This window comes from Nostoc sp. DSM 114167 (assembly GCF_052692655.1).
In genome coordinates this window covers 5,664,422-5,722,092 of the sequence record NZ_CP195116.1, presented here as the reverse complement: position 1 = coordinate 5,722,092, position 57,671 = coordinate 5,664,422, and the positions used below count along the sequence as shown (strand labels likewise).

At 41.6% G+C, this 57,671-nt stretch carries 46 protein-coding genes and 1 pseudogene (2 of these 47 running past the window's edge); 13 read left to right on the top strand and 34 right to left on the bottom strand.

Annotated features, from left to right (window positions below):
• The 3 genes from NSTC731_RS24360 to NSTC731_RS24350 all read left to right on the top strand — a co-directional run.
• Nucleotides 1–272 carry the final stretch of a glycosyltransferase gene (locus NSTC731_RS24360; protein WP_445627175.1) on the top strand. It extends 1,723 nt beyond the left edge of the window, so only the last 272 of its 1,995 coding nucleotides appear in the window; the start codon falls outside the window, past its left edge; the stop codon is at nucleotides 270–272.
• Nucleotides 273–471: 199 nt separating this feature from the next.
• Entirely contained in the window at nucleotides 472–1,185 is a 714-nt protein-coding gene (locus NSTC731_RS24355) for a PIG-L deacetylase family protein (protein ID WP_445627174.1), read from the top strand.
• Between the two features lie 73 nt (nucleotides 1,186–1,258).
• Nucleotides 1,259–1,585, top strand: a complete 327-nt coding sequence (locus NSTC731_RS24350; RefSeq protein WP_445627173.1) for an STAS domain-containing protein — start codon at nucleotides 1,259–1,261, stop codon at nucleotides 1,583–1,585.
• 42 nt (nucleotides 1,586–1,627) lie between these two features.
• Here NSTC731_RS24350 and NSTC731_RS24345 read toward each other — a convergent pair whose 3' ends face one another.
• The gene (locus NSTC731_RS24345; protein ID WP_445627172.1) at nucleotides 1,628–2,815 is read right to left on the bottom strand and encodes a SpoIIE family protein phosphatase; all 1,188 of its coding nucleotides are present in this window, start codon (nucleotides 2,813–2,815) and stop codon (nucleotides 1,628–1,630) included.
• A gap of 150 nt (nucleotides 2,816–2,965) precedes the next feature.
• Here NSTC731_RS24345 and NSTC731_RS24340 point away from each other — a divergent pair, with 150 nt between their 5' ends.
• The gene (locus NSTC731_RS24340) at nucleotides 2,966–3,394 is read left to right on the top strand and encodes an ATP-binding protein (RefSeq protein ID WP_445627171.1); all 429 of its coding nucleotides are present in this window, start codon (nucleotides 2,966–2,968) and stop codon (nucleotides 3,392–3,394) included.
• Nucleotides 3,395–3,414: 20 nt separating this feature from the next.
• Here the strand turns inward: NSTC731_RS24340 and NSTC731_RS24335 are convergent, their stop codons facing one another.
• The 13 genes and pseudogenes from NSTC731_RS24335 to NSTC731_RS24275 form a co-directional block, all read right to left on the bottom strand.
• Nucleotides 3,415–5,844: an ATP-binding protein gene (locus NSTC731_RS24335; RefSeq protein WP_445627170.1), complete on the bottom strand. Its 2,430-nt coding sequence runs from the start codon at nucleotides 5,842–5,844 to the stop codon at nucleotides 3,415–3,417.
• A gap of 5 nt (nucleotides 5,845–5,849) precedes the next feature.
• Complete coding sequence (locus NSTC731_RS24330; protein WP_445627169.1) at nucleotides 5,850–6,374, bottom strand: Rab family GTPase; 525 nt, start codon at nucleotides 6,372–6,374, stop codon at nucleotides 5,850–5,852.
• Between the two features lie 50 nt (nucleotides 6,375–6,424).
• Nucleotides 6,425–8,605: an OmpA family protein gene (locus tag NSTC731_RS24325; RefSeq protein ID WP_445627168.1), complete on the bottom strand. Its 2,181-nt coding sequence runs from the start codon at nucleotides 8,603–8,605 to the stop codon at nucleotides 6,425–6,427.
• 125 nt (nucleotides 8,606–8,730) lie between these two features.
• Nucleotides 8,731–9,366 carry a hypothetical protein gene (locus NSTC731_RS24320; RefSeq protein ID WP_445627167.1) on the bottom strand — a complete coding sequence of 212 codons (636 nt, stop codon included), beginning with the start codon at nucleotides 9,364–9,366 and terminating at the stop codon, nucleotides 8,731–8,733.
• 218 nt (nucleotides 9,367–9,584) lie between these two features.
• The gene (locus NSTC731_RS24315; protein ID WP_445627166.1) at nucleotides 9,585–14,255 is read right to left on the bottom strand and encodes a response regulator; all 4,671 of its coding nucleotides are present in this window, start codon (nucleotides 14,253–14,255) and stop codon (nucleotides 9,585–9,587) included.
• A gap of 221 nt (nucleotides 14,256–14,476) precedes the next feature.
• A complete protein-coding gene (locus NSTC731_RS24310; RefSeq protein WP_445627165.1) occupies nucleotides 14,477–15,802 on the bottom strand; it encodes a hypothetical protein in 1,326 nt (441 codons plus the stop codon).
• Nucleotides 15,803–16,084: 282 nt separating this feature from the next.
• Nucleotides 16,085–16,297, bottom strand: a complete 213-nt coding sequence (locus NSTC731_RS24305; protein ID WP_094351406.1) for a CopG family transcriptional regulator — start codon at nucleotides 16,295–16,297, stop codon at nucleotides 16,085–16,087.
• Nucleotides 16,298–16,352: 55 nt separating this feature from the next.
• A pseudogene (locus NSTC731_RS24300) lies at nucleotides 16,353–16,940 on the bottom strand (response regulator transcription factor); the annotation flags it as partial.
• A gap of 22 nt (nucleotides 16,941–16,962) precedes the next feature.
• Complete coding sequence (locus tag NSTC731_RS24295; RefSeq protein WP_445627164.1) at nucleotides 16,963–19,671, bottom strand: MGH1-like glycoside hydrolase domain-containing protein; 2,709 nt, start codon at nucleotides 19,669–19,671, stop codon at nucleotides 16,963–16,965.
• Between the two features lie 317 nt (nucleotides 19,672–19,988).
• On the bottom strand, nucleotides 19,989–20,444 hold the full coding sequence (locus tag NSTC731_RS24290; RefSeq protein WP_445627163.1) for a VOC family protein: 456 nt from the start codon (nucleotides 20,442–20,444) through the stop codon (nucleotides 19,989–19,991).
• A 143-nt stretch (nucleotides 20,445–20,587) separates the two neighbouring features.
• Complete coding sequence (locus NSTC731_RS24285) at nucleotides 20,588–21,583, bottom strand: glutathione S-transferase family protein (RefSeq protein WP_445627162.1); 996 nt, start codon at nucleotides 21,581–21,583, stop codon at nucleotides 20,588–20,590.
• A gap of 139 nt (nucleotides 21,584–21,722) precedes the next feature.
• Nucleotides 21,723–23,771, bottom strand: a complete 2,049-nt coding sequence (locus NSTC731_RS24280; RefSeq protein ID WP_445627161.1) for an amylo-alpha-1,6-glucosidase — start codon at nucleotides 23,769–23,771, stop codon at nucleotides 21,723–21,725.
• Nucleotides 23,772–23,955: 184 nt separating this feature from the next.
• A complete protein-coding gene (locus NSTC731_RS24275) occupies nucleotides 23,956–24,597 on the bottom strand; it encodes a GNAT family N-acetyltransferase (RefSeq protein WP_445627160.1) in 642 nt (213 codons plus the stop codon).
• A 133-nt stretch (nucleotides 24,598–24,730) separates the two neighbouring features.
• Between NSTC731_RS24275 and NSTC731_RS24270 the strand changes: the two genes are divergently transcribed.
• Entirely contained in the window at nucleotides 24,731–25,264 is a 534-nt protein-coding gene (locus NSTC731_RS24270; protein WP_445627159.1) for a hypothetical protein, read from the top strand.
• A gap of 65 nt (nucleotides 25,265–25,329) precedes the next feature.
• Here the strand turns inward: NSTC731_RS24270 and NSTC731_RS24265 are convergent, their stop codons facing one another.
• The 3 genes from NSTC731_RS24265 to NSTC731_RS24255 form a co-directional block, all read right to left on the bottom strand.
• Nucleotides 25,330–26,130: a PD-(D/E)XK nuclease family protein gene (locus NSTC731_RS24265; RefSeq protein ID WP_445627158.1), complete on the bottom strand. Its 801-nt coding sequence runs from the start codon at nucleotides 26,128–26,130 to the stop codon at nucleotides 25,330–25,332.
• Nucleotides 26,131–26,220: 90 nt separating this feature from the next.
• On the bottom strand, nucleotides 26,221–26,445 hold the full coding sequence (locus tag NSTC731_RS24260) for a hypothetical protein (protein ID WP_445627157.1): 225 nt from the start codon (nucleotides 26,443–26,445) through the stop codon (nucleotides 26,221–26,223).
• A gap of 82 nt (nucleotides 26,446–26,527) precedes the next feature.
• Nucleotides 26,528–26,767 (bottom strand): hypothetical protein, encoded by a 240-nt coding sequence (locus tag NSTC731_RS24255; protein WP_322693998.1) that lies wholly within the window; start codon nucleotides 26,765–26,767, stop codon nucleotides 26,528–26,530.
• Nucleotides 26,768–27,555: 788 nt separating this feature from the next.
• Here NSTC731_RS24255 and NSTC731_RS24250 point away from each other — a divergent pair.
• The 5 genes from NSTC731_RS24250 (at nucleotide 27,556) to NSTC731_RS24230 (ending at nucleotide 37,255) form a co-directional block, all read left to right on the top strand.
• Nucleotides 27,556–28,104: a PadR family transcriptional regulator gene (locus tag NSTC731_RS24250; protein WP_445627156.1), complete on the top strand. Its 549-nt coding sequence runs from the start codon at nucleotides 27,556–27,558 to the stop codon at nucleotides 28,102–28,104.
• 64 nt (nucleotides 28,105–28,168) lie between these two features.
• Nucleotides 28,169–31,636: an efflux RND transporter permease subunit gene (locus tag NSTC731_RS24245; protein WP_445627155.1), complete on the top strand. Its 3,468-nt coding sequence runs from the start codon at nucleotides 28,169–28,171 to the stop codon at nucleotides 31,634–31,636.
• A gap of 71 nt (nucleotides 31,637–31,707) precedes the next feature.
• The gene (locus tag NSTC731_RS24240) at nucleotides 31,708–31,920 is read left to right on the top strand and encodes a hypothetical protein (protein ID WP_445627154.1); all 213 of its coding nucleotides are present in this window, start codon (nucleotides 31,708–31,710) and stop codon (nucleotides 31,918–31,920) included.
• A gap of 98 nt (nucleotides 31,921–32,018) precedes the next feature.
• Nucleotides 32,019–33,371, top strand: coding sequence for an efflux RND transporter periplasmic adaptor subunit (locus tag NSTC731_RS24235; RefSeq protein WP_445627153.1), 1,353 nt, complete (start codon nucleotides 32,019–32,021; stop codon nucleotides 33,369–33,371).
• A 356-nt stretch (nucleotides 33,372–33,727) separates the two neighbouring features.
• Entirely contained in the window at nucleotides 33,728–37,255 is a 3,528-nt protein-coding gene (locus NSTC731_RS24230; RefSeq protein ID WP_445627152.1) for a WD40 domain-containing protein, read from the top strand.
• Nucleotides 37,256–37,318: 63 nt separating this feature from the next.
• Here the strand turns inward: NSTC731_RS24230 and NSTC731_RS24225 are convergent, their stop codons facing one another.
• The 3 genes from NSTC731_RS24225 to NSTC731_RS24215 form a co-directional block, all read right to left on the bottom strand.
• The gene (locus NSTC731_RS24225) at nucleotides 37,319–37,522 is read right to left on the bottom strand and encodes a hypothetical protein (protein ID WP_094351396.1); all 204 of its coding nucleotides are present in this window, start codon (nucleotides 37,520–37,522) and stop codon (nucleotides 37,319–37,321) included.
• A gap of 10 nt (nucleotides 37,523–37,532) precedes the next feature.
• Nucleotides 37,533–38,096 carry a peptide deformylase gene (gene def / locus NSTC731_RS24220; RefSeq protein WP_322668450.1) on the bottom strand — a complete coding sequence of 188 codons (564 nt, stop codon included), beginning with the start codon at nucleotides 38,094–38,096 and terminating at the stop codon, nucleotides 37,533–37,535.
• A 478-nt stretch (nucleotides 38,097–38,574) separates the two neighbouring features.
• Nucleotides 38,575–38,862 carry a Mo-dependent nitrogenase C-terminal domain-containing protein gene (locus tag NSTC731_RS24215; protein ID WP_445627151.1) on the bottom strand — a complete coding sequence of 96 codons (288 nt, stop codon included), beginning with the start codon at nucleotides 38,860–38,862 and terminating at the stop codon, nucleotides 38,575–38,577.
• 382 nt (nucleotides 38,863–39,244) lie between these two features.
• Here NSTC731_RS24215 and NSTC731_RS24210 point away from each other — a divergent pair, with 382 nt between their 5' ends.
• The 3 genes from NSTC731_RS24210 to NSTC731_RS24200 all read left to right on the top strand — a co-directional run bounded on the left by NSTC731_RS24210 (nucleotide 39,245) and on the right by NSTC731_RS24200 (nucleotide 42,575).
• Entirely contained in the window at nucleotides 39,245–40,147 is a 903-nt protein-coding gene (locus NSTC731_RS24210; protein ID WP_445627150.1) for a cell division protein FtsX, read from the top strand.
• Nucleotides 40,148–40,172: 25 nt separating this feature from the next.
• Nucleotides 40,173–40,985: a DUF3598 family protein gene (locus NSTC731_RS24205; RefSeq protein WP_445632160.1), complete on the top strand. Its 813-nt coding sequence runs from the start codon at nucleotides 40,173–40,175 to the stop codon at nucleotides 40,983–40,985.
• A gap of 72 nt (nucleotides 40,986–41,057) precedes the next feature.
• Nucleotides 41,058–42,575 carry a BamA/TamA family outer membrane protein gene (locus NSTC731_RS24200; protein ID WP_445627149.1) on the top strand — a complete coding sequence of 506 codons (1,518 nt, stop codon included), beginning with the start codon at nucleotides 41,058–41,060 and terminating at the stop codon, nucleotides 42,573–42,575.
• Between the two features lie 103 nt (nucleotides 42,576–42,678).
• Here the strand turns inward: NSTC731_RS24200 and NSTC731_RS24195 are convergent, their stop codons facing one another.
• From NSTC731_RS24195 to NSTC731_RS24130, 14 genes are all read right to left on the bottom strand, one after another.
• Nucleotides 42,679–43,356: a hypothetical protein gene (locus NSTC731_RS24195; protein ID WP_445627148.1), complete on the bottom strand. Its 678-nt coding sequence runs from the start codon at nucleotides 43,354–43,356 to the stop codon at nucleotides 42,679–42,681.
• 184 nt (nucleotides 43,357–43,540) lie between these two features.
• Nucleotides 43,541–43,915, bottom strand: coding sequence for a hypothetical protein (locus NSTC731_RS24190; protein WP_445627147.1), 375 nt, complete (start codon nucleotides 43,913–43,915; stop codon nucleotides 43,541–43,543).
• A 197-nt stretch (nucleotides 43,916–44,112) separates the two neighbouring features.
• A complete protein-coding gene (locus NSTC731_RS24185; RefSeq protein ID WP_445627146.1) occupies nucleotides 44,113–44,862 on the bottom strand; it encodes a hypothetical protein in 750 nt (249 codons plus the stop codon).
• A gap of 679 nt (nucleotides 44,863–45,541) precedes the next feature.
• Complete coding sequence (locus NSTC731_RS24180) at nucleotides 45,542–46,720, bottom strand: ABC transporter permease (protein WP_445627145.1); 1,179 nt, start codon at nucleotides 46,718–46,720, stop codon at nucleotides 45,542–45,544.
• A 160-nt stretch (nucleotides 46,721–46,880) separates the two neighbouring features.
• On the bottom strand, nucleotides 46,881–48,143 hold the full coding sequence (locus tag NSTC731_RS24175) for an efflux RND transporter periplasmic adaptor subunit (RefSeq protein ID WP_445627144.1): 1,263 nt from the start codon (nucleotides 48,141–48,143) through the stop codon (nucleotides 46,881–46,883).
• Between the two features lie 43 nt (nucleotides 48,144–48,186).
• The gene (locus NSTC731_RS24170) at nucleotides 48,187–49,398 is read right to left on the bottom strand and encodes a glycosyltransferase family 2 protein (RefSeq protein ID WP_445627143.1); all 1,212 of its coding nucleotides are present in this window, start codon (nucleotides 49,396–49,398) and stop codon (nucleotides 48,187–48,189) included.
• Between the two features lie 45 nt (nucleotides 49,399–49,443).
• On the bottom strand, nucleotides 49,444–50,574 hold the full coding sequence (locus NSTC731_RS24165) for a glycosyltransferase family 2 protein (protein ID WP_445627142.1): 1,131 nt from the start codon (nucleotides 50,572–50,574) through the stop codon (nucleotides 49,444–49,446).
• Nucleotides 50,571–51,743, bottom strand: a complete 1,173-nt coding sequence (locus NSTC731_RS24160; RefSeq protein WP_445627141.1) for a glycosyltransferase family 2 protein — start codon at nucleotides 51,741–51,743, stop codon at nucleotides 50,571–50,573. Before NSTC731_RS24160 ends, NSTC731_RS24165 begins: the two co-directional genes overlap by 4 nt.
• 26 nt (nucleotides 51,744–51,769) lie before the next feature.
• Nucleotides 51,770–52,909, bottom strand: coding sequence for a glycosyltransferase family protein (locus tag NSTC731_RS24155; RefSeq protein ID WP_445627140.1), 1,140 nt, complete (start codon nucleotides 52,907–52,909; stop codon nucleotides 51,770–51,772).
• A gap of 67 nt (nucleotides 52,910–52,976) precedes the next feature.
• Nucleotides 52,977–54,167, bottom strand: coding sequence for a hypothetical protein (locus tag NSTC731_RS24150; RefSeq protein ID WP_445627139.1), 1,191 nt, complete (start codon nucleotides 54,165–54,167; stop codon nucleotides 52,977–52,979).
• Nucleotides 54,168–54,169: 2 nt separating this feature from the next.
• Entirely contained in the window at nucleotides 54,170–55,282 is a 1,113-nt protein-coding gene (locus tag NSTC731_RS24145) for a hypothetical protein (protein WP_445627138.1), read from the bottom strand.
• Nucleotides 55,283–55,383: 101 nt separating this feature from the next.
• The gene (locus NSTC731_RS24140; RefSeq protein WP_445627137.1) at nucleotides 55,384–56,640 is read right to left on the bottom strand and encodes a hypothetical protein; all 1,257 of its coding nucleotides are present in this window, start codon (nucleotides 56,638–56,640) and stop codon (nucleotides 55,384–55,386) included.
• 16 nt (nucleotides 56,641–56,656) lie between these two features.
• Nucleotides 56,657–57,352 carry a carbohydrate deacetylase gene (locus tag NSTC731_RS24135; protein ID WP_445627136.1) on the bottom strand — a complete coding sequence of 232 codons (696 nt, stop codon included), beginning with the start codon at nucleotides 57,350–57,352 and terminating at the stop codon, nucleotides 56,657–56,659.
• A 55-nt stretch (nucleotides 57,353–57,407) separates the two neighbouring features.
• Nucleotides 57,408–57,671, bottom strand: partial view of an ABC transporter ATP-binding protein gene (locus tag NSTC731_RS24130; RefSeq protein ID WP_445627135.1) — the 3' portion only. Its footprint extends 1,548 nt past the window's final position; the window shows 264 of its 1,812 coding nt (coding positions 1,549–1,812); its start codon lies beyond the right edge, outside the window; the stop codon is at nucleotides 57,408–57,410.

Sequence of the window (57,671 nt, the reverse complement as noted above, 5' to 3'; positions counted from 1 at the left end):
CTGTATGGAGTGTGTTTACAGGACAAAAACTCAATTTCCAAGTCACACCTAAGCAGCGGCAATCCGGGATTTATCTCCGGCTTGTTTGGCCGCAGTTGGTTGTTTTTATTCTTACTATCTTGGGGATGTTATGGAGCCTTTACCGATTCGCTATTGGCCATTTAAATAATCCTGATGTTCACCTGCTCAATGGTGCATGGGCTATTTATAATTTATTACTTTTGTGGGCGATTATCCGCGCATCTGTTTGGCAGCCTCCAAAAGAGGTTTAAAAGTTAAGTAATACCATTTTGGATTTTAGATTTTAGACTTCGGCTACGCTCAGTCGAACGATTTTGGATTGTGAAATCTCTATTGGATAAGTGTTTCAGTTTTCCATCTGTCGCAATCATTTTTCACGCTTGGTGTAAGAGGAGTAAGCAGAAGGAAGATGACTACTGACTTATAAATCCAGCCTAGAAAAAAACAGCTATGAACACTCATTCAGACTCAAAAAACTTTGGTCAGCGAACTGTCTTAACAATTTATGCTCATGCTGATGATGAAGTTCTACCTGCTGCTGGTACTCTCAGTCTGATGTCTAAAGCAGGATGGAATGTTCGTTGCTTAATTTTGACTGATGGCGGTCTTTCTAGTTCGCCTGTTAAGGGTACACGTCATCAAGAAGCGGATGCGGCTGGTAAAATCATCGGTGCAACTTATGAGTTTCATACACTTGAAGAGTGCAATTTCTCCACACAAGCAGTGATTAAAGTTACTGAAGAAGCTCTTGGGCGTTGGCAACCGGATCTGATTATTACTCACGCACCACAACCTGAAAAATATGGGCATAGAGATCATGAAGTGTGTGCGATCGCAGTTTCTAATGTTGCTACCCGCAAAAATATACCCTTGTGGTATTCAGCACCACCTGTTTTTTTGCGTGGTTTTGAACCCAACTTTTTTGTAGATATAACTTCTGTAATTGAGGAAAAAGTTGCAGCGATTGGTTGTTATGAATCAGAGTTAAATAAAGCATTTATGCAACTTGATGCCATACTTGTTCTGTCTCGTTTCTGGGCACGTGAGTTAGGTCAAAAAGACGGCTATTTTGAAGCTTTTGAAATTTCTCGGCAATGGGTTGATGCTAGCTTTTTTATGGCAATCGCAAATAACAGTCATCAGCAAGTAGTAAAACCAAGCTAATTACAGAGTTTCTCTATTGCGGTTTACCTTAATTCAATGCCAAAATATAACTACAGAATAGGAAAATAAAACCATGAATTTGAGCGTAAAAGTACTAGAGATATCTGGAATTTTAGATGGTATTAGAGGTAATGAATTACGTCGTGAAGTTAGTAGTATGCTGGCAAATGGCGCTGATATTTTGTTAATCGATATGAAAGAAGTAAAGTTTATTGATAGCTCTGGTTTAGGTGCTTTAGTATCAGCAATGCAAATGGTCCGAACTGCTAAAGCTAAACTGTTTATTTGTTCAATAAGCGATCAAGTTAGAATGTTGTTTGAACTAACCAAAATGGATAGAATTTTTCAAACATTTGCTGACAAAGATGACTTTTATCGTCAAGTATTAGCAACACAATAAGCTATTAAGCAATTCAAATGTAAGTATGTATAACTGACTATTCTAACCAAAGTTAACTTTGACTAAAGATAAGTCATCATCAAGATTATCTTGAGTTTTTAAGGTGAGAATTTTTGCTAATAGTTGATTGAGGTTACAGGTATTCTGACTATATTTGGTTAGTAAGTCAATGAATGCATCAATCCCCCAAATTTTACCATCTGACTGATTAATTTCATAAACACCATCACTAAAAATGTATAAAGTGCTGTTTTCTTCAACCTGAAAAACAGCATCCTCAAATTTAACTTCAGGTAAAAAGCCAATTGGTAAATCTAAAGAAGTTAGCTGTTTAACTTCGATGTTGTTTGTGGAGGTATTAGATAACAGTAAAGCTGGTGGATGTCCGGCGTTGGCATAAATGAGTTGACGTTTAAGGCGGTGATAAACTCCATACCAGATTGTAAAGTATTTATCACCGTGCTTACTCATTTGGAAGGCATGATTGAGAGCTTTTAGGACTTCACTTGGTTGACAAAAGTTAGTGTTTGGTAGAGATTGCGATCGCAAAACATTCTGTACGGATACCGATAGGAGGGCTGAACCCACCCCATGACCAGATACATCTAACAAATAAATTGCCAAATGATCCTCGTCAATCCAATAATGGTCGAAGCAATCACCCCCTAGCTGTGCTGAGGGAATAAACAGATTTTCTGTAGTTACTGCTCCTACAAGGGGTGAGGGTAAAAGCGATCGCACATAATCAGCAGCCTCAGCCAATTCGGCTTCCAAAATTTGCTTTTGAGTTTGCAAGTCCTGATTGAGTGTCTCCAAAGCTTGCTTTTGACTTTGCAAATCCTGATTTAGCTGGTGTAACCTTAGTCCTGCTCTTACCCGTGCTTTCAATTCATTCATCTCTATTGGTTTGGAGATAAACTCATCCGCTCCTGCATCAAGTCCTCTAACTCTATCTTCCTCCTCTCCTCGAGCTGCTCCCCTAGCTGTCAATAGAATAAAAAAAGTAGTTGCCAATTCTGGATCTGTTCTAATTCGACGACACACTTCTAACCCATCTACCTGTGACATCATCCAATCACAGATAATCAGGGCAGGATGTAGCAGTTGTGCTTGGATAATTCCTTCTTCACCATTGCTAGCTACAGTAGTCTCATAACCCTGCCTTTGGAGTGTGCTTTTCAGTACTGCTCGCACTGTCGGGTCATCATCAATAACTAGAATTTTAAACATAAATTACAATTTACTAAGTAAAATGATTGATAAATAGTTGCTTTAATTTAAGTTATATGCAATTTAGTTTTTAATGTATAGTAAAAATACTCAAATTAAATAAACTAATTAACGAATATGATAATTTCACGATATTTTCTTAGTTAAGAAGTGAATAATAAAATTTATCTCAAAGTCAACACAGATTTGACAGTTTCACCTCAAGTTTTGTCTTGGTTCGAGCAGATGAATCAACCACCTATTCCCGATAAACAAATTTGGTGGCAATGTCAAACACTGATGATGGAAGGCTTTACTAACATTGTCGAACATGCTCACAAAAACTTACCTATTGAAACTCCAATTGAGATGGAAGCTGTGCGGTTAGATGAATACATAGAAATTCGCATCTGGTCTCAAGGTGAACCATTTGACTTAGAACAGCAATTGCGCCAAACATCTGAATTTGAGGATAACAATCGAGAGCGCGGCCGGGGTTTAAAAATTATGTCCGCCATTGCCGACAAATTAAGTTATGAGCCGACAGTAGATAATCGTTACTGTTTATTTATTAGTAAATCTTACAAAAAATGCCTATGATTGCAGTAGGAAGATCGTGACTACTGACTGATGATTAAAAAATCTTGGATGCGTTTAATAAAATCTTCTAACTCTACAATTAAGTTAATAGTACCTTGACGCTCTTGGTCGATCGCTAATTGTTCTAGTTTTTCTGCTGCCAGATACATAGTTGTAACTCCCATATTGGCACTAGAACCTTTAATTTGATGGACTTGAAGCGCTATTTGCTCAAAGTCACAAGCTGCGATCGCTATTTTAATGACCTCTAGACGAGGTTGAATATCTTCAACAAATATTTGTAGTAGTTCTAATTCAAATTCTCGGTTATTTTCTGAAAGTTGATGCAAGCGTTCCCAATCAATTGGGAGGTCAACTGAGCCAACATTTGTTGTCGAAACTGTCTGCTTTGTGGCAGTTGTTTCTTTTGCCTTGAATATTACATTTCCCCAATACTCTAACGTCGCGGCTAAATTTTCTTTCATCACCGGTTTGCTCAAATAGTCGTCCATTCCAGCATTTAAACACATTTGTTTGTCTTGTTTCATTGCATTAGCTGTCATTGCAATTACTACAGGACGACGACCACTAGCAAAGCTGCTTTCTTGCCAACGATGAATTCGTTTTGTGGTTTCTAAACCGTCAAGAATCGGCATTTGACAATCCATCAGAATTAAATCATAAGGAATTTTTTCTAATAGTTGCAACGCTTCTTTTCCATTATTAGCAATATCAGCACTGTAGCCGAGACTTTTGAGTTGCTTCAAGGCTATTTTCTGATTTATCAGATTATCTTCAGTTAAAAGAATTCTTAAATTATATAGGTCACGAGACGGGGAAGAAGACGCGGGGACGCTTAATAACTCTTGACTTCTGAACGCCAGTTGCTCCACTTGTGAAGACTCGATCGCTTTTGGTATCTCCTGTTGGGAGAAGACCACACTGGCTCCTGCTGACTCCTCTGGAATAACAGAAGCGGCAATCGTAAAGTAAAATGTACTACCTGCATTCAGCTCACTTTCAACCCAAATTCTGCCACCCATTAACTCGCACAGTTGCTTACAGATAGCAAGACCTAAGCCAGTACCGCCATACTGTCGAGTAATGGAGGAGTTAACTTGACTAAAAGCTTTAAATAAACGCTCTCGGCGATCGCGTGGAATTCCAATGCCTGTATCTTTAATACTAAACTGAATTTCGTTAGTATTTGCAGCAGAATGATTAATATCGCTATTCTTGCGGGTTATAACTGAGACTTCTATACTTCCAGTTTCGGTAAATTTAATCGCATTACTGATTAAATTAATCAAGACTTGGCGCAGTCTGGTGATATCTCCCACAATCGTAGTAGGAAGTTGAGGACTATCTAAAAATGTGAGTTTTAAACCTTTTTCTCTAGCTGTAGGTGCAAGTAGATAAAGAGTCTCATGAATGCAATTTCGTAAAGCAAAAGGCTCCTCTTCGAGTTCTAAGTTACCCGATTGGATTTTGGAGAAGTCAAGGAAATCGTTAATAATTTTGAGTAAGGAATTTCCACTGGTGTAAATGGTTTCAACAAAATCTTGCTGTTCAGCAGTCAATTCAGTATATTGCAACAAACCGGCCATACCAATTACCGATGCGATGGGAGTCCGAAGTTCATGGCTAATCATCGCTAAGAATTCCTGTTTAGCAAGTTCTGCCTGCTTTCGTTCAGTCATGTCTCGTAAAATGTAAACATAACCTTGAAAATGTTCAATTTCTGTCTTGACAATTGAGGATGAAAAAGCTACGGGAATTGTTTTACCACTTTTGGTATAACAAACGGTTTCTACTTCTTTTACTAAAAAAGTTATGTCTTGACTGTGGGATATATCAATATCATCAATTATCAATGGATATTTATTAGCTTCTCCAATAACTTTTGCGATCGGTTGACCGATGAGTTCTATTTCGTTGTATTGCAATAAGATTTGTGCGGCATAATTCATTTTTTTGATCTCGCCTGATAGCGTTGTCACTAACAAGGCATCCGCCATTGATGTCACAATTTGATCAATGTATTGTTTAGAAGCCTTTAAGTTGCGTAATAAAAGATTTGCTTCATTTGCACCTTGAAATAAAGATTGCTCAAGTACCATCCGTTCTGTCACATCTTCGACAACAATGGTTAGTCGATTCCTAAAATGGTCTTCTTGGAGATTATTAGTAATATGAATATCAATATATAAAGGAGAAGATGTATCTGGCGATCGCATAATTCCTTTTAATTCAAAATTATCTTGTTCTCCCTGGATAATTGCATCAAAAATATCTTCCAGTCCCTCTAATTCTGGAAACACAATCCGAACATCCTGACCTAGCTTTACTTCATTAGGAAGCTTGGCAAAATGATTTAATCCCAAAGATATCTCTAGAATTTTGAAGTTTTCATCAATTATCAAATATTCAATACCACATACAGCTAATAGGTTTGTAAGAAATGAATTCATCTTAATTAAATTAAACGAGTGGCTAAAGCTTGAAAGATTTTATCAACATTATTACCAGTTTTAGCTGAGGTTACATAAGTGTCTAATATATTAGCTTGATTAGTAAATTGATGCATTTGCTGAATTTTTTCTAAATATTCGGCTGCAATCATATCTGATTTGTTCAGTGCAACAACAATATAGCTGTTAGGATTAACAGCTAAAAAAGTTTGAATATGCTCTTGGATATGATTGAGGGTTTCTGCTTGTGTCACATCACCGACTATCACAGCACCTTTAGAACCTTGAAAATAATTTTTAGCAACTGCTTTAAACTTATTACTACCTTCAATATCCCAAATTATTAACTGTAATGTTTGTTCATAATGTAGGTCTTTTTCGGAAACAGAAACCAATTTACGAGAGATTTTTACTCCTACAGTTGAAAGATATTCATCACTAAACTGGCACTCTACAAATTGGCGAATCAGACTAGTTTTACCAACACCAAAATCACCAAATAAACATATTTTTTTAGAGATTGTAGACATAGCTAAAGGAAAGTAGAGAATATTTTATCAAAATCATAACTACTATAAGCTTAAAATTCATTGTTTATCGCTTCTAGAGCGACACAGCGGCTTAACCACAAGGGTTGAGTTACATCAATTCCTGGTGGTAAATTTGTCCTACCAATGACCTGTAGACGATATGGCTCGATGCCTAATTTAATCAGTGCTTGTTGTACAGCCTTTGCTCGCGCCAGTGCCAATTTTGGGGATTTGTTTGCGCCAATACGGTCACTATAACCAATAATTTTTAAATGCTTATTTGGGTACTGATTAAGGAAAAGCTTAACCTGTTGAATCTTGTATGCTGTATCTGCTTTCATTAAACTCGCTGAGTCGGGTTGAAAGTAAAATCGAACTTCAATCTGTGGGGGTTCTACTCGCACTGCACTAGACACAGATTTTACGCCGGGAATTTGTGCAAATGCATTCGCAATAATCTGAGCATCTGCAATTTGGTTGACAGTTCCTTCAACAGCTACTTTACCAGCGATATATTGAGCGGAAATTGCTATATCGTTAGTCTGATTTAAAACTGCTGTAACTCGTTTGACTTCAGCAGCAGCTAATACGGGATCTGCTGGTACTTCTACTAATAAAATTTGATTGTCAATCAACCAATTAGGAGAAGTGATTTTGACAGTTTGCTCGGCTTTCTGGCGAAGAAGTTGATTAGGTAATCGTCCTGTTAGTTTTATTTTGTTGTGTTCTACTTGTACAGTGAGCCGATATACGGCTAGTTCTGGAACAGAAGTTAGAGCCAACGAAGCTTGATTTTCAATGGAATGTATAACTCCACTACGGTATTGCCAAATACCCCAAGGAATTAAAATGGTACTGATAAATGTTAAGACTAATATCTGTATTGGCGAGATTTTCGCTTTCTTTTTATCCTGAATATCTGAATTCTTTAGCTCTTCTAGAAGTGTATGAATTTCAATAGGAATTAAATCTGGATCGCCGTCAAATTTTTCGATTATATTACCATATTTTTTAATAATTCTGCTGAATGTTTGCCGCATTTTCCACAGAAAGTTTTTGCTTGGTTCTCCTCGCACAACAATCGCTAAATAACAGTATCCTGCGACTTCTAAAATTATTTTGGATGTTCCATATTCAATTGCATCTAATTCTGTTATGCTTCCAGATTGATTGATACAATCATTGGCAAAGCTACGAATTGCTGTTAGCATTCCTGCTACCATTTCAGCCTCTAGCTGCTCTACATGAGAGTGCTGAATATCTGAGATAACTAAACCAGATGTTTTATGAATCAAGAAAATGGCTTGAATTGTAAATGGCAGAGCTTCTTTAAGAATTAATTCTGCTTCCGAAACTCCCTGTAGCTTGGCACGAATTTTACGTTTAATGCCTTCAACGCTGAGGGTTTCTTCAACTTGTCGGTTAATGGCACGAATTGTCTCTGCCATATATTTGGCTATGGTACTACCAATAACTGGGTAGAGTGCATCCACCACAATATTCTGCTCAATTTCAATTTGCTTTTTTATGGCTCGTCCCATTGCCGGAGCGATCGCATCTGAAACTTCTTCTGGAGCTATAATAATTTGCTGGGAAATAGCTAGAGGAATTACAGGTGCGATCGCTGTACTCATACTAACTTTATTTTGTTCAGTGCGACTGCGGATAGTCTCATCAATTATCGGAGCGATTATTTGGACAATTTCCTCTCTTGATTCTGTAATCTTCAGCCTTAAAAGTTCAGAAATCCACGGTAATAGTAGATTTATTAACTCTTTAGGGTCATAAATTTGATGCTCTATTTTTGTTAATTTTTGTTCTAACTTATCTGTAATATTGTTTATTTTTGTTAGCTCATATCCGACTAATATATCCCGTAATTTTTGCAATGCATCTTCTGAGTTATCTAATTTTTCCTCAAATTCTGTAAATATTTCAATAGATTCTTCTAATTCTTCTTGAGTAGTTTGTGAGTAATTAGATATATCTTGATGAAAATTAAAATCCGATTCTAAATAAGCTTCACATACTTCTAATGTCACTGGAAGAAGTTGCAGTAATTCAATTTCTTCTGGAATATACTCATTACTATTATCACTTTCTGATGGTAATAAAGGAGATTGCTCAGGGGATTCGATAATTTTGAGATCGATAAGCAAATGCAGCAAATTGTCAAGCTGCACAGCTGTTTCTGACTTCAACTCAACAGATTGAGAAATCGAATTTTCCACCTGAGTTATCCTTTTTAGAGTGCTGAGTTAGAGGTTGTGAGTTAGAGGTTATGAGTTGGGAGTCATTATCTCCTTCATATCTCTTTACTTTCTGACTTGATTATGAATTTAATTCTGCTGTACTGTTAGAGTGAGTTAACACTTACTTTTGATAACTTTGTAGTTTCTAAAAGCGGTACAGCAGTATATTCATCGCTGCGTTCATTGGCTGCTTCTCGCAATTTAGGAATAAATTCAGTTTCTTTCAGACGCATTCCCAAGGCAAACAAAGTTTCAGCCATATCGTCTTTAGAAACTTTCGTGTCTGTCAGCTGTGAGAAGCGCCGATCTATTTCTTCTAAAATCAGATCCCGTAATGCCGTAACATCATCTTGTAATTGGACTTTAGTTTGAAAGATTTCATCTCGAATCAAGGTAGTTTGGCTATCTAAGGTTTCATCAAGCGACTGAACGCTGCTAGAAAACTTTTTATTAAGTCTATCAACCTGTTGCCGTAAGTCAAGAGTTTCTTCTTGAGTTGCGAGGTTCAGTGATTTCAGCTTTTTATCCAGCGACTCAAATCCTGCTTTTAGTTCGGCGGAAAAGTTGGACTTGAGTTGCTCGACATGCAATCGTGTCTGTTGTTGCAGGAGAGATACATCTGACTCCAGCTTGCTAAATCGATTTTCGTACTCTCTTAGCTGGGTTCCAAGAATAATATCGCGAATCTGATCGATATTACCAAGTCTTTCTCGTACATCGTCTCTACTCATCTGACTCATTAGGAAAACCTCACTTTTGGGTAATCAATTGGGAATAATAGATGATGTATTTAACTGACATTTAGGCTAAAAATTCTTAGCTGATGATGCAGCCAACTCACCGAATATACTTTGTTATTATTCCCAATCGGTGACAATTTCTATCTGAAAAATAGAAAATTAATAATGAGAAATATAAAATAAGTGTTTATCCAGTGAATTTATTAAGCAATATTATTTCAGGTTGTGGCGTTACTATCTTGACAATTCAAAAAATCTTGGATGCGTTTAATAAAGTCATCTAACTCTACGATTAAGTTACTAGAACCTCGACGCTCTTGCTTATAAGCTAGTTGTTCTAGTTTTTCGGCTGCCAGATGCATGGTTGTAATTCCCATATTGGCACTAGAACCTTTAATTTGATGACCTTGGAGTATTATTTGCTCAAAGTCATGAGCTGCGATCGCTATTTTAATTAACTCTAGACGAGATTGAATATCCTCAACAAATATTTGCAGTAGTTCCAATTCAAATTCTGGGTTGTTTTCCGATAATTGGTGTAAGCGTTCCCAATCAATTGGGAGGTTAACTGCACCGACATTTGTTGTATAAACTGTTTGCTCTGTGGCAGTTGTTTCTTTTGCCTCGAAGATCGCATTTCCCCAACGCTCTAATGTCAACGCCAATTTTTCTTTTATTACTGGCTTGCTCAAATAGTCATCCATTCCGGCATCTAGACACATTTGTTGGTCTTCTTTCATGGCATTAGCTGTCATTGCAATTACCACCGGACGATAACCACTAGCAAAGTCACTTTCTTGCCAACGATGAATTTCTTTTGTGGTTTCTAAACCATCAAGAACTGGCATTTGGCAATCCATCAGAATTAAATCGTAGGGAATTTTTTCTAATAGCTGCAAAACTTCTTTCCCATTACCAGCAACATCAGCGCTATAACCCAGACTTTGGAGTTGCTTCAGGGCAACTTTCTGATTCACCAAATTATCTTCAGCCAAGAGAATTCTAAGTTTAGAGGAGTCACAATAATAGTTGCGGTTTTTTTCAGAATTTTTCAGTTTTAAGTCCTGAATTCTGACTTCTGACTCTTCTTCTGGCTGCGTTCCTAAAATAGTCACGATCGTATCGAGGAGTCGGGACGGCTTAATAGGTTTGACTAAATAAGCCGCAAATCCTATTTTTAGCGCTCGTTGGATTTCATCGCGTTGATTAGTAGAGGTAAGCATAATTAAAGGTAGCCCAGCGATCGCTGAATTTGCTTTAATTTGTTCTCCTAAAGTCATGCCATCTATTTTTGGCATCTGCATATCAATCACAGCTATGTCATATAAATTTTTTTGCTTGGCAGCTTCCTGAATAGCTTTGAGGGCAGTAGTAGCCGAAGCCGCTTGATCCACCAGCATTCCCCAACGAGTAGCTTGATGGTAGATGATTTTGCGATTAGTAGCATTATCATCCACCACTAACAAGCGGCGATTGAGCAAAAGTTCGCGTTCGCCTTCTAAAGAAATAGAGTCAAGTTGCATGGCAAGAGTTACTTCAAACCAAAACTTAGATCCTTTCCCCAAGCGACTTTCTACACCCATTTCTCCTCCCATCAAGCTTACCAGTTGCTTGCAGATGGCTAATCCCAAACCTGTGCCGCCATATTTCCGGGTAGTGGAAGCATCTACTTGGGTAAATGGCTTAAAGAGTTTGGATTGATCTTCAGGGGTAATGCCAAGACCGGTATCTACGATCGCAAAATAGATGGTGGCTGTAGTCAAGGAAAGCGATCGCAATTCTGCTCGTAATACGACCTCACCTTTGCTGGTGAACTTGATTGCATTGCTAATCAGGTTCATAAGAATTTGTCGCAAGCGGCCGGCATCGCCTTGGAGGTGGGTGGGGACGTTGCTGTAAATTAATCCTGCAATTTCTAATCCCTTATGATGGGCTGAGGGAGCCAATAACTCCAATACTTCTTCTACACAGGTAGATAAGTCAAAATCTAGAGTTTCTAGTGCCATTTCCCCAGCCTCTAGTTTGGACAGATCCAAAATTTCGTTGATCAGGCTTAAAAGAGCATCGCCACTAATGCGAATTGTTTCCATAAAATCCCGCTGCTCGGAATTTAGGGGAGTATCTAACATTAAGCTTGTCATTCCTAGCACAGCATTCATCGGAGTCCGAATTTCATGGCTCATGTTGGCCAAAAAGGCACTTTTGGTTTGAGAAGCTAATTCAGCTTGGTGACGAGCAATTTCGAGTTCTCGTCGTTGTTGAGTTTCTGCATCTAACATTTGGGCTTGGGCTAAGGCAATACCTACTTGATCGGCTATTTGCCGTAAAAGATGAGTTTCAAAGCTAGACCATTGGCGGGAACTGCCGCACTGATGGACAATCAGCAAACCGCAGAGTTCTTCTTTGACAAGAATGGGTATGACTAAATTACACTGGACTCCAAATTGTTGCAGTAATTCGAGATGGTTTTTTTGGACTTCAGCTATATCCAAGTCAGCAAGCCCCAGATTCGGTTTTTGACGGTACTGTTGTAGATAGTATTGTTGGATGTATTCGGCTTGAAAGTAAGCATTGACTAGCTCTTTCTCTTTAATTGCTAGCCAGCCAGAAATTACTGCCTCAACCACGGTAGCTCCAGAGCCATCAGCCAAAGGCTGATAAATCAAAACTCGATCGCTATGGAGAATTTTTTGCACCTCGGTGACAGTGATTTGGAGAATTTCTTTGATTTGCAAAGACTGACGAATTTTGAGGGTGATTTCAGTAAATAGTTGCGATCGCAAGTTTTGGCGTTGGAGTTGTTCTTCTGCCTGCTTGCGCTCAATAAACTGCCCTACTTGCTCGCCAATCAAATTCATGACTTTTGCCAAATCTGGGTCAGCTTGCTGGATTTTATGGCTAAAGCAGGTAATCACACCGATGATTTTTTTACCACTACAGATCGGAAAACCAAAAGCTCCGTGCAGTTGTGCTTCGGCAGCGATTTGAGAGCGGATAAAACTCCGATCTTTAACGACATCAGCAATCCAAACAGGTTCAAGACTAGCCCAGACACGCCCAGGCAGCCCAATTCCTGGTGCAAATGTAATCTGCCGACTGAGGATGTCAAACTCTTGCATCTCAAAGGAGATTTTATACCATGAATTTAGCAAAGACAGTAGATTTGCTCGCCCATCTACCATCCAAAATTCACTAAAATCCCATCCCAAACTTTCGCAAATTCCTTGCAAGATTTGGGGCATGGCTTCGTTGATTGTGGTTGACTCTGCTAAGATCCGGGTTGTAACATACTCTGCTTTGAGATGCTGTTCAGTTCGTTGGCGTAAGCGAAGTTCCTCAAAGACATCGCTGATGTCAATACCTGTAGCAACAATGTATTCAACCTGCCCCTCATAGTCTTTCAAGGTAGTGTTAGTCCAAGAAATAAGTCGCCGGCTGCCATCCTTAGTTACCCAATAGTTTTCGTATTCTTTGGGCGCTTCACCAGATCGCAACTGCTCAAAAATTGCTTTAACCGGCTCTACCTGTTCAGGAAGTAGAAATAGGTTCCAGAAATGCCTTCCTTTCACCTCATCAAATGAGTAACCAGTAATTTGTTCGCAAGCTTGATTGAAGCGAACGATTTGCCCTTCCGTGTCAAGAACTATTACCAAAGCGCTGGTTGTATTCAGGACTGTTGAGATAAAGTTGCGTTCTTGATTGAGTGTTTCCTCTGTTAATTTCCGCTCTTTTCCTTCACGGTAAATAAAGTAGTAGACTATAGCCAGAATCAAAAAACTTAGACAAATCGCGATCGCCAGTGTCAAAACCGTGTTGTTAGCACTGGCTTTTGCAGCTTGTGACTGCTGTTGAAGCAACCCTCTATCCTGATTTTCTATCTCATGAACGATCTTGCGGATATCATCCATGAGATGTTTTCCTTGATTTGTCTGGATTACCTGCAACGCCGCCTCAAATCCCTGATTTTGACGTAGGTATATAGTCTGCTTGAGTATGGCAAGTTTTGCAGCTATCAGAGATTCAAGGGTTGCGAACTGCTTTTGTTGGTTAGGTTGATCTGCGATTAAATTTTTCAGTTTTACAATTTTGCGATCGATGTTTCCAACTACTGCTTGATAAGGTTCTAGATAACTTTCTTGTCCAGTGAGGATGTAACCACGTTGTCCAGTCTCAGCATCTTTCATCTCAGACAGTAATTCTTCTAGTTGATTGATTTTCTCTTGGGTTATTAGTACTTGCTTATTCGTATCAATCAATATACATGTGTTTTGATAAGAAATCACGCCAATCAAAACTAAAACTGCCGATGCTAACCCAAACCCTCCAGCTATCCTTTGAAAAAATTGTTTGCGTGTCTTCTGGGACTGTTTGCGTGTATCACTTGCCAATACCAAATTTGCTAAATTGCGGCGCATTTCTAGTTGCTTAATTACCTGGCGACCAATAATTCGTAATGCTTCAACTTGTTCTAGAGAGAGGTTTCTTGGTACACGATCGATTACACAAAGTGTTCCTAGTGCATATCCTTCAGGGTTAGTTAGCGGTACTCCAGCATAAAACCGAATATTCGGATCTGAGGTGACTAGGGGGTTTGTCGCAAACCTTTCGTCAACTGTTGCATCAGATACAACAAAAACTTCAGGTTGCAAAATAGCATGGGCGCAGAATGCCAAATCACGGGGTGTTTGTAGCGCATCCAAACCAACTTTTGACTTGAACCACTGACGATTAGTATCAATTAAGCTGATTAAGGCAATGGGAGTTCCACAAATATATGAGGCTAAACGGGTGAGGTCGTCAAAGGCTGCTTCCGAAGGAGTGTCGAGTATTTTATACTGCAAAAGAGATTCGATTCTCTGTGTTTCGTTATCAGGTAATGGTGCTTTCATTCTCCAGCCTTATACCATTTTGGATTTAAAAAACAGAATTCAGAATGGTGAATTTATAATCAAGTAGTTAGAAGTTAGAAATTAGAAGTTAAAATTAAAAATACTTTAATATTCAAAGTTTGTAACTTTCAACAAATCAAAAAATCAAAAATATATAGAGCTTGATTCTATATTCATTCTGAATTCTGACTCCTGAATTCTGACTCCTGAATTCTTTTTTGTTAAAACTTGACCCGCAACTGTCCTGTGAAGGAATTACCACCGTAGGCGCTTCCACCGGTTTCTTGATTGCGGACATTACTAAAGCTATAGCCCAAGTCTGCTTCTATACTGGGCGACAGTTTTACCGTACAGCGCGTTTGATAGGTATTGGCGTTGTCAAATTCTCCTTTAAGTCGCTGCCGTCCTAAGTTGGCAGCGAGGCGACAGCGTAAGAATTTTGCAATATCTCCCTCCCAAGCTACCTCACCGTTGTAAACTAGAAAATCTGGTGGAGAAAAATAACCGCTAGTGCGTTCTAAATCGCGATCGTAACTCCAAGTGAATAAGTTAGCTGCCAAAGAAAATTGTCCGAACTTGCGCTCTAACCTACTAAAGGACTGCACATCGGAATTACCATCGTTGTAACTACCCAAACGCAATGACGAAAATAAGCTGGTATTACGGTCAATCTGCCAGTATAAATCAGGCCCAAATCGCCAAGCAGTAATTTGATTTTCTAAAGTTCGAGCATTAGATTTATAAGGCCCTTGTTCTAAATTACCTGATATTATTACTGCCGATAGCAATCGACCTGATGACGAAACTCGCGGCGGCGAAATGGGAGCATCCACTTTAACATTGAGATTGATAGCTGTGGGTAAACGATTGAACACATCGACTCCAGCTGCTGTTTGTAGAGTCACTTGTCCAATTTTTCCTTGCCATCCAACTTGCAAGGGAAAATTGGTAATTGATTCAATACCGCGTTGCTCAAAGAAGTTAAAACCTGTCTTGAAAAATATTTTATTGCCATTTCTCAATCGAAACTGAACTGTTGGTTCTAGGAAAAAATTAGTTTGACCAAAGTTGTCTGTCTCATAGTAATAGTCCGTATCAATACTTTCCAAAACTGCATCCGGCGTTTTTGGTTTGGTGGAAGCTGTCGGCGGACTAGAATTCTGCTGCGGTGGTTCGGGTAGCGGTGGCGGACTAGAATTCTGCTGTGGTGGTTCGGGTAGCGGTGGTTCGGGTCGCGATGGGGGTAATCGCAAATCAGGATTGAAGTTTTCCGGTGCTGCGAGCAAAATAGGTGTTGGTTTTAATCGATAGGGGAGTGGTTTTGAGTATTGTGCTGACTCAGGATTTGCTGTGGTGACTTGCTCAGTCAATCCTAAAGGTGATTTCCAGGTCTGATGTGCTTGGGCTGCTTGTAATTTAGCTTCTGATAATATCCAAATACCTAAGCTACAGATTACTCCCAATTGAATCTGTAGGCATCCCAAAAGAAATACAGCGTACAAACTATATCGAGAAACAAAGAGATAAGGTCTAAAACTAGATACCATCGGTTGATACTATATGTATAAATGCAAAACTTGCTGCCAAATAGTTTTCTGGCTGCTAGCTGATGTATTCGGACTGGGATTATGATGCCCATAATCGATGCTTGTTAAAACATAGGAAAGATAAAAGGCGTAAAAGCCTTAATTTGGCGGGATATAGAAGTTCACAGGTGCATAAAGTACATATCAAAACCTCACCCCCAACCCCTCTTTTTATCAAGAGGTTGGGGGTGAGGTTAAGCTGTAGCTGATTCTGATTAGGAAACGCTATGTTCGAGTCGATAGTTAGTGTGATTTTGACGAACTGCCAACAGTGATTTTTGAGTCTGCTGTTCCCATCTCAGAGTTTTCAGCATTGTCAACCTCAAGACTTCGGAGCAACTCTCGAATTACATCTGTTGCTGGTCTTCCTGTGAGAGTACAGTATTGTTCAAGTTTCTTCATTTCCTCGGTTGTGAGATTTACTGTCAGTCGTTTAACAGCCCATTTTTTCTTCATAATTCTCTTTTATTTTGAATATGTTGCTTTTCTTGAAATCACCAAGTGATTACGATTACTCCCGTAGTGCATAGCCTACACCACGGACTGTATGAATCAAACGTCTTTCATTATTTTCTTCTAACTTGAGTTGCAAATAACGAATATATACTTCAATAATATTAGAATCAGCCATGAAATCGTAACCCCAAACTTTCTCTAAAATTTGCTCTCTAGTAAATACTTGACAAAGATGTGAAAGGAGATATTCTAATAAATCAAATTCTTTTGCTGTTAACTGAATGCTTCGTTTTTCCCGAAATCCTTCACGAGTGCGCTTATTTAAGCTTAAATCTTCAAATTGCAACAAATCCTCGTCTGTTTCTTGCGTGCGCCGCAGATGAGCGCGAATTCTAGCTAATAGTTCCTCAATGCTAAAGGGCTTAACTACATAATCATCGGCTCTTGCATCTAATCCGGCGACGCGTAGACGCTTCATCGGCTTGCCGTAGGCATCGCTTACTTCATCTTTTGCTGTCAACAAAATCACTGGTACTGTACTACCTGTTGTTCGCAAACGCCGATAAATTTCCCAACCCGTCAACCCTGAAAGCATCCAATCCAGAATTGCTAAATCTGGTGAGGAGTCTCGGCAAGATGGTAACAACAAACCTTTTTGGATGTTATTATGTTAAAGCGATCGCATCTTTATCCTTCTCTATTTCTGGTTCTTGATGCTGTGCTTCATATTCACCAAATTGCTGGATTAATTTCGCAACTAAGCCTGTCCAGCCAGTTTGATGACTAGCACCGATTCCGGCTCCATTATCACCATGAAAATACTCATAGAATAAAATCAGATTTTGCCAGTGGGGATCGTTTTGAAACTTTTGCATTCCACCATAAACAGGACGTTTACCAGAGGCATTTCGCAAGAAAATTTTGGTTAATCGTTGAGATAATTCTGATCCAATTTCCCAAAGTGTCATCATTTGACCTGAACCTGTCGGACATTCCACTTTGAAATCGTCTCCTAGATAATAATGAAACTTTTGCAGAGATTCAATTAGGATGAAATTCACCGGAAACCAAACGGGGCCGCGCCAGTTAGAGTTACCACCAAATAAACCACTAGTAGATTCAGCCGGTTCATAATCAACTCGAAATTGCGAACCATTGACATCAAAAATATAAGGATTTTCGGCATGAAATCGAGAAAGCGCTCGAATGCCATAAGAGCCAAAAAACTCGCTTTCATCCAGCATTTTTTGCAGAATACTTCTGAGCTTATCTCTGGAAACGATCGCCAGTAATCTCCTCGCACCCACTCCTTTTGTTTCCATACAAGCCACATTTTGCCGCAAATCAGGACGGTTTTGGATGAACCATTCCAATCGCTTTTTAAAACCAGGAAGCAATTTTAAAGTTTCTGGTTCTATAGTTTCAATGGCAAATAGAGGAATTAAACCTACCATTGACCTAACTTTTAAGGTAATTTGTTGTTCGGGTGAATGCAGGACATCGTAGTAAAATCCATCGGAATCATTCCACAAACTGGCTTCTATTTCGCCGATGTTATTCATCGCATCGGCAATGTAAAGAAAATGCTCAAAGAACTTGGTAGCAATGTCTTCGTAAACAGGATTAGTCTTGGCTAATTCTAAAGCGATCGCTAACATATTTAAACAATACATTCCCATCCAACTCGTACCATCAGATTGGTCAATATGTCCGCCAGTAGGTAAAGCTGCGCTACGGTCAAATACGCCAATATTATCTAAACCGAGAAATCCCCCTTGAAAGACGTTATTACCCTGTGTATCTTTGCGATTTACCCACCAGGTAAAATTCAGCATTAGTTTCTGAAATACCCGTTCTAAAAACTGTCTATCTGTTCGTCCGTAAATCTTCTGCTCAATCTTGTAAATGCGCCAAGTTGCCCAGGCATGAACAGGCGGATTAACATCACCAAAAGCCCATTCATAAGCAGGAATTTGCCCATTGGGATGCATATACCATTCCCGTGTTAAAACATCCAATTGATACTTAGCAAAATCAGGATTGATCATTGCCAAAGGAATAGTATGAAATGCCAAATCCCAAGCTGCAAACCAAGGATATTCCCACTTATCGGGCATAGAAAGAATATCTTTATTGTAAAGATGAAACCATTCCCGATTTCTCCCTTGTTGGCGTTCTGGAGGTGGTGCTGGTGTATTGCGATCGCCTTTCAACCAATCCTCTATAACATAGTGATAATATTGTTTACTCCACAGCATTCCAGCAAATGCTTGTCGTTGCACATTTCGCATATCTTTATTGAGAGGAAATGGTGTAACGCGCTGATAAAATTTATTTGCTTCCTGTTGTCGTTCCCAAAAGATGATATCGAATTCTTTGCCAAATGGCTCAACTAAATTAGGTACGTCACTCAATCGCAATTTAACGATTTTAGTTTCATCTGCACCAACTGTCAACAAATAATCGGCAGATGCTTTAGTGCCAACTTTATTTGGGTTTATTGCCTCTTTTTTACCCTGAACGATATAGTCATTAATGCCATCTTTGACATAAGCAGACGAATTAGAATAGCCAAACAATCGCTGATAATTTGTTTCGTTTTCTGTAAAGAGAATTTCGTTTGCTTCTTGACAATACAGCCACCTTTCACCTAAAGTTGGATGAAACGCCTCAATTAGATTAAAGCCATTACCAGATTCGACCTCTTTTAAAGTAGGTTTACTGATATCCCCATTCCAACACCAAGTATTACGAAACCAGAGAGTAGGTAATAGGTGTAGGGTTTTTGCTTCCGAGCCTCGGTTGATTACTTTGATTTGGATGAGAATATCTTCAGCATCATTTTTGGCATATTCGATAAAGACATCAAAGTAACGATTTTCATCAAATATACCTGTATCTAGTAATTCAAATTCTGGCTCTTGGCGATTTCTGCGTTGATTTTCTGCAACCAATTGGGAGTAAGGAAAGGCTTTATGGGGATATTTGTAAAGCGCTTTCATATAAGAATGGGTAGGAGTATTGTCTAGATAAAAATAATATTCTTTAACATCTTCCCCATGATTTCCTTCGCTACCAGTTAGACCAAAAAATCTTTCTTTGAGAATAGAATCTTCGCCATTCCAAAGTGCGATCGCAAAACAAAGTCGTTGATGATTATCAGAAATGCCAGCAATGCCATCTTCACCCCAACGGTAGGCGCGAGAACGAGCCTGATCGTGGGTAAAATAGTCCCAGGCTGTACCGTTGTGACTGTAATCTTCGCGCACCGTTCCCCATTGGCGATCGCTTAAATATGGTCCCCATCTGCGCCAATGAGCTTTGTGAGTTAGGGCTTCTGCTAATCTAATTTCTTCTTGGGTTAAAATTGTCATAATATCACCCTATGCATATCTGTATTTTAGTCCAGTTAATTTGCTATCTGGAGTATATAGCAGAAGGCAGAAGGCAGAAGGCAGGAGGTAAAACATTACTATTCCTAACATCCACGCTTGTCATTATGTCCTAACCTTTAATTCGCTTGCTATACTTTTTCTATCTAAGATAGGGCTGAAGTTGTAATTAATAATTGATAGTAAAACTGGTATACTAATAAAATTTGCGATCGGACGATCGCAAGTTGAAAATAAGCAGACGAGAGCGGCACTATTTATTAACCACAAACAGCAAAGGGACTAACGCTAACTTCAACCTATTGGTTGATAGTCTCTAGATATGGTCGCGGTTGGTGAAAACCCTGAAGTGAAGCATCGACGATGAGACAAACTTCGATATGCATACCATCAGGATCGGAAAATGACAAGTTAAGTACTGGGCCAAGGTCGGCGATCGCGCCATCACTCACACCTCGATCTATAAGTTTGCGGCGGATAATCTGGAATGCTGATTCTGTTGGGGCATTCAAAGCTAAGTGGTCGATGTGTCCTCGTTTAAACATATCTGGCAATCCAGAACTATGAATATTATTAGGCATCTCTGCTGCGTGAAGTACGCTCTGCGATCCAGCTAACAGAAGTGCGTGACGAAAGGCTGGGGTCGTCTCTTGAAAGATTACTGGCATCTCGAATACATCAGTATAGAAGTCGATAAAGCGGTCGATATCTGCTGTCACCACTGCAACATGGTGGATACCTGATACAAGGCTCATGGTGTTACTCCAGTTGGATTATGCAATTTATTTTCTATGAATAGGGAGCGATAATACCAATTCAAAATTCAAAATTCAAAATTCAAAATTAAGAATTCAGACAGGACAAGGGTTTAGGGCTGCCTATCTGTCGCATTCTTTTTTCAAATTGGTATAACTTCTCTACGAGACGCTTTAGTGAAGCGGTCGCGATCGTGCTGTTGGTCAAAATCAACGATCGGCCCCTTCGGCACAATTCGATTTGGATTAATATCAGTCATGCTCATGTAATAGCCGCGCTTGGTATAGTCTAAATTGCAAGTCGCTTTGAACTCAGGACGCTGATATAGGTCTAGTAGATAATTCCAGAGATTTGGATAGTCGATAATTCGCCGCAAATTGCATTTAAAGTGACTGTAATACACTGAATCGAAGCGATACAGAGTTACAAACATACAAATATCGGCTTCAGTAAGTTGATTGCCACATAAATACCGTTGCTGGCTGAGAATGGCTTCCCATCGATCTAAACTCTCGAAGAGTTCAGTTACCGCATCTTCGTAAGCTGCTTGGGAAGTCGCAAAACCAGCGCGATATACACCAGCATTGATTGGCAGATAAATTGCATTGATCGTTTGATCAATCTGATGCTGTAGATCGCGTGGGTATAAGTCTATTTTTTGTGTTGCCAATTCCCCAAACTCTACATCAAACATCCGCATGATTTCGCGAGATTCGTTATTGACGATTGTTTGAGTTTGCTTATCCCACAATACCGGAACAGTAACTCGTCCTGTGTATTTGGGATCGGCTTTCAGATAAATATCTTGCAAATATTGAGTGTGATTTACCCAGTCAGGAATAGCTCCCGGTGCTTCAGAAAACATCCATCCCTTGTCGCTCATAATCGGATCGACAATAGAGACTGAAATGGCATCATTCAAACCTTTGATTTCTCGCATAATTAAGGTGCGATGCGCCCACGGACAGGCTAAGGAAATGTAGAGGTGATAGCGTCCTGCTTCTGCCTTAAACCCACTAGAACCATCGGCGGTGACGCGATCGCGAAACGTTGTCGGCGTTTCCTTGAACTTACCGCTGGGATCTGATTTATTCCCATTGGTTGTCCATTTGCCTTCGCTCATCATTCCTGACGGCATAATTTCCTCCTGACACTAAGGCGTGTCTATAAACTTTTGAGGATTACTTCAGCATTACGTCTTTCCTTTTCTGAAGGATGTTAATTTCTTAAAAATTCTTGACAAAATCGACTTTGTAGAAACACCACAGTTCGGCCTATCAACTCATTGTCGCCAACCAAGCACGCAAAACCTCTGCTACTGTCCATGCTTGGGCAATACATCCCCGTGGAGTCATCGGAGCATCACCATCAAAAATTTCGCTGAGACTGCCAACACCGTGTGCAGTGAGATGATTAGCCATTGGTTCCAAAAATTGACGAGCCTGCTCAGGATTTTTGTAGACGCGCAAGTGTGCTAAGACGAATGGCCCCAACAACCAACCCCAGACGGTTCCCTGATGGTAAGCTCCATCACGTTGATACTGATTGCCACCGTATTTACCCTGAAATTGAGGACGATCGGGGGAAAGCGATCGCAACCCATAAGAAGTCAGCAGCGATCGCCCGCAAGCTTCGACCACACCCTTCTGCTGGGTAGGTGTGAGCGCACTTTCTGGTAATGATACAGCAAATATTTGGTTAGGACGTAACAACCCATCATCACCATCAGGACTGTCTAAAACGTCATAGCAATAACTCGTCTCTTCATTCCAGAAGCGAGAAAATCTATACTTTGCCCGCTCTGCCATTGCTTCATATTCTTGGTGTGGTTTACCAAGCTGACGGGCAAACTTTGCCATTGTCCGTAGAGCATTATACCAAAGGGCATTAACTTCAATCGGTTTGCCAATTCGGGGCGTAACTACCCAATCGTCAACCTTGGCATCCATCCAGGTCAGTTGTACGCCTGCAACGCCTGCATAAAGTAAGCCATCGGCGGCATCGAGATGAATATTGTAGCGTGTACCGCGACAGTGCCAATCAATGATGTCTGCAAGTATGGGAAAAAGTTCACCAAGCAAAGTATCATCGTCCGTAGCGCTGTAGTAAGCGCGGACTGCTTCAAAGTACCAGAGAGTGGCATCGACTGTATTATATTCTGGTTGCTCGCCCGCATCAGGAAAGCGATTAGGCAGCATTCCCTGGTCTACATATCTGGCAAAGGTGCGAAGAATTGAGCGTGCTACCTCTGGACGACCAGTGGAAATTGTCAAACCAGGTAGACTAATCATGGTGTCGCGTCCCCAGTCGCTAAACCAGTGATAACCAGCGATGATGGTTTTGCCGTAGGGGTCTTCTGGCAATGAGCGATCGACAATAAATTGGTCAGCAGCTAATACTAGGTGGTCGATCCAGTCAGGTGATTCCTTAGTCTTGAGGGGTCGATTAGTTTTCCAAAATCCTGTTAACTTCTGCTCTTGAGCGCGACGTAACTTTAGTGCCGCTTCACCATTGAGATTTGGTTGTTTTTCTGTGCTGGCTACAAATGCGTAGGCGCAGCCCGTCGTAGACATCGCTTCCCCAGGATTGAGTGTAACTTCAAAAGTGGCGGCGTGGAGGTGGTCTTCTCGATCTCTCAATCCCCGATAGCGTTCAACTGCCAAGTCAAAGTCATGATACCAATTATGAATAACAGATGTACTAACACGTGAAATACTGCGTAGCTTGCCGCTGTAGGCATCGCCTTTAGGTGAATCACTCAGTAGATATAGTGGTACAGCACCCGGATAAGCAGTTACACAAATCCCCTGTTCTACCTCCTCAACAGACATTTGCCAACCATTACTTTGAGTGTCGCTGTGATAATCGCGGTAGTTGACTATTGCTTTGAGCGTCAACTTTAGAGGTTGAGTGGCACGACGCAAAGTATACTGGACATAAGTTGTGTTCTGGCCTTGTTGCATCCACACCCGTTTTTCTAATAAGGCATCGGCAATCGCAAAACGCCATACAGGAATTGTACCTTCCAGAGAAAAACGTTCAATATGCTGATAACCGTGCGGACTGACAATACCATCTGCCCAACGATTGGTGTCTAGAGAATAAGAGCGGTTATCATACAATACAGTTTCATCTAGTTTTGTCAGCATTAAAGTGCGACCCAGAGGTGGTTTCAATGCTGCTACCAATAGTCCGTGATAGCGGCGAGTCAATAAACCAGCCACAGTCCCAGAGGCGTAACCACCAATACCGTTAGTAACTAACCATTCCCGCGATTCTGCAATGTCAAGATTACCGCAAATTTCCCGCCCAAATTCTATACACATAAGTCACACCATTTTGCTCTAAATTCAAAATTCACAATCGCCATCATGCTTTTCTCTCTGCGTTTTCTATGCGTCTACGGTTTAAAAGTCATTTATTGAATTACAGAGGCGCAGAGAACACGGAAAAAAGAGGAATTATTGTCCAAAAATTTTACCCAAATTAAAAGGCTACTCCTAAGTTTTATTAGATTGGGGATTGATCCTCAGTTATTGAAGATTCATTTACTAGAGGATTGAGGACGACTTCATTCGCTACACTATCAGCTTTACGGGCACGAATTGCTGGACGAGATCGCCTATAACCTGCTCTTTCAGCTTTTTGGTGTTCGTAATCAATCAATCTGCCATAATATTCATGCTTGCTTAAATTCATCGACAAGAAAATATGCTGGCGGATATTACCAAAACCTTTGCGGTTAAAAAACTTTAATGCTGAAGTATTGGTGGGGTCAGTATCTACCAGCATAAACCGCGCCCCATCTTCAATCATCCGGGCAACAACTTTATCAACCAACTTGTCTGCAACTCCCCGACGCTGATACTTCGGACTAACTCCCAGCCATAAAATATATCCATAAGTCCAGGATGCTTTGGTGATGATAGTTCCCAAAACGAATCCTGCTAGTTCCCCGTCTGTTTCAGCCACAAGACAGTATTCTGGATCGGTGTTATAAAGTCCAATCACTTCCCATTCATCCCAGGTGCGGTATAAATAAGGATATAAATCGCTGGTAAATAACCCTTCTCCCAAGTGATAAACGGGAGCAATGTCATCAATTCCTAATTCACGTACATAAATTGCTTCAGTTTCATCAAAAGTTGACATAAATTTAGAAGTTGTGATTTATTTTCATAGATGATTGCGGAATTTTAGCGTTCTCAACTATTTCAAAAGATTTATTTTGTGAGCTAACACCACTATGTTAAATTTTGGCGACAAGGAATTTTAAAAAATGTCAATGGAGCATAAAGCATTTGTCTTTGATTACGATGCGTTTATTCAAGAATTAGCTGAGATTTTAGAAAATGCACTTGTTATTAACCAAAGAAACGAATTAATCACTTTTATTGAAAATAACTTTTCATACCTTAAAAATCCTGATGAAGGCGAACCTTTAGATTATTCATGGAAAGAAATGCTCGATACAGAAGATATAAGCCAGTATGGTGATTTTGCAATTACCAAGTATTATAATCCTCAATGTGATATAGGACTTGGCTATGATTGGTTGCCTCTCTATGATATGCTACTCAATGAACTGGATAAAGATACGTCTCCCTTATTAGGTAAAAATTTCGGCATTCCTGGAAACTATTTTAACCCTGGCCAAATAGGATCGTATTTTCAATCTCTTGAGCAAGTGAAGAATAACTTTGAATTGCTTAATTGGTTATTGAATGAAAAAAAAGAGCATTTACCGAATCTAGCTCTTTTAATAAAAATGCTTTCAAATGCTTTAGAGTCAAAAAAAGGGCTTTACATTACTTTTTGATTTTCCACAAGACTCTACAGATATAATGAATCTGTTTTAGCAACAACAAAATCTTGCGGATCAAATCAAAGTGAGACTTCTTGAATACTGTCAAAATTTGGCAATGAGTCTTTTATTGCTTCTTCAGTTACTTGTTTGCGATCGCAACGTTTGGCAAACTGACAATAATCACAGTTTTTGCTACCCTCCACCACTTGGGGAAACTGCTGGTTATTCTGGTAATTTTCCAGCCAATGAGTTAACTGACTTAATAGTTGATTAAGTTTCTTTCCTATTTGTGCGTGTTGAGCAGTACTGTAATTAAATTTAATATTTTGCGGTTTGCCCTCAGATTGGACAAACCAATAAGTCATAGAAATCTTTTCTGGCAAATAGTCGCTAGTTTCTGCCAAGACATACATATAAAGCCGTGTTTGCCAGTTGGATTCTAACTTGCGTTTATTGGGTGGTTTAGGATAAGTTTTCCAGTCGAGAATTTGCGCTTGTTGGTTATCTGCAATCAATAAATCATAGATAACTGTGAGCAAATAATCCTGAACTTGCAGAGTCCGGTAGTGTTCGCTTTCACGGAAAGTTTGATTATCAGATGCAGCCGTTAAAATTTCTGGTGCTGCATCAGCAAAACCTAGCATCCAGCTTTGCAGTTGAGCATCTGCTTCCAGGAAACTATCAATTGGCAAACCCATTTCTCGCTGCTGCATTAGCAAGTGAAAACGACTACCCAAAGTTTGCCGTTCTTCTTGTTCTGGATTTGAGGGAGAATTAAGTTTTTCGAGATAGGTATGTTGAAATTTACGCGGACAAGCTTCTAGTAAGTTAAGTTGTCCTTGAGAGAGTCGCAATAGTTGAGTGGGAGTTGACAGCATTCTTCTATTTTAAAAGTAAATTATAATCCGCAACTCACCTTTGGCAGACTATCTGTAAAAAACAGGTATTTTTTACTGCCTTTACATCTGCTATTTCAACTCGTCTCGATTTACCTCATCGTGGGGAGCATCGGAATGTTTACTTTTTCCTTGGGACTTGATTGAGCCAAAGCTGTAGGCTATAGCTATTTTAACTATGTCAAAATATGCTGGGTGATTAGCTTTGTTAACGATCGCCAAAGAAATTGACCCTGCCACTAAAATAATTAAAAGTGGCGAAAGTGTTTCTACTCCAGAGCCGTTGTTATTAGGCATGATATAATCTCCAAGTGAAAAGATTACGAAGCCTTTGGCCGATCTTCACTCAGCTAAAGGCTATTTATGGTCAGTATGAGCCTTAACCCCAAGACTCGAAGATCATGGCGATCGCAAATAGACAGACTAGAAAAATCGCTATCTTGGCAACCCATGACCGTAGACTTGCAGATAAAAGCATCCCAACTATCGCATTTGCCCCAAAAGTGTGAGACACAACAAAGGCTATTCCCAGCCCCAGCAGCCCCAGCAGAAAATATTTCAGTCCTATACAGAACCACCTGAACAACAGATTATCGTTATCTTTGAGACTGGGTTTCATAGTTTTTTTCCTGTTTTGAAAGTTGAATCTAGGTAGCAGTTCGCGCTCCCCCGACCACACTAAAGAAACAGTGAATTTCCACAGTTTTGCTCCCACCAAGTTGAGGTACACAAAAGTCCTACTCCTGAGTGGAGTGGGAATACCAATAAAGGTGGTCTTGATATTTGCAGATTATGAAAAATTAAGCTCTTTGATGAATTTTCAGGGCAATCTGGATATCAAAAATTAGGCGCTCAATGCGCGTAGTTGCATAGAAGGTGTACTACGCACATTGAACCCTTGAAATTCCTCCAGGTAATTTGTATACAAATTGCCTTTTTCAGAATTTGCAGTTCCAGCCTTTGCCTTTCTCTTCGACTCACTAAGTTTCTTTTAATTCACCCTTAACCTTATTAAGTTACCGTGGTTTCTACTGCTAACTATAAAGTAACTTAGTTTAGTTGTTAGGTCAAGTAACAAAGTTACTAAGTTATTAAACTTTAGTAACTTAGTTACTAGAGTCAAGATAAACTGTAGAGAAAATTATTTAAATAGCATAAGATACTACAAATCCGGCTGTAGTCTCCAAATGAATCCTCACTTTTAGCACTAAGGGACTTTCAAATAAAAAAATACTCAACTACCTATTGTGAGGTGGGCATCTCACTCGCTTGTAACTAGCCCACAGGTAACTTATGCGGCTTGGCCTTTACGGGATCACAGAGAATCCTGACAATTGAACCTTGGGTACTTGGCTAAAAAAGCTCAATTTGATATTGTTGATCGACATATCAAATTGATATATCAAAATGCTGAAGTTGGCAGTATTAGGTTTATTACAGCGAGAACCATTAAACGGTTATCGGCTCAAACAGCAACTAGAGATGTTTATGAGTTGCAGTATTTGTGTCAACTATGGCGCGATTTATCCTCTTTTGAAGCGCATGGAAGAACAAGGTGAAGTGATTTTATGTGCAGAACAAGGAGAAGAAGGTGGACATTGTGCAAAGGTATATGAGATTACACCCCTCGGCAAAAACACTTGGTATGAAGAGATGTTGGCATATCCTCATGAAAGCTGGGTAAATGCGCGATCGCGATTTCTAATCAAATTTTTTTTCTTTAGCTATTTATTACCCGAAGAACGAGTCCAGTTAATCGAACATCGATTGATGTCATGTCAGTTACGCCTTGCAGAGAAAAAAGCACTAGAAGTTACTGATGATTTATATCAAAGGAAAGTACGAAGGCGTGCGGTTGAAGTCATCAAATCAGAAATTGAGTGGCTAGTTGAGCAACTCAAAATAGAACAACTGCAATTAGCTCAAACGCCAACCTCAATCAAGAGTGCTGAGTAATGAGTGATGAGTGATGAGTAAAACAGCTTTAACACAAAAAACTTTTGAAGTATCCTAACTAACTATGTGGATCGTCAAAATTGCTTTACGTCTTCCGTATACATTCGCGATCGCCGCTTTGATGATTGCGATCCTGGGTGCAGTGACGATATTTAGTACACCAGTTGACATTTTTCCCGCAATTAACATTCCGGTTGTCAGCGTAGTTTGGACTTACACGGGAACTACATCTGAGGAAATGGCACAGCGAATCGTCACCATTAGCGAACGCGCTATGACCACAACCGTTGGTGACATCGAACACATTGAGTCTCAATCTTTAAGTGGTGTTAGCGTCGTCAAGGTTTTTTTCCAACCCAACGCTAATATCGCCTCAGCAGTCGCTCAAATTACCTCTGTCAGCCAAACAATTCTCCGCCCTTTGCCACCTGGGATTACACCGCCATTCATCATTCAATACAACGCTTCTTCGGTGCCGATTATTCAGATGAGTGTCAGTAGCAAAACCTTGCCGGAAGAAGCACTTTTCGACTATGCTACCAACTTCGTCCGCACCCAATTAGCCACAGTGCAAGGCGCGAGTGTACCCCTACCTTATGGTGGTAAACCTCGGCAAATTATGGTTGATATCGATCCCCAAGCGATGTTGGCTAATGGCATTTCTGCCCAAGACGTGACTAATGCTGTCAGTGCCCAAAACCTGGTTTTGCCGGCAGGGGATATGAAAATAGGCGATCGCGACTTCGCCGTACAAATCAACAATAGTCCAGATGTGGTGGCAGCCCTCAACGACTTGCCAATTAAGCAAGTTAATGGTACTGTCATTTCCATTCGTGATGTCGCGCAGGTAAGAGATGGCTTTGGCGTGCAATCGAACATTGTCCGTCAGAATGGCAGGCGATCGAGCTTACTTAGTATCCTCAAGAGTGGCAATGCTTCGACGATTGATGTGATCGAGCGAGTCAAAAAAACTTTGCCTCGCATCCAATCCACCTTGCCTCCAGAACTGAATTTATCATTTTTGTTCGATCAATCTATATTTGTGAAAGCTTCTATTCAAGGCGTTCTTAAAGAAGGATTGATTGCAGCCTGTCTCACTGCGCTGATGATTTTGATTTTTTTGGGAAGTTGGCGCAGCACGGTAATTGTAGCCGTATCGATTCCTTTGTCGATGCTAGTTTCAATTATTGTGATGAGTCGTTTGGGACAAACTTTCAACATCATGACTTTAGGTGGTTTATCCTTAGCTGTTGGTATTTTGGTAGATGATGCCACAGTCGAAATTGAAAATATCCACCGAAATCTCGGACAAGGTAAACCCATCAAGCGAGCAATTTTAGATGGGGCGCAGCAAATCGCCACTCCAGCACTTGTAGCAACATTATGTATTTGTATTGTCTTTGTGCCGGTCGTGTTTCTCAGTGGAGTAGCAAAGTACTTATTTGTCCCCCTAGCGATGGCGGTAGTATTTGGGATGCTTGCTTCCTATGTGCTATCTCGGACTGTAGTCCCGACAATGGCAAGTTATCTTTTACCATCCGAAGTAGACTGGCATAGAGAAAGCGAGAATCATAATGGTCATAGCGACAACCATCATGTAGATTCGCCAGTTCAAAATAATAATGGTCGCGACAGCCATTATATAGATTCACCAGTTCAAAATAATAATGGTCACGGCGATCGCCACAGCCATTCACTAGTTGAAATCCATGATAATCGCGATCGCCACAGCCATTCGCCAGCCCAAAACAATAATGGTCACGATAACCACCAGCAAACAGAAGCAGCAGCAACGACAACTGCCAAATCTGTGAAGAAAGATTGGATATGGCGGTTACACGAAAAATTTAACCGACAATTTGATAAATTTCGCAGTTGGTACTATGGTGTGCTGACCTCAGCATTAAATCACCGTCGCATAGTCTTTGTACTATTTGGTGCATTTATCGTCAGTGCCGGAGTTTTGTTGCCGTTCGTCGGTCAAGATTTTTTCCCGGAAGTCGATGGCGGTCAATTTAGCCTTCATGTTCGAGCCTTACCTGGTACTCGTTTGGAAGAGACAGAAAAAATTGTTAGCCAAGTTGAAGGCGTTATCCGCCAAACTGTACCGAAAGAGAATCTCGCGCTGATTCTGGATAACATCGGCTTACCCACCAGTGGCATTAACCTTACTTATGGCTACAACGGCGCGACAATTGGACAGGCTGATGCAGATATTCTTGTCTCCCTAAAAGAATCTGGTGAAACTTTTTCTTACGTCAAAGAACTCCGCCAGAAATTGAAAGCGACATTTCCCAGCTACACTTTCTTTTTTGAGCCGGCTGATATTGTGACTCAAATTCTCAATTTCGGTTTACCTGCTGCTGTTGATGTGCAAATATCTGGACCTCTGAAAAACTCAAAAGCCAACTTTGAAATTGCCCAACAAATCGCCGCGCGAATGACGCGCATTCCTGGGGCTGTAGATGTACATCTCCAGCAAGTTGTTGATGCTCCCAAATTACGTCTTGATGTCGATCGCACCGAGGCTCAACAATTGGGTATGACCCAGCGTGATGTTGCCAATAGCGTCCTCACTTCCTTAAGTTCAAGCGGTCAAGCTGCAATCAACCAATGGCTCGATCCCAAAAAAGGCGTGAGTTACACTTTGGCTGTACAAGTTCCTCAATATAAACTTGACTCTATTGACAGCCTAAAAAATACACCAGTTGGCAACAGTCAAACTACACCCCAACTTTTAGGTAATTTAGCTAGTGTCAAACGCGACACAGTGATGCAAGTTGTGAATCACTACAACATTCAGCCAGTTTTTGATATCTACGCTAACGCCTCTGGTCGCGATCTGGGGGGAGTTGCCGGCGATGTAAATCGCATCATCGCTGATTATCAGAAAAAATTGCCGAAGGGAAGTCAGATTAATGTCCGCGGACAAGTGCAAACGATGAACTCTTCGTTTTTGGGACTTGGTTTAGGACTTGTGTTTGCAATTGTACTGGTTTACTGCTTAATGGTAGTGAACTTTCAATCTTGGCTCGATCCCCTGATTATTATGATGGCGCTGCCAAGTGCTTTAGCAGGGATCGTTTGGATGTTGTTTGTCACCCGTACCACCCTGAGCGTCCCTTCGTTAATGGGTGCAATTATGAGTATAGGTGTAGCGACATCAAACAGTATTCTCATGATTACTTTTGCGAATGAGCAACGTGTAGAAGGAGAAAATGCTTATCAAGCAGCCCTAGCAGCAGGTTATACAAGGTTGCGTCCGGTGTTGATGACTGCCTTAGCCATGCTGATTGGGATGGTGCCAATGTCTCTAGGTCTTGGTGAAGGTGGCGAACAGAATGCACCCTTGGGTCGCGCCGTAATTGGCGGTTTGTCAGCTGCAACAGTGGCGACTCTAATCTTTGTACCTGTTGTATACAGTATTATGCGGCGTCAACCACCTCGTCCTATCGATGAAGATGATGACGATTTAAATTTCTCCGATTCAAAGACAGCATATTCGTTGTCATCATCTCAAGGCAAGTCATAGACATATTTTAGGAGCTACGGTGTACACACAAATCTTTTCAAGTTACTACCTAACGTAGGGTAGATTAATTTTTGCAAGTCGATGCAATTAAGGTGCAAGTCAATGCAATTAAGGTGCAGGTCAATGCAATTAAAGTGCAGGTCAATGCAATTAAAGTGCAAGTCAATGCAATTAAAGTGCAGGTCAATGCAATTAAGGTGCAGGTCAATGCAATTAAGGTGCAAGTCAACAACTTGTGTGTACACCGTAGGGGAAAGGTTTTTTTTGAGCCGCTTTCCCCTTAACTCCTTACCCCTTATTAGACTTCTGCAAGAAGTCTAATAAGGTAATGACTCTAGCTGCTAAATTTCTGCTTTCTTAGATAATATAGGACAGTTTACCTATGGATTCTCAGCATCGTCCATCTCCTGATTCTGAACAACAAACGACTTCTAGAAAACAAAAACGCGGCATCGGTGCAATTGGTTGGGCTGTAATAGGTGCTGTTTTTTTTAGTAGCTTACTGGCGATAGGGATTCTACCCCGATTAAGCCAAAAGTCAGAATTACAAGCAGCAGTCAAGGAAGCAAGCACAGTACCCTCAGTCAACGTAATCACTCCCCGTCGCGCTACTGGTGCTACCAAATTGGAATTACCTGGCAGTGTTGTAGCCCAGAATCAAACGACGATCTACGCTCGCAGTACTGGGTATTTACGGCGGTGGTATGCAGATATTGGCGATCGCGTCCGAGCCGGTCAGTTGTTGGCAGAAATTGATTCACCAGACACCGATCAGCAAGTTCTGCAAGCGAAGGCAGAGGTAGTGCAAGCACAAGCCAATGTGTCTCAAACTCGTGCTAATTTAGCTAAAAGTATTTCTGATTTGAAGCAAGCCCGCGCTAATTTATTGATAGCGCGTCAGAGCTGGCAGCGCTGGCAAGTTCTTGTCAAAGAAGGTGCAGTACCTCAACAAGATGCTGATACAAAATATGCCACATATCAAGCTAACCTTGCTAGCGTTGAGGCTGCACAAAACACAGTTAATTCTGACTCTGCCAACATCAAAGCAGCACAAGCTAACGCCTACGCAAGCCAAGCAAACTTCCAGCGTAATACCGTATTGCAGTCTTATAAGAAAGTCACTGCTCCTTTTGCCGGAGTGATTACTGCACGTAATGTCAATACAGGTGTTTTAATTTCAGCAGGTAATGGCAACACCAGTACCAGCAACACTAACACTAACACTAGCAATAGCAGCCTTTATACTATTGCTGCTTATGACAATCTAAAGGTAAATGTGAGTGTTCCCCAAAGTTTATCACAGTCACTTCAAACTGGACAAACAGCCCAAATTACAGTCAAAGAGTTACCCCAACGAGTGTTTACGGGTAAAGTAGTGCGTACTAGCAACGCTATAGATCCAACTACTCGTACTTTGCTGACACAATTAGAAGTACACAATTCAGACGCGACGCTGCGACCTGGGATGTATGCCAATGTCAGATTTGCCATTAACCGCACTAATCCTCCTTTTATCGTGCCAGATAGTGCCTTAGTTGTTAATGCCGGAGGTACGCAGGTAGCAACTGTAACCAAAGACCACACAGTGCATTATCAAAAAGTTGCCGTTGGGCGAGATTATGGTACTGAAGTAGAAATTACATCAGGTCTGACAGGAAATGAATCGCTGATTGCCACTCCTACGGTTGATGAGACAGAGGGTTTGCGCGTGCAGCCAGTTGCACAAACAAAGTAGGTGGGCGTAAATTTGGGGGCAGGGGGCAGGGGGCAGGGGGAGCAGCACTTCGGCTACGCTCAGTGACCGGGGAGCAGGGAGCAGGGGAGAATAATAAATTTTTAACTCCTAACTCCTAACTCCTAACTCCTAACTCCTAAACTCAGCACTCGTTACTCAGCACTCAGCACTGTTTGGGTGAGGTACACTAAACTCATCCGTGCGATCGCGCACTTTGTCAGAGAAAAACGCCAAAGCCTAAGAAAGCATTCCCACAGCAAATGTTTACCCCGAAATGTTGAGAAGATGCTGTATTAGCAGTAATGTTATCTCACATAGTGAGATAACATTGGTTTGTAATCTGTCTTTGTGTGAGTATGAGTGTCATTTCCGAAAACGTTCTTTTGGCTTTAGCCGAAAAACGGTGCTTGTCTAACATCGAGATCGAAGTGTTTTTATATGCTGTTGAGGGACAATCGCCAAATGCGATCGCGAAAAAATTGGCAATCAGTGCCGAAGCAGTACGCAAAAGATTAAGTGAAGTTTATAAGAAATTTAATGTTACTGGTAGCGGCCCAGGTAAGCTCACTAAGTTACAGCAAGTTATAGAATCTGAATATCAAGCATCTTCACAGGCTGAGAAATCCATTACCCAAAACCGTCAAGATTGGGGTGAAGCGCCTGGTGTCTGCTTTTTTCGAGGACGCATCGCAGAATTGTCTCAGTTAACGCAGTGGCTCATTCAGGATAACTGCCAACTAGTGGCAATATTGGGAATGGGTGGAATCGGCAAAACTGCTTTATCTGTGAAACTGGCAAAGGAAGTTCAGGATAATTTTGAGTATTTGATTTGGCGGAGTCTTTGCAATGCGCCACCCGTTGCAGAGATGTTGGCGAGCCTGATCGGGTTTTTATCTGATGAGAGGGAAACAAATTTGCCAGAAAGCGTAGATGGTAGAGTAACGCTGCTGATTAATTATTTACGAGAGCATCGTTGTCTTGTGGTATTTGATAACACAGAGACAATTTTACAATCAGGCGATCGCGCCGGACAATATAAACAAGAATACGAAGATTATGGTCAACTACTTAGGCGGGTAGGGGAAGAACCACATCAAAGCTGTTTGCTGCTGACATCTCGCGAAAAACCAAAAGAATTTGCTCCTTTAGAGGGAGAAGCATCACCAGTCAGAACATTATCGTTAATTGGCTTAGGAGAAACAGAAGGGCAAGAAATTCTCCAAGATAAAAAGTTATTTGGCTCACAACAGGAATGGGCCAAGCTAGTTGAGAAGTATTCAGGTAATCCTTTAGCGTTAAAGCTAGTTTCTGAGCCAATTCGGGAGTTATTTGGTGGTGATATCGCTGCTTTTCTAGCTGAAGGAGAGATCATTTTTGGCGACACTCGAAATTTACTAAACCAGCAATTTGAGCGCTTGTCAGAGATTGAAAAAGAAATAATTTATTGGTTAGCAATCAAGCGCGAGTTAGTTTCTATCGACGAATTGCTCAATGATATTGTGCGTCCCTTGCCCAAAAGGGAAGTGATGGAAGCGCTAGAATCTCTACGGCGGCGATCGCTAATTGAACAAAGAACAGCACTTTTCACCCTTCAATCTGTGGTTATGGAATATATCACCGACCAACTGATTGAACAGGTTTGTGACGAAATTACCACTCGTAATATTAGATTATTTATCAGCCATGCTTTAATGGCAGCGACGACCAAAGATTATATTAGAAATACTCAAATTACCCTGATTATTAAACCAATTATAGATAGGTTATCAACTATTTTTAGATATGCTAAAAATATTGAACATCATCTATATCAAATTTTATTGTCTCTGCGACAAATTACCCAAACAGCAGGATATGCAGGTGGAAATCTGTTAAATATTCTTTGTCAATTACAAATTGATTTTAGCGGCTATGATTTTTCCAATCTGACTATTTGGCAAGCATATTTACAAGGTGTGAATTTGCATCGGGTAAATTTTGCCAATAGCGATTTAGCTAAATGCGTTTTTTCCGAAACATTAGTTAGTGTTTCCTCAGTCGCATTTAGCCCCAATGGAAAACTTTTGGCTACGGGTGATGCTGATGGCAAGACTTACTTGTGGCAAGTTGACGATGGAAAGCTACTGTTTACCTGTATTGGACATAGCAGTTGGGTAAAATCAGTTGCTTTCAGTCCCGATGGTCAAACTTTGGCTAGTGGTAGTGATGACCAAACAGTGAAATTATGGGATGTTCGTGATGGTAAATGCCTGAAAACCTTGCACGGACATAGCAATTGGGTAAGATCGGTTGCCTTTAGTCCCGATGGTCAAACTTTAGCTAGTGGCAGTGAAGACCAAACAGTGAAGTTATGGAATGTCCACATCGGCAAATGTCTGATAACTTTGCAGGGGAATACCAATCGAATTATGTCAGTTGCCTTCAGTCCTGATGGTCAAACTTTAGCTAGTTGCAGTGAAAAGCAAACAGTGAAGTTATGGGATGTTCGTGATGGTAAATGCCTGAAAATTTTGCAGGGACATAGCAGTTGGGTAAGATCGGTTGCTTTTAGTCCCGATGGTCAAACTTTAGCTACTGGCAGTGACGACCAAACGGTGAAATTATGGGATATTCGTGATGGTAAATGCCTGAAAACCTTGCAGGGACATACTAATCGTGTCTGGTCGGTTGCCTTTAGTCCCGATGGTCAAACTTTAGCTAGCGGTGGCGACGACCAAACGGTGAAATTATGGGATATTCGTGATGGTAAATGTCTGAAAACCTTCCAGGGGCATACCAATCGGGTCAGGTCAGTTGCTTTCAGTCCCGATGGTCAAACTTTAGCTAGTGGTAGCGAAAACCAAACAGTTAAATTATGGAATGTCCAGGATGGTAAATCCTTGACAACCTTGCAGGGGCATAGTAATCGGGTCAGGTCAGTTGCCTTCAGTCCCGATGGTCAAATTTTAGCTAGTGGCAGTGAAAAGCAAACAGTGAAATTATGGGATGTCCGTAACGATAAGTTTCTCAAAATTTTGGAGGGGCATAACAGTTGGGTACGGTCGATTGCCTTCAGTCCTGATGGTGAAATTTTAGCTAGCGGCAGTGAAAAGCACACAATTAAATTATGGGATGTTCAGACGGGACAATGCCTGAAAAAATTGCAGGAACATACCAATCGAATTAGATCGGTTGCTTTTAGTCCCAATGGTGAAATTTTAGCTAGCGGCAGTGACGACCAAACGGTGAAATTATGGGATATCTACACCGGAAAATGTCTCCAGACCTTGAAAGGGCATACCAGTTGGGTAAGATCGGTTGCCTTTAGTCCTGATGGTCAAACTTTAGCTAGTGGCAGTGAAAACCAAAGAGTCAGGTTATGGGATATTTATACAGGCGAATGTCTCCATATTTTGGAGGGGCATAGCAATCGGATCAGATCGCTTACTTTCAGCCCAGATGGTCAGACTTTAGCTAGTGGCAGTGATGACCAAACAGTGAAGTTATGGGATGTTTTCATGGGCAAGTGCTTGACAACTTTGCAAGAACATACTAATCGAATCTGGTCAGTTGCCTTTAGTCCTGATGGTCAAATTTTAGCTAGTGCCAGTGAAGACCAAACGATCAAATTATGGGATGTCTATAACGGCAAGTGCCTGAAAACTTTGCAGGGAGCTAATTGGGTAAAGTCAGTTGCCTTTAGTCCCGATGGGCAAACCCTGATTTGTGGTAGCCAAGATGAAACAATCAAGCTTTGGGATGTATCGACGGGTGAGTGTCGAAGAACACTGCGATCGCCACGACCTTACGAAGGAATGAATATCACCGGGGTGACAGGGCTAACCGCAGCGCAGTTAGTGACGCTCAAAGCTTTAGGGGCAGTGGAAAATCCAGAGCAAAGATAAAAGGTAAAAGAATGAATTTTGCCTTTTTCCTTCATCCTCTTACCTTTTTTATGTACCTGATGCTTATTTCATGTTAGCCCTTGCGTCCTTCACTGCGGCAAAGAAAAATAATCCTGTAAGTGGAATGCTTAATACCAGGATAATTGCCGTGGCTGTAAAACCAAAATCTGGCTGTCCGTAACCGAGTTCAAAAATCGAACCGACGGCGGCGATCGCACTTACACAAGAACCACCCAGAAATAAACTGCTTTTTGGAGTTAAATACACTATTGCCCCCCTATGCTATTGGTTTCACCGCTTGATACGAGAAGCCATTCTTAGATAGCTCCTGGGCTAAAGTCAAGGAGTTTTCTACACGGTCTACAAATACCACGCCGTTAAGGTGATCCATCTCGTGCTGAATGCAGCGTCCCAGGAGGTCATTAGCCTTTAATGTTCGAGGACGACCGTATTCGTCTTTATAAGCAATTTCTACGACTTCGGGGCGCTTTACGTCTAAATATACGTTGGGAATACTCAAGCATCCTTCTTGGGCAACAGAGAGGTCGCGGCTGACTTGTTTAATGGTGGGGTTAATCAACACCAAAGGCTGATTAGCTGCGTTCTCTGGTTCCAGGTCGATGACAACTAGTTGTTTGTGAATTCCCACTTGGGGTGCAGCCAAACCAATGCCATCTTTGCTGTACATAGTTTGCAGCATTTCGCGCACTATTTGGCGAAGTTCGTCATCAACTTTAGAAATCCGCTTTGCAGCTTGACGCAGCACGCGATCGCCTAAATAATGAAGCTCCAAAGGTGGATTTTTTAACTTTTTTTTCTCGACAGCAATTTCAGAGGGCATGAGTCTCGATGGCTAGATGGTGAAAATTCCTACTATTTTCATTCTATCAATCTCAGTTAGAGGATGTTTAAAAAGTCCTGGAGTATACCAAAAACCCAGTTACCATTCCGTCTTTTTGCTTGCCTTGCGGCAGGCTGATGCCACGAATCAGAGGCTGTGAAACCCTTATTTTATCGTCAGTAAGGTTTGCTAGGGGGTTAGGTCTCCGAGGTTGTATTGTTAGCAATAATACTTTTTAAATATCCCCTTAGACGTAGTACCAATCTCCAAAATAATTATTGTGAAGTCACGTTGCACCATACTTGGAGCGATCCTTTTATCGAGGCTGACATCATTAAACAGTACTTTTAAATGTGAAATCGATTGTCAGTTGTTTACCAGCCTATTTCTGACGATCTGATTGCAACTAGGATTCCTAGACAATTTTTATTAGTAAAAAGATTTTTCCAATCAATTTTTTATTGATGAAAATCTATGTTTAGCAATATTTTCTGGCATCTTCACCACATTCATTGACTAAATATAATAAACACTTAAAACGAAGACCAACTATTTGCTCATAGAGAGGGTTCAATTTACATAAAGGTGGAATGTGAAGCAAAGTCCGACCGAAAAGTTTAAGAGTTCTTTCAAAAGGGCAATTGGAAGGAATTATTTTGCACAATAGTTTGGCCAGATTATAATTATGTATTTCTACGGACTCAAGCTGAGAGCGGATCTGGTTTAATAAAATATTGTCCAAATTGGCTTTGTTTAAGAATTTCATGGTTTAACTTTCCTTGAATCAATCTGTTTCTCCTATAAATTACTCCGATATTCCGAGAAAAACATAGTATAAATACCAAACTATTTTCCCTCTTCCTAGAGGTCAAGTTTAAATAACAGTAAAATTGCTGAGAAACCAGAACAGCTAGCCAATTATTATCAATAACTGTTAGAGGCAATAGTGAGTATATCTGTGGCAAATAGTATGAATATCGAGTAAATGGTCAAGATAGCAGGATGACAGAAGAAGGAAGTAGCAAGAGATAAAAGCTGATATATTGGCAAACTTTGCACTATTGACTATAAATAGTGGTGTTATTTACGCAAAAACGCAAAAGCTGAACTTAGTGCTTTGGCGTTAAGTTCAAATTTTGAGGTGATGTGTGTTTAAATCTTTCACGAAACTTGATTATCTGCTAAAAGAAACTTTCCTCGGTTTATTGCGGGGAGGTTGGATGAATTGGGCCGCTGTCAGTACTGTAACGGTGTTACTGTTTTTATTCGGCTTGAGTCTGCAAACCTCTTGGCAAGTCGAAAAACTTCTTTATCAGTTTGGTAGCCAGCTAGAAGTCTCAGTTTATCTCGAACCGGATACACAAATCGAAAATATTGAGCCACTAATCGCTAAAATGCCAGAGGTGGCGGCGATAAAAACCATTACCAAACAAGAAGCTTGGACTAAATTAGTTAAGGAAATGAGAATTTCTGATATTGAGGGTGCTACCCAGCAACTGGGTGAGAATCCTCTGGTTGATGAGATGAAGGTGAAAGCGCGTAATTCTCAAGTTGTACCAACTTTAGCAACACAGTTGGCTAAATTACGAGGAGTTGAGACGGTGCAGTATGTGGATGAAGCAGTCAAACGCATTGCCCAGTTGCACCGGGGTCTGAACTGGATTACTTTAACAATTACAATGATTCTGACTTTAACAGCGATCGCAGTCACTACCACCACAATTCGACTGATTGTCATGGCGCGTCGCCAGGAAATTGAAATTATGCAACTAGTGGGAGCGACTTCTGTTTGGATTTACCTCCCGTTTATTTTACAAGGAATTGCCTTTGGTTTGGTTGGTGGTGCGATCGCTTGGAGTTTCATTTCTGTGATTCAACAGTTTCTCGGTAAGTTGCTAGTCAATCAACCTGAGTTTATCCAAGTCATCACCAACAGAGTGCAACTCACTCCAGCAGAAATTTTATTATTGCCTCTGATTCTTTTGAGTTTCGGTGCAGGTGTAGGATTAATGGGGAGCTTATTTGCTGTCCGACGTTTTGCTAAAGGATAGTCAAATGACAAATGACAAAATCACTATGAAATCACAATGGGAATGTTTTTTGCAGAATCTTGGTGTTTGGGAAGGTTCATTTACTAATTTTTCTCCCCAAGGAACGCTTTTGAACGATACTCCTAGCCGTCTTTCTCTAGAAGGTTTGAACAATAACCAGACAGTGCGTTTAACTCTATGCCGTTCTGGACGAGATGATTTAGTTAAAGAATATAGTTCTCTGGGGCGGAGTCTACTATTTTTTGAAAATGGTTCCTTCTCTGAAGGTGTAATTCAGCTAGGGCCATTTTCCGAATTTGGTGGAGAACTGGCTTTGGTTCATGAAAATCGCCGCTTGCGTCTGGTGCAACTGTTTGATAATACTGGTGAGCTAAAGGAATTAATCTTAATTCGAGAACATCTAGCCAGAACCCCAGCAGATGAACGTTCAACTTTACAGATAAATGATTTGTTGGGAGAATGGCAAGGCCAAGCAGTGACAATATATCCAGATTTGCGATCGCCTGATACTTACTCTACAATCTTCAAATTACAACTTGATGATGCTGGGCGATTAATTCAAAGTACCTCTTTTGCAGAACGCACTATTACCTCAACTGCTACCATCAAAGACTCCATTGTTCTCTTTGACCAAAACCCCCAAAAGCAGGTGCAAGTATTATTTTTACCAAATGGCGCTTCTGCAACTTCACCTGTCAAGGTGCAGTTACGCCAACCATTTTTTCTGGAAGTGGGATGGTTAATTCAGCCAAATCTGCGCCAACGGATGATTCGCAGCTACAACGACAAAGGCGAATGGGTTAGCTTGACATTAGTCACTGAAGAAAGGAAGCTTTGATATCATCTTCGCTTGATTACTTATCAAATATTTAACTGTTGCCAAAATGTGGGTAATGACAAAGCTTTATTTATGTATATTCAAATAGCTGTAGTTGCGATCGCATTCATCTTAATAGCTGGAGAAAATCTAGAGGCCGTTGCAGACTCGCAATCTTCTACTGAAGATAGTCCTAATAGTATTGTGGCAACATCGACATTAGAGATAGAGGGAGGGTATGCAAAATATGGTGACTATATCGGATTAACTCCAGTAGATAACCAGTCTGCCGAGTTTTCCCAAATTTCTCAAAGAATTGTCAAAGATATCCAGATTCGTTTTGTTAACAACAAAGATCAATTACTCGATGAAAAAGGTCGGCCGATCAAAGGACGTACTCAAAAAGATTTTATCATTGGTCTGCTGAAACTCAAACCTGGTGAGGTATTTCGTGAAGATTTACTAGCAGCAGACTTGCAACGATTGCGGAGATTAGAATCATTTAATGAAGTCAATGTTTATCGACAAGAAGATGCCAATAGCGTTAATCTCATTTATGAAATCAAAGAGCGTAACTTCCCTTCTCTAATATTAGGAGGCGGTAACAACGACGATGTTGGATTATACGGTCGAGTGGGTTATAAAGATGAAAATATCAGCGGTCTTAACGATAAATTAGATACAATTGTGCAAATCAGCGGTAAAGATGTCCAATTTAATGGTCAGTTCATTAGTCGTTATCGTCCTCAAGAACCAAACCGCTTAGGCTACAGCATCAGAGCTTTTCGTACTCGTAATACATCGGGAACTTTCAACGACGATATCAGATTGTCTAACGGTGACAAAGTACGCGAGGGAAGGTTTGGCGGTTCTGTGGGAGTTTTAAAATCTTTCGATCGGTGGGATGCAGCTATAAGTTTGAACTATACCAGAATTAGCTTACGCGATCGCGAATATAACGTTGCACAGGTAGATAGATTAGGGAGTCCTTTATCTCTTAGCGGTACTGGCATTGATGACTTATATACAGTATTATTTTCTGTCTCCAGAGATCAACGCGATCGCCGAGAAAATCCGACTCAAGGATCGATTCTTACTCTCAGCACAGAACAAGCAATTCCGATTGGATTGGGTAATATTTCTAGCAACCGCCTACGGGGAGATTATATTCAGTATTTACCAGTCAGTTGGATCGGTAATGGTAGACAAACTGACAATCCAGAAATGTTGGCGATTAATTTCCAAATTGGTACGATTCTGGGAGACTTTCCGCCAGCTGATGCTTTTAATATTGGTGGACTAAATTCTGTCAGGGGTTATGGTTATGGAAAAGTCGCTAGTGGTCGGAGTTATGGTTTAGCTTCTGTGGAATATCGTTTCCCAATTTCTTACTCAGTCGGAGGAGTTGTTTTTACTGACTTCGCCTCAGATTTCGGGTCTAGCGATACCGTGCTAGGAGAACCAGGAGTACTACGAGATAAACCCGGAAGTGGCTTTGGTTACGGCTTAGGATTGCGCGTCAAGTCATCCTTTGGACTGATTCGAGGTGACTTCGGAATTAGCGATCGAGGAGAACTTAGATTTGAAGTTACAACAGGTCAGCGATTTTAACGAGTGGCAAAAAAGTTCTAGAAAACTACTGAGAATTGCTTAATAACACACTCAGGGTCTTGAGTGTGTCTAGTCCAAAAGGACATAATCAAGATATTGAAGATTAATTGCACATTTGTAACGTGCGGCGATCGCTAGCTGCGATCGAATTTAACCGATAAAAGTCTTGCAAAGCCAGGGAGTAAGCATAAGAATTTGACTCATCCTCACCAACCTGCGGTAGTCTATTGCTCGTAGCTACCTGATTCGATTGTTCAGAATTGGCTTCATTTGACGAAGTATTAACCGTCATTGCCAACTCTCCTGATGGGTTGATTGTACCCTGAAAACAATTCAACTCTGATTGGGGCATATACAGCGCACCCTTTACCTTGTCTTGCTGCTTTTGAAATATGATATAACCTTGACCAAGCTGGTTTGGCTTTGGGGATTGACCATAAAGGTAAATCCCATCTTTTACAGGAAAACTTCCTTTTGGTAAAACTCTTGCGCTTTTTGTAGTTCCCCCATCGCCTGGAACCAGCGCTGTGATTGTGGGTACTGTGTTTCCACCTCCAGAAGCCGCATTCAGTTGACTTCTTTGATCTCGAACTTTTCTTAGCTGCGACAAAAGAGAGTTTTCGGAGGTTTTGTGAATCCGAGCCGATGATAATCGAGAATCTGTAAATGATGTTACTTGAGTTTGCTTGGCTAAAAAGCCCAAACCGAGAAGTAAGCCTAAGCCCGCGAGGGGAATTCCCCACTTTCGGGGAGATAATAACTGATGAAGGTTGTTAAGCACCCTACTTCTCCTGTTAAAAAACTAACTAAGTTCTCTAGAACTTACTTAAATCATCACCAAGTCTTAATTGTTAAAGACTTTATCCACGACTTATATTACTGTTGTCCAGAAAAGAAAACTGTCAAAAACAAAAGTTTTTATTGGATTTGGTTCTACAATCTTAGGTTACCATCAGTTAGAGTCTTTATAACAGAGGGTAGCAGGCAGTTCTTGCTGGGGCAGGAGTCAGAAGGCAGGAGTCAGCCACCTTTAAAAGCATGAGATGAAAGTAAGGAACTTCCAGAAAATAAAATATACAGGTTATAAGAATGATAATCATTCCGAGGGTTAGTGTTTGACTTTCTGATGACAAACTGCGGTCTAACGTTACCCTTGGGTGTGTAGATATCTTGAGTTTGTCGCCTACAGCATTCACGGATTCTACAGGACTAAACAGGCAGACACCGAACAAAGCGCGTAGGCGTAGCCCGCCGCGCCCGTTGTCTAAGCCATCGCTAAAAATTAGCTGTATCTCTTGCTGTGTTAGAACCTTGGCGCGACCATGACGGTTTATTTTCATCGCTAGACTGTAGACCCTGCGATCCACAGCTTACAACGATTTAACACAGATTAATCGGAATTATTTAACCGAGATTAGCGATCGCAAATTAATGAATAATTTTGAGTGCAAAGACAACCCAATTTTCTCGCATCAGCCCACAAAAGTTACATATCTCTTTGTGAAAAAATCCCCATAGCGATCATTAAAAACGTCATTTAGAATGTCATACTAAAAATTTTACTTAGGTCTAATTCTCCCGCATAAAGCTCAGTTGGTTGGATAGAAGCTTGGGGTAATCCCCACGGTTGAAACTGTGTCAAAGTGGGAGAAGTTTGGATTTTGAATACTTGCGGACTTGAACTTACTGTCGGAGATAAAGTTATATTAAATACATAGTTTGGGGCGCCGAGAACATCAGTGCTAGGGAGGGTATTTACAGTAAACGTTTTTGCCAAGCCATATATTACATTAGTTGTAGTAGGAGGATTAATATAGCTTGGACGACTGCCTTGATAAGAAGCAAAACTAGGATAGTAAGTTTTAGTGGTAGTACTGTATTCATAAGTAGCAAAGGAAATTGCTACCACCTTTTTACCGATTACTCCCATCAACAAAGCTAACTGCGCCTTATTTGGGGTCGAAATACGCCCTGTAAGGAATATATCTCCCACTGGCGAACCATCCCATTGAACATTACTAAGCACTGCTACAACAGGGTAATTATATATCCCGGTTCCGCCAGGACTTGGGCGACTGGTGGGATCGATTACGTATTGATCTGCGACTAGAGCTAAATCACCAATGCTTAATGTCTTAATAAACCCAAGAGGTTTATAGGTATTTGGCTGGAAATTGTAACCTTGTTGTACATCTAAAGATTTGTTAATACTCACAGCGAAGACCGGAGTAGTAAAACCTATAGAACACGCTATACAGCCTAGTAATAAAGCTTTACTCAACAGCATAAGTTTTTCCAAATATTAAATAGATGGTTTGAGTGTTTTTTAAGGTATAAACTCATAAGATTTATACTTGCATGAATCATGCTACAACTCCATATTTAAACAAATTTTAATAGACATGATGTGCTACGGAATGTAGCACCAGGTTTTGTTTTTAGTGTTGAAAAAAACGTATTTAAACCAGTGATTATCGCCAAAAAGAAGGCCGAGGATTATTTGAAATAACTATTAGAAAACAGTGCAAATAAGTAAGTCGGTACAATAAAACCAAACTGTGTAAATAAAAGTAAATAACGCTCAAACTCTTTCTCCCCCTGCTAAAAGCTCTCTGCTTTTGTTTTATGCCAACAATATTTATTTACGCTGACTTACTTAAATCCGACTCTACTAACTGTAAAAGCGGATAATATTCGCCGTCTACGCGAGTTGATGAATAAGGGACTTCCAAAGAATAAATTGTTCCAAAAAACTAATCTTTTGGCAGAAAATTCAATCATTATTACTGAATTTACTACCAAAAGGAGGGGAGAAAGTGGCAGCCGATGGCTGCCGCTTTCTCCTCTATAATAATGATTATTATTATCTTAAATGGGATGTTTTATTTTTTGGAAGTCCCTAAGAAGAATTGTATCTGGCTACACTCTACTCAATATACTTCCTGCCTCAAAATGTAGAAAAAAACTTATGAGCGCAAGGCTTTTACTGGATCGATCTGGCTAGCACGCAGGGCGGGAAGCAAACTAGCTCCCACCCCCACCAGTAGCGCTGAACCCACTGCTAGCACTGCAATTCTGCTATCAAACTTATAGGGCAAGCTAAAGGTATCGGTAATTACAACAGTCAATCCATGCACTACTCCTAGAGCCGCTGTTCCTCCTATTAGACTTAAAAGCATCGCCTCTAAAATAAATTGCAGCAAGATTTCGCGTTGGGTTGCACCTATAGCCCGTCTCAAACCTATTTCAGCAGTTCGTTCATTTACAGAGGCAATCATAATATTCGCAATTCCAACACCGCCAACTAACAGCGCGATCGCTCCTACTGCTGTTAGACCTTGAGAAGCCATCTCTAGAGTTTTCTGCTGCTGTATAATATCTGATACATTATTCCAAAATTTAAATTTGTAACCTGGAAATCTTTGTAACAGTAACTCCTCTGCTTGGTGGCTTAACTCTTCCACATCTGCAAGTGCATAAGGGCGCATTTGGATGCTCCCAATGTCGCGGCTACCAGTCGAAGCGTTGTAAATAGACATCGGCACATACAGTTGACCCGCCGGAGGTGCATCTTCACTTAGAATAGTTGCTACTACCCCGATAACGATATAGGGTCTGTCCCCAGCATAAATCAGCTGTCCTACAGGTTCTTGCTTTTGAAAAAGTTGTTCTGCCAGCAATTGATCGATTACGATTACCGGGCGGTAGTTGGCAAAATCTTCAGACGTGAAAAACCGTCCTGATACTAAAGATATCCCTGAAGTCAACAAAAAATCTTGGGAAACAGGTGACAAGGTTGGAGTAAATTCCTTGTCGCGAAATATAGTTGGTGTAGAACCAGCCCAATTAAAAGAACTGATTGCTTGCAAGCCCACCATTCGCTGTCGTAAGAATTCCATATCTTCCAACTTGAGTTGGGTAGCTTGACCACTAGAATCCCAATTTGGATAAACTGAAACTTGAGGCGCGCCTCGTTTTGCTAATTGTAGAGCGATCGCATCTCGGCTAATATTACCAACCTGAAGTGTAGCGCTGACAGCAGCCACACCCATAAATACCCCCAGAGTAGTCAAAGCAGAACGCAAGGGGTTTCTACCTAAAGAGTGAAAGGTAATATTTAATAAGTCAAAAGCTGAAAGAGCCATAATAGTTGCTTTTCTCTAGCTTAGGTATTGGGGACAAGAAGCGGAGGTGCAGAGGTGCAGAGGTGCAGAGGGGCAGAAGGGTAGAAGGGCAGAGGGGCAGAGGGGCAAAGGTGCAGAGGGGAAAAATTTACTGCAACTTCTCCCCTGCTCCCCTACTCCCCTACTCCCCTGCTCCCCTGCTCCCCTGCTCCCCTGCCTTAACTGGCAGCCCTGGCTTGAGTTCCGACTCAACGGGTGGCAGTATAACTTGTTCGCCGGGATGCAAACCAGAGGTTACTTCTACATTCATTAACCCCTCCAATCCCAGATTAATGGTGCGTTTTTGAGCATGATTTTGGCTATCCAGAACCCATACAAACGGGCGTGGTTGCGATCGCACAATTGCCTCTGTCTTCAAAACTACTACGTTCTGCCGTCGCTGCAACACAACCTCGACATTTACCCTGCTACCAGGGAGCAGTGTGCGAGTCGGGCTATCAAGCTCAACCGTTGCGGGTACTGTTGGTTGCTCTGATTGTTTTGAACTGCTACCGTCTTGTTTTTGGGCTTCAGGGCTAAGTGCTTGAGGATACAAGCTTTTTACGCGTCCAGAGAATCTCTTTGCGTTCGGCCCAATCGCATTAATACGGGCAAGTTGGTTGACGCGAACTTGAGCAGCGTTGAGGGTAGAAAGCTGGAGTTTCACTAAAACTTTTCTGGGGTCGCCCAAAGTGAGCAGATTGGTACGCAACTCGACCCCATCACCGTTTTCTACATTCACACCCAAAACTACGCCATTCAATGGTGCAGTTACAATATTATCCTGGAGTTGCTGCTGAATAAGTTGGCGCTCCAATTGCAAAGTCTGAATTTTAAGAGCGGTTGTACGTGCCTCTGCTTGATTATCTCGCAGGCTAGCGCGAGCAACGCGTACAGTATCTTCCTGCGTTTTGGCTTGTTCTTGGGCAATAGCTCCCTCTCGCACCAAGGGAGCAAGCCTCTGGAGTTGTTTTTCTTCGGCTGTTAGTCGTTCTTGGGCTTCAATAATTTTCTCGCGACTACGTGCTAAGTTGAGTTGCTCTTGTTGAATTTGTAATTGTTGATTGGTAAGAGCAATTTTTCGCTCAGGGTAGCGCAGGGTCAGCAGCACTTGACCAAGTTTTACCCTCTCACCAGGTTTTACCATGACTCGTTCGATTGCACCTTCTTTTGGGGACTTCAAGATTCGCTGTTCTCGTAACTCAACAGTACCGCTCTCATTGATTGTGGTTTCAACATTACCTCGCTCCACGGTTAACAAGCGTACTGCTACTGGTTCAGGAGGTTGATTTAGAGCGAAGAAGTAGGTTAGCCAACCGCCAGCACCGGCTAAAGCTAAAACTCCTGACCAAGCTAGCCATCGACTTGGGATATTAAATTTATCTTTTTCATATTTCCAGTTCATGACAACTCGAACCAGTGAGTTTGCAGTTAATTACAAGCAATGTCTACGACCAGAGATCAAACACGACGAGGCGACTGTTGTCCAAAACGCGGCGGAAATTTGAACTGAGATAATTTCGCAAACCAGAGTAATAATCAAGCCACCAGAAAGCGGGCCAGGCGATGACTATGAAACTTGCTCCTGCTTGACGCATTCGTTCCAGTTCTCGGATGGCGATTTCATCATTCAGTGGCGCTCCCCAGTATTGACCGTCCTGTTCTAAAAAGGGCAGAGCATCGTATTGCGGCAGAATCTCGCAGCCCCATTGATTTTCATCGACCAAAATCAAACGCTTGCCAATGGGAATCACAGATGCAATTTCCTGCATTGCAATTTGTAGGCGTTCTGACCAACTCAAATTAAGTTCAGGTATCAATTCAGATGTGAACTGACTGCGGCGCATACTTATATGCAACAGGCGCTCTGCTAGCCACTGACGATAAGATGCATCCTCTGCACGCGGCGACTTTAACAAATAAGCGATCGCATCAGTACGTTCTGCCATCACACCAAGTGGGCCTGTTCCTCCAAGACTGAAATTAATTTGGGAATCTTGTTCAAGATGATATCGGACTTGGGCTAATTGTTTAGCAATAAAGAAGAGATCGAATTGCGCCGCCATACGTAAGTATAAGTTCAAATCAAGCATATACTTGGAGTGCGGTGCGTCGATGCCCCCAACCATTGCCAGGGCATTAGCGCGAAACACGATCGCTGAACATAGCAAAATCCATTTCCGCCCATCAGCAATTTGGTGGATGAACTCTAGACCATCAATTGATCCTTCTGGAAAGTTATCTGAAAGCTCTTTGCCTGTCACATGCACTGGAACACCATTAGTGTCGATAATTTCAGCTTGCGCAACCGAAAAACCAGCATTTGGATGGTTGTCTAATGCTAAAACAGATTCATGGATGAAGTTGGGCAGCAGAATGTCATCGTCCGACAAGAGAGCTAGATAGGGACTAGAATTTACCTCAATAGCTCGCTGCCAATTGCGAAACATTCCAATATTCGTTTCGTTGCGTATATAAGTGATGCGCGAATCCGCAAATGAACATACAACTGCCTCTGTATCATCGCTAGAAGCATTATCTAAGACAAGAATTTGAAAATCTGGATAGTCTTGCGCCAATGCGCTCTGCAAGCTAGTTTTTAATAACTCCGAGCGATTGTAAGTTGGAATTACAATGCTAACTTTGGTTTGAAGTGCCATGTGTTTAAAATTACCGCCTTTTTAACTAAAAATGTTTAAATAAAATTAAACAGACATACGTAAATCAAAGACAACCAAGCGCTCATTATCTAAAACACAGCGAAACTTAGTACGTAAATAGCAAGCGAACTCAGCATAATAATCAAACCACCAGAAAGCTGGCCATCCAAACACGATAAAGCTTGCTCCTGCACGGTACAGTCGTTCAAACTCTTTAATGGCAATGGCATCATCTTTTGGCGCTCCCCAATACATCCCATCTTTTTCTAGAAAGGGAATTGATTGGCACTTATCCAGAAGCTGACCAGATCCCCATTCGTTCATGTCAACTAAAATGTACCCTTGCCCCATTGGAATTAAGGGAGTTAGTTCCGGCTCCAACGCGCCCAGACGTTGGATAAACTCATACTCAGAACCCTTCCAGCGCTCAAAAGCATCTTCGATTTGAATGTTGTGCTTGTGCAAAGACTCGCACAAAGCTTTTATATGATTGTGATATTGGCTAAGTTGCCAACTATAAGTAAGCTTGCTAGTGCCATTATGACCATGAATCCGATATAGGGCTTGGTACTCAGCAATGCGCTTGATTTTACCGAAAAAAGGAGATAAAAAAGTTAAGTACGCATCAGCGTTAAGAGAGTAGTAAGTATCGGGCAGGGGAAAAATTTTCTCTAAATAGCTACGCGACCAGGCATTGCCGCTCGTGGGTGAGAAGACATAGCTTTCAATGCTACCTTGAAGAAGCACATCGCGTAAATCTCCTTCTGGTAGAGGTCGATCGGGAATCAATTTTCCCAATAGCTTACCATCAACATCTATAGCGGATAAAGGCCAGTGTACCTGTACTATATACGGATCGCCCAGCAGTTCAACGGCTCTGGCGATCGCATCAGGCAGCAAAACATCATCTGCATCTAAAAAACAGACAACCTCACCACGGCTTGCGGCAAAACCAACGTTGAATGCAGAACCCTGTCCGCCATTTTCTTTTAGCAGAGGGATAATCTCTTCCCCATAATTGGCAATGATTTGCTGTGAGTCGTCTGTTGAACCATCATCAACCACAATCACTTCTAAAGGCTGATAGTTTTGATTGAGAGCGCTATCAATTGCCTCCTTCAGAAAACGTTCATAGTTGTAGTTGGTGATGATAATACTGGCTAGAGGCTTGTTCATGAGCGTAGGTCAAATACAATCAGATGGTCATTTTGTAATACACAGGGAAACTTTTGCCGTAAATATTCATGAAATCCGGTGTAGTATTCCAGCCACCAAAAAGTGTGCCACAAGAAAACGATCGCACTAGCACCAGTTTGGTATAGGCGATCGAATTCTCGAATAGCTGTGTCGTCATCTACTGGACGCCCCCAATACCACCCATCGCGTTCAGTAAAGGGGATTGTTTGAAAACCTTTAATGATTTCGTTACCGTTCAGGCGGTCTTCATCGACCAAGATAAAAGATTCCTGTGGCGATATCAGAGTTTTGAGTTCCTCTCTTACCTCGTACAGATGACCAATGTGATTCCGCTCTATGGCAAAACTTAAGTCTCCGTACAGTGAAACCAAGTTCCATTTTTCTTGAATACGCTCGAGGCTCTTGGCGGATTGTTCAAGATCCCATCTCATGAAAAAATAATCGAGGTCTTCTGGATGAGGAGGATAAGGGTGCCAGAAATGAACAACAGATTTCGGCTCAAAGACAACTGGAATTTTGGCATTATATAAAGCCAAACTAGAATCGAAATGATCTAGAAAAATAACATCTTCATCGAAAGGAGAAACTCGATCAAAAACACTTCGACGGTAGAGCCGACAGTGAGCTTCTCCAGCTAACTGTATCATCCGGCGATGAGTTCCGCGATCGAGTTGCTGCTCGCTCGTGGCTGGCAGGACTTCCCATTTAACGCCGTTAGCTGTTTGTACTGACCGAACCTGACCCTGGTTTGGGTCCCAATGAACGTTTGTCGCTCCTAAAGGCCCCTCAATAATTCGGGGCACAGCTACATCAGCTGGTTGTTCTTCGCAGGCGGCAAGCAGATGGGATAACCAACCTTCCTCAACAAGAACATCATTCTCAACGAAGCACAAAAAATCATCCTTAGCTTCTTGAATTACTAAGTTTCTTAACTGGTTGGGCTGCAAATAACAATCTTTGTAAATGACTTTGACATTACTGCGACCTTCTAATACCTGTTCCATCTGCTGCCAATACACTTTCGGAGTATTGCAGTCTACTACGATCAGGTTAAACGGGATGTGGGTGTAGTTGAAAATTCGCTGTAAAGATTCAACTGCTAAGGTGAATTGTTCGCGAGGAAAGAATCCGATAGTTACTGTTGACATAATATATCTCCTATACTCAATGACAGTTAATTCATTGCCGCCTCTAGCAGAGACGAAAGAACTTTATCTGAGTCAAAATATTCCTCTGCTAACCTGCGTGCTGCATACTTGTGTCGCTCATAGTCAGCGTTGATGGCTTCTACACCTTTGACTACCTCCTGTTGGTCGCAAAAAGTTAAAATCCCTTCTCCGATCGGCAACCAATTGCTCAAACCTGTGTCTTGAACTAGAATTGGCTTACCGGAAGCCAGATAACAAACGCTGCGATCGCTAAACCAGCCACCTTTGGTAGCAACATAACCCTGTTTTGCGACTCCAAACTCAGCGCGGGATGCTTGGACAAATTTCTGGTAAGACTCTGGGGTAAAGGAGGCAATCCATCCGGGAATCACCTCCCAGCCATACTGTGATAGTTCATCGGGAAAGCCACCGCTTAAGGCAATCCGAAATTGCTGTTTGGTGAGTTGCGGTATATCTATAAATTTTAAGAACTCTTTATCCTTATTGCCGTAGGTGACTCCTTCGTAGACCACCTCTCGATAACTGTGCCACTGCATAATCGAACTGAAGTGGGTGGTATGATTGTCTTCAGTTACTGGCCAGTAAGGCAGTGCTACTGGAGGTAATGTCTTTTGCCAATGCCTACCGTTTGTGGGGATAAGACAGTCTTCAGCACCAATGCGTTGCCCAATCGTGAAGAGGCGATCGCAACGTTCAATTGTCTCTACTAATTCCGAATTACCGTTAGCAATATTAATCTGCGTAAAACCGGGATCGGCATCAATATAGATGCGGCGCTGCGGCCATCCATACTCATCTCTCCAAATAGAAAGTGGCGAACCACGAACGATCATTAAATCAGCCTGCGAGCAGATGTCTTTAAACTCGTCAGTCTCCATCCCGATTGAATGCTCGTCAGTTCGGTAAATCCACTTATTTTTAAAACCAAGCGGTTCTAGACAGTTTTTAATATAATTTGTCGGATAGTCTAACTCCGTCGTGATTTGCTCGGTTTCCCAGTTGTAAACCCACGACATCGATCCGCATTCTTCCAAGTAGAAAATATCATGTCCAAGGGCACGTAGACCCAGGAGGTATTGTAGGTCAGACCAAGCGTTGCCTCCTATGGGAAACCGACCAATAGCACTAGCAAAAATAATAATCATCTTATTTGAAATTTGTTATATGTTTTGATTAGATGTATTAGCTGATGATTTATTCCTTCATAGGCAGTCAGACTTGAAATTGAGATAGATGGGTGCTTAAAACTGTCTCCAGTAGTCGAGGTAGCACCACTTTGTAACTAAAGAATTGCTCGGCTAATTCTTTTGCTGCCTGACAGTGAGCCTGATAATTTGTATTGACGCGCTCGATACAGCCTACAGCTTCCTGCAAGCATGAAAATACCAGCACACCTTGCCCTGTAGGCAGCCAATCGCTAAATCCGGTATCTTGTAAAATGACGGGACGACCAGCAGCGAGATAGCAGACGCTGCGATCGCTAAACCAACCGCTACGAGTTTTTACATAAGCTTGTTTGGCAACGCTAAATTCTCCACGGGAGCTAGTCAGGTAAGTTATGTAGGTTGACAGACTAGCGCTAATTTCCTTACCATCTCGAACTAACCAACCTGCTGCCTTTAAAGATTTCATAACCTCTGCTATTTCTGCATCCTTGCCAGCAAGAGCGAGTTCGAGTTTCTGCCAACAGTGGCTAGGGAGTTCCAGCAAGCGCATGAATTCCCGATCTTTCTGCCCATAATCCTCACCTTTATAAGTCACGCCTCCATAAGCATTCCAATTGGCAATTGTCGTGAATGGGAAATCTGCGCGTTCTTCGCCACTATCTTCGGGAATAAGTATCGAATTCCATATCTCTGGTACAACAGGCGGTACAGTGGGGAGCCATTTAATTCCATCACTTGGTACGCCGCAATTTGGTTGTCCAATATTAACGCCATAACTAAAGTAAGCGTGATAATCGTTACGACCCTCAGCGGCGAACGTCCCAATCTGGGTAAAGAATGGGTCCATGTCGATTAATACTCGATGTTTGCATAAAAGAAATTCAGATAACCAGCAAACTCCACCGATATTTAATAGCAGATCCGCCGTCTTGAGCATCTGCTTTATTTCTTGCCAATCTGCACCGTAGACATCTCCTGTATCCCGATTTACATAGCAGAGTGTGGCATTCACGCCATAACTGTATATGAGCGTTTGGACTGCGTGAAGTCCAAAGCTTGGGTCATCAGTGTAATTGTGGGCAATAGGGTTATAGCAAGACCCAGACCAACCACTTTCCTCCAGGTATAAGACTTCATGTCCCAAATGATGTAACCCTAAAACATAATGAAAGTAGGCTAAGAGATTGCCAGCAACAGGATGTCGAATCATATATCCGCAAACAACAATGCGTGCCATACTTATAACCCCGCTCGTTCCATGAGACTGCCAATCACTTTCTCTGCGGCAAAGTACTCCGAAGCAATTTCACGAGCTGCCCGACAATTGCCTTCGTAGTCGCTTTTGATCGCCTCCACTGCCGCGAGAATATCTTCCATAGTGTTGAATGCAAATAATCCTTTCCCCGTGGGTAAGAACTTGCTAAACCCTGTTTCTTGGGCGATCGCAGGACGACCTGCTGCCAGATAGCAGGCAGAGCGATCGCTGAACCAGCCAGTGCGAGGACGAACATACTGATCCTTTGTCACAGTAAACTCGCCTAGAGAGGCACAAATATAGTTACGATAGGCGATCGGATCGGATAATGCCCTAGCATAAATAATCCGCCAACCGCGATTAATCATTTCAGCTTGCTCTTGAGGATTAATACCTTCAAGAGCAAGCTCAAGCGGTAGCAAAGATTTTGCTGGAAGGTCTATGAAACGCCGAAATTCTCGGTCTTTGCGCCAGTAATACTTCTCTCCCTGCCAAACGATATCATTGTCCCAATGCTCCCAGTTTGAGATAGTTGTGAGAGCTGAGTCCAAAATTGGTGGACTATCGGTAAACCACCAATCGAGGCAAACTGGCGGTCGCGTCGGATGCCACTGGTATCGATCGACGGGTACAAGACAGTCGGGCGCTCCCAGATTCTCGCCATAGGTGAATAAGTAATTGTAAGCATCAAGTTGCTCAATCTTTTGAGCGTCATTCTCGGCTACTTTGATCTGATCGACCATCGGATCGGTTTGTAAATATATCAGACAGGCAATATCGTCGTGCTCACTACGTAGGGGATGGTATCCACATAGATTGATGACTGCATCCGCTTCCTTGTATAATTTTGCCAATCCCATTAAATCACGTGCTCCCAGGGTTGCATCTCGCACTCCTGGAGGACGGAAAATCCAACGATCGCCCAAACCGATACTATCCATGTATTGGGCAAGATAGCGCACATTTGCTGAATATTCTGATGTATGCCAGCAGAAGGTAATCGGATCTAATAGTTCGCTGTCAGTATCCTCGACGTACCAGACATCGAAACCTAATCGCCGCAAGCCTGCTAGATAGTGGAGCACTTGCCAAGTCATGCCCCCAAATGGAAAGGATGCTAGCATCCCCCAGACGACGACTATTCCCCGAGTAGCAGGCGGATAGTCAAAAGAAAGGATCATTTGGTTCACTCCATCCATCATTGAAATTTAAGAGCATAGTTGAGGATGCCATGCAAAGTTTGTTTAGCTTGAAAATATGCTTCAGCAATTTCCCTTGCTGCTCGACAGTGCTTTTCATAATTAGTATTTATTGTCGCTAAGGCATCAGCTGCTTCACTAAGCGTCGAGAACCGAAACATCCCCTCGCCATTAGGTAGGAAAGAACTCGGCCCAGTGTCTTGAACAACAACAGGTTTCCCGCTTGCTAAATAGCAGAGCGTGCGATCGCTAATCCAGGCATTTTGAAACTTCATGCATGAAGGTTTCGCGCAACTAAACTCTCCTCGCGACATTTGGATGTAAGATTGATACCTATCTGGACTGCTAGCCATTTTGTAGGCATGACGCACCCGCCAACCATAGCTCTCCAGCACTTCTCGATCCTCTGCGTCTCCTTTATAATCAGTAACATCATGCGGTACGGTATTGTTGGCTTGCCAGCTTTGCTCTTTTCTGCTTCGATCGTCTTCCACGTCTCCCTCACCCAGGCACAGCGCCAGCTCAAGCACTTGGTCGGTTAAGCGCGGCAGTTCCACAAATTGCATGAAGGAAACTCGCTTGTTGTTCTCGTAGCAGATATCCTGCCCGTCTGTAATCCATTCCCCTTTGCCACCATTGCCCCACCAACCGGAGACAGTCGTAAATGCTTCGCTGTTGGGATTGTATACGTATGGCCACAATTCCAGACATACTGGTGGTCGAATTCGCATCCAAGTCAAACCACAATCCGAAAACTTAGCGCTAGGTGTGCCGACAGTTTCACCAGTACTAAAGTAATAATCGTGTGGGGGTACAACGAGCTGTCCAACTGTTATCCAAAATTGTAATAAACCTGGATCGATATCTATTAAAGCAGTCCGTCGAAAACATGAAAGCAAAGCTGGATGAATACCGTAGTAAAAATTTAGTAAAAGGTCTGCTTGCCGAAAGATTGCCTGTGCCTTTGATGACCAAACTCCGATGTATTCATACTCGCTGCCACGATCGGATATCGCGTTCTGGTCTGAATAAAGGATGACCTTTCCACTAAGTCCATAGCGTTCCATACGTTGATAAAACGTAGAAAGCATAAGTTTATCCTGCTCTCGATCGCCGCTACTGTGGAAACGCTCTAGCCAATACACCTCACATCCCAACTGGCGCAGCCCCTGTACATATTGCATATAAACCCAGAAATGACCCCCTCCTTCTGGAAAGGTGACGACGTTTGAAGGGGAAATGACAACGACAGACATAATACTTCCCTCCCAACTAAGCTGATAGGTTTGCTAGCAAATTGGCGAGTTCTCGAAAGCCTATAAGTTGGATCTGGAGTTCTGTGAGCTTGCTTCTGATGATTGGGCTGCAAAGCGTTTGTAATTCCGTTTCTCGCTCGATCGCATAGGTTGATGAAAACTCTGGATCGACGTAACCTGGATGGCAGCTCAATTCCGTAAACCCTTCCTGAACTTCGGTTTCTAGCATTTGGACTAAATTTTCGACGCTAATCTGCTCCAGGTGCGTCTCTCCATCCCATTGCCCATAAAAGCTGGGGAAATAACGAACCGGAGAGTGTTCTCTTAGTGGCAATCGATATTGCTGCGCCAAATTAAGGAAGTGGGGCAGTAATTGAGGAGAGCGGTGGATGTTATGATGCGAGTCAAGATGAGTCGGTAGATGCCCTATTAGCTCTTGAAAGCGTTTCAATTGGCGATTTAGTTCAGCACGGCATCGATCCAAAGTCGTGAGATCGAGTGCTAATTCTCCATCCTCGGTTGTGATATTTACATGCAAACCAACGCTCAGTTCGGGTAGTTTACGGCTTAAGATAGCTGCTTCCTCACTCGCTGGCATATTCACCATTAAGCTCGTGCTAGTTAGGACTCCGTTACAGTGGGCTTCAACAATGCCACTGTTAATTCCTTGACTAGCACCAAAATCATCTCCATTAACAATGCAATACTTCATGGATCGAACTCTTTAAACAAAAATCTTGCTAGTTTTTAACCGCCTGTTTGCGAATTCACGATCGCAGATCGCATGGTTGAGTTGAGCCGAAGTGTAATTTATACAGCTTCTTGTAATAGCCACTTACCGCTAGCAACTCCTCGTGAGTTCCCATCTCTACTACTTTCCCCCGATCCAAAACTACGATTCGGTCGGCTCGTTGAATTGTCGAGAGGCGATGGGCAATGATAAACGTAGTCCGTCCTGCCATCAGTCGCTCTAATGCCTCCAGCAGCAGAAACTCCGTTTGAGCATCTAGGGCGGAGGTGGGTTCATCCAG

Coding starts and splice junctions, on each gene's coding strand:
- NSTC731_RS24305 (WP_094351406.1), bottom strand. CDS start 16,297: ATGAAGAAAAAATGGGCTGTTAAACGACTGACAGTAAATCTCACAACC.
- NSTC731_RS24330 (WP_445627169.1), bottom strand. CDS start 6,374: ATGTCTACAATCTCTAAAAAAATATGTTTATTTGGTGATTTTGGTGTT.
- NSTC731_RS24205 (WP_445632160.1), top strand. CDS start 40,173: ATGAAATCACAATGGGAATGTTTTTTGCAGAATCTTGGTGTTTGGGAA.
- NSTC731_RS24170 (WP_445627143.1), bottom strand. CDS start 49,398: ATGGCACTTCAAACCAAAGTTAGCATTGTAATTCCAACTTACAATCGC.
- NSTC731_RS24155 (WP_445627140.1), bottom strand. CDS start 52,909: ATGATTATTATTTTTGCTAGTGCTATTGGTCGGTTTCCCATAGGAGGC.
- NSTC731_RS24180 (WP_445627145.1), bottom strand. CDS start 46,720: ATGGCTCTTTCAGCTTTTGACTTATTAAATATTACCTTTCACTCTTTA.
- NSTC731_RS24190 (WP_445627147.1), bottom strand. CDS start 43,915: ATGAAAATAAACCGTCATGGTCGCGCCAAGGTTCTAACACAGCAAGAG.
- NSTC731_RS24290 (WP_445627163.1), bottom strand. CDS start 20,444: ATGAGCCTTGTATCAGGTATCCACCATGTTGCAGTGGTGACAGCAGAT.
- NSTC731_RS24255 (WP_322693998.1), bottom strand. CDS start 26,767: ATGAAACCCAGTCTCAAAGATAACGATAATCTGTTGTTCAGGTGGTTC.
- NSTC731_RS24215 (WP_445627151.1), bottom strand. CDS start 38,862: ATGAAATTCTTAAACAAAGCCAATTTGGACAATATTTTATTAAACCAG.
- NSTC731_RS24265 (WP_445627158.1), bottom strand. CDS start 26,130: ATGCTGTCAACTCCCACTCAACTATTGCGACTCTCTCAAGGACAACTT.
- NSTC731_RS24295 (WP_445627164.1), bottom strand. CDS start 19,671: ATGACAATTTTAACCCAAGAAGAAATTAGATTAGCAGAAGCCCTAACT.
- NSTC731_RS24150 (WP_445627139.1), bottom strand. CDS start 54,167: ATGGCACGCATTGTTGTTTGCGGATATATGATTCGACATCCTGTTGCT.
- NSTC731_RS24245 (WP_445627155.1), top strand. CDS start 28,169: ATGTGGATCGTCAAAATTGCTTTACGTCTTCCGTATACATTCGCGATC.
- NSTC731_RS24145 (WP_445627138.1), bottom strand. CDS start 55,282: ATGACTTGGCAAGTGCTCCACTATCTAGCAGGCTTGCGGCGATTAGGT.
- NSTC731_RS24200 (WP_445627149.1), top strand. CDS start 41,058: ATGTATATTCAAATAGCTGTAGTTGCGATCGCATTCATCTTAATAGCT.
- NSTC731_RS24275 (WP_445627160.1), bottom strand. CDS start 24,597: ATGTCAACTTTTGATGAAACTGAAGCAATTTATGTACGTGAATTAGGA.
- NSTC731_RS24320 (WP_445627167.1), bottom strand. CDS start 9,366: ATGAGTCAGATGAGTAGAGACGATGTACGAGAAAGACTTGGTAATATC.
- NSTC731_RS24270 (WP_445627159.1), top strand. CDS start 24,731: ATGGAGCATAAAGCATTTGTCTTTGATTACGATGCGTTTATTCAAGAA.
- NSTC731_RS24350 (WP_445627173.1), top strand. CDS start 1,259: ATGAATTTGAGCGTAAAAGTACTAGAGATATCTGGAATTTTAGATGGT.
- NSTC731_RS24230 (WP_445627152.1), top strand. CDS start 33,728: ATGAGTGTCATTTCCGAAAACGTTCTTTTGGCTTTAGCCGAAAAACGG.
- NSTC731_RS24310 (WP_445627165.1), bottom strand. CDS start 15,802: ATGGTATCTAGTTTTAGACCTTATCTCTTTGTTTCTCGATATAGTTTG.
- NSTC731_RS24280 (WP_445627161.1), bottom strand. CDS start 23,771: ATGTGTATAGAATTTGGGCGGGAAATTTGCGGTAATCTTGACATTGCA.
- NSTC731_RS24160 (WP_445627141.1), bottom strand. CDS start 51,743: ATGTCAACAGTAACTATCGGATTCTTTCCTCGCGAACAATTCACCTTA.
- NSTC731_RS24235 (WP_445627153.1), top strand. CDS start 32,019: ATGGATTCTCAGCATCGTCCATCTCCTGATTCTGAACAACAAACGACT.
- NSTC731_RS24140 (WP_445627137.1), bottom strand. CDS start 56,640: ATGTCTGTCGTTGTCATTTCCCCTTCAAACGTCGTCACCTTTCCAGAA.
- NSTC731_RS24185 (WP_445627146.1), bottom strand. CDS start 44,862: ATGCTGTTGAGTAAAGCTTTATTACTAGGCTGTATAGCGTGTTCTATA.
- NSTC731_RS24345 (WP_445627172.1), bottom strand. CDS start 2,815: ATGTTTAAAATTCTAGTTATTGATGATGACCCGACAGTGCGAGCAGTA.
- NSTC731_RS24260 (WP_445627157.1), bottom strand. CDS start 26,445: ATGCCTAATAACAACGGCTCTGGAGTAGAAACACTTTCGCCACTTTTA.
- NSTC731_RS24285 (WP_445627162.1), bottom strand. CDS start 21,583: ATGCCGTCAGGAATGATGAGCGAAGGCAAATGGACAACCAATGGGAAT.
- NSTC731_RS24355 (WP_445627174.1), top strand. CDS start 472: ATGAACACTCATTCAGACTCAAAAAACTTTGGTCAGCGAACTGTCTTA.
- NSTC731_RS24165 (WP_445627142.1), bottom strand. CDS start 50,574: ATGAACAAGCCTCTAGCCAGTATTATCATCACCAACTACAACTATGAA.
- NSTC731_RS24135 (WP_445627136.1), bottom strand. CDS start 57,352: ATGAAGTATTGCATTGTTAATGGAGATGATTTTGGTGCTAGTCAAGGA.
- def (WP_322668450.1), bottom strand. CDS start 38,096: ATGCCCTCTGAAATTGCTGTCGAGAAAAAAAAGTTAAAAAATCCACCT.
- NSTC731_RS24250 (WP_445627156.1), top strand. CDS start 27,556: ATGCTGAAGTTGGCAGTATTAGGTTTATTACAGCGAGAACCATTAAAC.
- NSTC731_RS24175 (WP_445627144.1), bottom strand. CDS start 48,143: ATGAACTGGAAATATGAAAAAGATAAATTTAATATCCCAAGTCGATGG.
- NSTC731_RS24315 (WP_445627166.1), bottom strand. CDS start 14,255: ATGAAAGCACCATTACCTGATAACGAAACACAGAGAATCGAATCTCTT.
- NSTC731_RS24335 (WP_445627170.1), bottom strand. CDS start 5,844: ATGAATTCATTTCTTACAAACCTATTAGCTGTATGTGGTATTGAATAT.